Annotated in this window: 46 protein-coding genes and 5 pseudogenes (2 of these 51 only partly in view); 19 read left to right on the top strand and 32 right to left on the bottom strand. The window is 60.4% G+C overall.

The window, feature by feature from the left end; translation table 11 throughout:
- Positions 1 to 62 carry the 5' end (the start) of a hypothetical protein gene (locus ACYZT0_RS17680; RefSeq protein WP_462042324.1) on the bottom strand. Its footprint begins 247 nt before the window's first position, so the window shows 62 of its 309 coding nt (coding positions 1-62); it begins with the start codon at positions 60 to 62; its stop codon lies beyond the left edge, outside the window.
- A 228-nt stretch (positions 63 to 290) separates the two neighbouring features.
- On the opposite strand from ACYZT0_RS17680, the gene yegS reads away from it, so the two are divergent.
- Positions 291 to 1208, top strand: a complete 918-nt coding sequence (gene yegS / locus ACYZT0_RS17675) for a lipid kinase YegS (RefSeq protein WP_462042323.1) — start codon at positions 291 to 293, stop codon at positions 1206 to 1208.
- On the opposite strand, the gene ACYZT0_RS17670 is transcribed toward yegS, so the two are convergent.
- The 3 genes from ACYZT0_RS17670 to ACYZT0_RS17660 all read right to left on the bottom strand — a co-directional run bounded on the left by ACYZT0_RS17670 (position 1192) and on the right by ACYZT0_RS17660 (position 3552).
- Positions 1192 to 1851: a response regulator gene (locus ACYZT0_RS17670; RefSeq protein ID WP_462042322.1), complete on the bottom strand. Its 660-nt coding sequence runs from the start codon at positions 1849 to 1851 to the stop codon at positions 1192 to 1194. The genes yegS and ACYZT0_RS17670 overlap by 17 nt on opposite strands.
- Positions 1848 to 2741 (bottom strand): sensor histidine kinase, encoded by an 894-nt coding sequence (locus ACYZT0_RS17665; protein ID WP_462046594.1) that lies wholly within the window; start codon positions 2739 to 2741, stop codon positions 1848 to 1850. Before ACYZT0_RS17665 ends, ACYZT0_RS17670 begins: the two co-directional genes overlap by 4 nt.
- Positions 2742 to 3081: 340 nt before the next feature.
- Positions 3082 to 3552 (bottom strand): hypothetical protein, encoded by a 471-nt coding sequence (locus ACYZT0_RS17660; RefSeq protein WP_462042321.1) that lies wholly within the window; start codon positions 3550 to 3552, stop codon positions 3082 to 3084.
- A 462-nt stretch (positions 3553 to 4014) separates the two neighbouring features.
- On the opposite strand from ACYZT0_RS17660, the gene ACYZT0_RS17655 reads away from it, so the two are divergent.
- Positions 4015 to 4950, top strand: a complete 936-nt coding sequence (locus ACYZT0_RS17655; RefSeq protein WP_462035859.1) for a chemotaxis protein CheV — start codon at positions 4015 to 4017, stop codon at positions 4948 to 4950.
- Positions 4951 to 5041: 91 nt separating this feature from the next.
- The gene (locus ACYZT0_RS17650) at positions 5042 to 5848 is read left to right on the top strand and encodes an MOSC domain-containing protein (RefSeq protein WP_462042320.1); all 807 of its coding nucleotides are present in this window, start codon (positions 5042 to 5044) and stop codon (positions 5846 to 5848) included.
- A gap of 73 nt (positions 5849 to 5921) precedes the next feature.
- Here ACYZT0_RS17650 and ppnP read toward each other — a convergent pair whose 3' ends face one another.
- The 8 genes from ppnP to ACYZT0_RS17610 form a co-directional block, all read right to left on the bottom strand.
- Positions 5922 to 6206, bottom strand: coding sequence for a pyrimidine/purine nucleoside phosphorylase (ppnP, locus tag ACYZT0_RS17645; RefSeq protein ID WP_010461229.1), 285 nt, complete (start codon positions 6204 to 6206; stop codon positions 5922 to 5924).
- A gap of 69 nt (positions 6207 to 6275) precedes the next feature.
- A complete protein-coding gene (locus ACYZT0_RS17640) occupies positions 6276 to 6818 on the bottom strand; it encodes a 3'-5' exonuclease (RefSeq protein WP_462042319.1) in 543 nt (180 codons plus the stop codon).
- A 71-nt stretch (positions 6819 to 6889) separates the two neighbouring features.
- The gene (locus ACYZT0_RS17635; protein ID WP_462042318.1) at positions 6890 to 8851 is read right to left on the bottom strand and encodes an acetyl/propionyl/methylcrotonyl-CoA carboxylase subunit alpha; all 1962 of its coding nucleotides are present in this window, start codon (positions 8849 to 8851) and stop codon (positions 6890 to 6892) included.
- A gap of 111 nt (positions 8852 to 8962) precedes the next feature.
- A complete protein-coding gene (locus ACYZT0_RS17630; protein WP_462042317.1) occupies positions 8963 to 9760 on the bottom strand; it encodes an enoyl-CoA hydratase/isomerase family protein in 798 nt (265 codons plus the stop codon).
- Positions 9757 to 10914: a citronellyl-CoA dehydrogenase gene (atuD, locus tag ACYZT0_RS17625; RefSeq protein ID WP_462042316.1), complete on the bottom strand. Its 1158-nt coding sequence runs from the start codon at positions 10912 to 10914 to the stop codon at positions 9757 to 9759. Before atuD ends, ACYZT0_RS17630 begins: the two co-directional genes overlap by 4 nt.
- Before the next feature lie 139 nt (positions 10915 to 11053).
- Entirely contained in the window at positions 11054 to 12670 is a 1617-nt protein-coding gene (atuC, locus tag ACYZT0_RS17620; protein WP_462042315.1) for a geranyl-CoA carboxylase subunit beta, read from the bottom strand.
- Between the two features lie 3 nt (positions 12671 to 12673).
- Positions 12674 to 13558 (bottom strand): SDR family oxidoreductase, encoded by an 885-nt coding sequence (locus ACYZT0_RS17615; RefSeq protein ID WP_462042314.1) that lies wholly within the window; start codon positions 13556 to 13558, stop codon positions 12674 to 12676.
- A gap of 12 nt (positions 13559 to 13570) precedes the next feature.
- A complete protein-coding gene (locus tag ACYZT0_RS17610) occupies positions 13571 to 15373 on the bottom strand; it encodes an acyclic terpene utilization AtuA family protein (RefSeq protein ID WP_462042313.1) in 1803 nt (600 codons plus the stop codon).
- A 178-nt stretch (positions 15374 to 15551) separates the two neighbouring features.
- On the opposite strand from ACYZT0_RS17610, the gene ACYZT0_RS17605 reads away from it, so the two are divergent.
- The 3 genes from ACYZT0_RS17605 (at position 15552) to ACYZT0_RS17595 (ending at position 18197) form a co-directional block, all read left to right on the top strand.
- Positions 15552 to 16178, top strand: coding sequence for a TetR/AcrR family transcriptional regulator (locus ACYZT0_RS17605; protein ID WP_462042312.1), 627 nt, complete (start codon positions 15552 to 15554; stop codon positions 16176 to 16178).
- A gap of 59 nt (positions 16179 to 16237) precedes the next feature.
- The gene (locus tag ACYZT0_RS17600) at positions 16238 to 17083 is read left to right on the top strand and encodes a substrate-binding periplasmic protein (protein ID WP_462042311.1); all 846 of its coding nucleotides are present in this window, start codon (positions 16238 to 16240) and stop codon (positions 17081 to 17083) included.
- A gap of 100 nt (positions 17084 to 17183) precedes the next feature.
- A complete protein-coding gene (locus ACYZT0_RS17595) occupies positions 17184 to 18197 on the top strand; it encodes a GNAT family N-acetyltransferase (protein WP_462042310.1) in 1014 nt (337 codons plus the stop codon).
- 82 nt (positions 18198 to 18279) lie between these two features.
- Here the strand turns inward: ACYZT0_RS17595 and ACYZT0_RS17590 are convergent, their stop codons facing one another.
- Entirely contained in the window at positions 18280 to 18828 is a 549-nt protein-coding gene (locus ACYZT0_RS17590; RefSeq protein WP_282380058.1) for an RNA polymerase factor sigma-70, read from the bottom strand.
- A 395-nt stretch (positions 18829 to 19223) separates the two neighbouring features.
- Here ACYZT0_RS17590 and ACYZT0_RS17585 point away from each other — a divergent pair, with 395 nt between their 5' ends.
- Positions 19224 to 32222: a non-ribosomal peptide synthetase gene (locus ACYZT0_RS17585; protein ID WP_462042309.1), complete on the top strand. Its 12999-nt coding sequence runs from the start codon at positions 19224 to 19226 to the stop codon at positions 32220 to 32222.
- A 28-nt stretch (positions 32223 to 32250) separates the two neighbouring features.
- A pseudogene (locus ACYZT0_RS17580) lies at positions 32251 to 32916 on the top strand (alpha/beta fold hydrolase); the annotation flags it as partial.
- 44 nt (positions 32917 to 32960) lie between these two features.
- Here the strand turns inward: ACYZT0_RS17580 and dsbG are convergent.
- The 3 genes from dsbG to dsbD are packed head-to-tail and all read right to left on the bottom strand — an operon-like array spanning position 32961 to position 36306.
- Positions 32961 to 33728, bottom strand: coding sequence for a thiol:disulfide interchange protein DsbG (dsbG, locus tag ACYZT0_RS17575; protein WP_462042308.1), 768 nt, complete (start codon positions 33726 to 33728; stop codon positions 32961 to 32963).
- Entirely contained in the window at positions 33704 to 34570 is an 867-nt protein-coding gene (locus tag ACYZT0_RS17570) for a prolipoprotein diacylglyceryl transferase family protein (protein ID WP_462042307.1), read from the bottom strand. The genes dsbG and ACYZT0_RS17570 overlap by 25 nt, the downstream gene beginning before the upstream one ends.
- Entirely contained in the window at positions 34570 to 36306 is a 1737-nt protein-coding gene (gene dsbD, locus ACYZT0_RS17565) for a protein-disulfide reductase DsbD (protein ID WP_462042306.1), read from the bottom strand. The genes ACYZT0_RS17570 and dsbD overlap by 1 nt, the downstream gene beginning before the upstream one ends.
- A 154-nt stretch (positions 36307 to 36460) precedes the next feature.
- On the opposite strand from dsbD, the gene ACYZT0_RS17560 reads away from it, so the two are divergent.
- The 5 genes from ACYZT0_RS17560 (at position 36461) to ACYZT0_RS17540 (ending at position 40868) form a co-directional block, all read left to right on the top strand.
- On the top strand, positions 36461 to 37144 hold the full coding sequence (locus ACYZT0_RS17560; protein ID WP_367372412.1) for a response regulator: 684 nt from the start codon (positions 36461 to 36463) through the stop codon (positions 37142 to 37144).
- Positions 37141 to 38466, top strand: coding sequence for an ATP-binding protein (locus tag ACYZT0_RS17555; RefSeq protein ID WP_282380045.1), 1326 nt, complete (start codon positions 37141 to 37143; stop codon positions 38464 to 38466). Before ACYZT0_RS17560 ends, ACYZT0_RS17555 begins: the two co-directional genes overlap by 4 nt.
- A 118-nt stretch (positions 38467 to 38584) precedes the next feature.
- Positions 38585 to 39070: a GNAT family N-acetyltransferase gene (locus tag ACYZT0_RS17550; RefSeq protein WP_462042305.1), complete on the top strand. Its 486-nt coding sequence runs from the start codon at positions 38585 to 38587 to the stop codon at positions 39068 to 39070.
- A 76-nt stretch (positions 39071 to 39146) separates the two neighbouring features.
- On the top strand, positions 39147 to 40559 hold the full coding sequence (locus ACYZT0_RS17545; RefSeq protein WP_462042304.1) for a diaminobutyrate--2-oxoglutarate transaminase: 1413 nt from the start codon (positions 39147 to 39149) through the stop codon (positions 40557 to 40559).
- Positions 40560 to 40640: 81 nt separating this feature from the next.
- Complete coding sequence (locus ACYZT0_RS17540) at positions 40641 to 40868, top strand: MbtH family protein (RefSeq protein WP_008152757.1); 228 nt, start codon at positions 40641 to 40643, stop codon at positions 40866 to 40868.
- Between the two features lie 217 nt (positions 40869 to 41085).
- Here ACYZT0_RS17540 and ACYZT0_RS17535 read toward each other — a convergent pair whose 3' ends face one another.
- The 9 genes from ACYZT0_RS17535 to ACYZT0_RS17495 all read right to left on the bottom strand — a co-directional run bounded on the left by ACYZT0_RS17535 (position 41086) and on the right by ACYZT0_RS17495 (position 48041).
- Entirely contained in the window at positions 41086 to 42000 is a 915-nt protein-coding gene (locus ACYZT0_RS17535) for a metal ABC transporter substrate-binding protein (protein WP_462042303.1), read from the bottom strand.
- A complete protein-coding gene (locus ACYZT0_RS17530) occupies positions 42001 to 42900 on the bottom strand; it encodes a metal ABC transporter permease (RefSeq protein WP_462042302.1) in 900 nt (299 codons plus the stop codon).
- Positions 42900 to 43643 carry a metal ABC transporter ATP-binding protein gene (locus ACYZT0_RS17525; protein WP_462042301.1) on the bottom strand — a complete coding sequence of 248 codons (744 nt, stop codon included), beginning with the start codon at positions 43641 to 43643 and terminating at the stop codon, positions 42900 to 42902. Before ACYZT0_RS17525 ends, ACYZT0_RS17530 begins: the two co-directional genes overlap by 1 nt.
- On the bottom strand, positions 43640 to 44569 hold the full coding sequence (locus tag ACYZT0_RS17520) for a metal ABC transporter substrate-binding protein (RefSeq protein ID WP_462042300.1): 930 nt from the start codon (positions 44567 to 44569) through the stop codon (positions 43640 to 43642). Before ACYZT0_RS17520 ends, ACYZT0_RS17525 begins: the two co-directional genes overlap by 4 nt.
- A 35-nt stretch (positions 44570 to 44604) precedes the next feature.
- Complete coding sequence (locus tag ACYZT0_RS17515; RefSeq protein ID WP_462042299.1) at positions 44605 to 45177, bottom strand: DUF6162 family protein; 573 nt, start codon at positions 45175 to 45177, stop codon at positions 44605 to 44607.
- Positions 45174 to 45497, bottom strand: a complete 324-nt coding sequence (locus ACYZT0_RS17510; protein ID WP_462042298.1) for a hypothetical protein — start codon at positions 45495 to 45497, stop codon at positions 45174 to 45176. The genes ACYZT0_RS17515 and ACYZT0_RS17510 overlap by 4 nt, the downstream gene beginning before the upstream one ends.
- On the bottom strand, positions 45494 to 46036 hold the full coding sequence (locus tag ACYZT0_RS17505) for a thiamine pyrophosphate-binding protein (RefSeq protein WP_462042297.1): 543 nt from the start codon (positions 46034 to 46036) through the stop codon (positions 45494 to 45496). The genes ACYZT0_RS17510 and ACYZT0_RS17505 overlap by 4 nt, the downstream gene beginning before the upstream one ends.
- The gene (locus ACYZT0_RS17500; RefSeq protein WP_462042296.1) at positions 46033 to 47232 is read right to left on the bottom strand and encodes a PepSY-associated TM helix domain-containing protein; all 1200 of its coding nucleotides are present in this window, start codon (positions 47230 to 47232) and stop codon (positions 46033 to 46035) included. Before ACYZT0_RS17500 ends, ACYZT0_RS17505 begins: the two co-directional genes overlap by 4 nt.
- Before the next feature lie 350 nt (positions 47233 to 47582).
- Entirely contained in the window at positions 47583 to 48041 is a 459-nt protein-coding gene (locus ACYZT0_RS17495) for a VOC family protein (RefSeq protein WP_449644178.1), read from the bottom strand.
- A gap of 111 nt (positions 48042 to 48152) precedes the next feature.
- Here ACYZT0_RS17495 and ACYZT0_RS17490 point away from each other — a divergent pair.
- Positions 48153 to 48227, top strand: a pseudogene (locus ACYZT0_RS17490) (MetQ/NlpA family ABC transporter substrate-binding protein); the annotation flags it as partial.
- A gap of 41 nt (positions 48228 to 48268) precedes the next feature.
- On the opposite strand, the pseudogene ACYZT0_RS17485 reads toward ACYZT0_RS17490, so the two are convergent.
- From ACYZT0_RS17485 to ACYZT0_RS17470, 4 genes and pseudogenes are all read right to left on the bottom strand, one after another.
- Positions 48269 to 49204, bottom strand: a pseudogene (locus ACYZT0_RS17485) (sigma 54-interacting transcriptional regulator); the annotation flags it as partial.
- A 404-nt stretch (positions 49205 to 49608) separates the two neighbouring features.
- On the bottom strand, positions 49609 to 50124 hold the full coding sequence (locus tag ACYZT0_RS17480) for an acyl-CoA dehydrogenase family protein (protein WP_462042295.1): 516 nt from the start codon (positions 50122 to 50124) through the stop codon (positions 49609 to 49611).
- Positions 50125 to 50228: 104 nt separating this feature from the next.
- A pseudogene (locus tag ACYZT0_RS17475) lies at positions 50229 to 50570 on the bottom strand (alkanesulfonate monooxygenase); the annotation flags it as partial.
- A pseudogene (locus tag ACYZT0_RS17470) lies at positions 50564 to 50770 on the bottom strand (FMN reductase); the annotation flags it as partial. The pseudogenes ACYZT0_RS17470 and ACYZT0_RS17475, both read right to left, overlap by 7 nt.
- 426 nt (positions 50771 to 51196) lie before the next feature.
- Here ACYZT0_RS17470 and ACYZT0_RS17465 point away from each other — a divergent pair.
- The 4 genes from ACYZT0_RS17465 to ACYZT0_RS17450 all read left to right on the top strand — a co-directional run bounded on the left by ACYZT0_RS17465 (position 51197) and on the right by ACYZT0_RS17450 (position 55409).
- The gene (locus tag ACYZT0_RS17465) at positions 51197 to 51466 is read left to right on the top strand and encodes a hypothetical protein (protein ID WP_462042294.1); all 270 of its coding nucleotides are present in this window, start codon (positions 51197 to 51199) and stop codon (positions 51464 to 51466) included.
- 94 nt (positions 51467 to 51560) lie between these two features.
- The gene (locus ACYZT0_RS17460; RefSeq protein WP_462042293.1) at positions 51561 to 52175 is read left to right on the top strand and encodes a LysE family translocator; all 615 of its coding nucleotides are present in this window, start codon (positions 51561 to 51563) and stop codon (positions 52173 to 52175) included.
- 203 nt (positions 52176 to 52378) lie between these two features.
- On the top strand, positions 52379 to 53536 hold the full coding sequence (locus ACYZT0_RS17455; protein WP_462042292.1) for a cysteine desulfurase family protein: 1158 nt from the start codon (positions 52379 to 52381) through the stop codon (positions 53534 to 53536).
- A gap of 64 nt (positions 53537 to 53600) precedes the next feature.
- Positions 53601 to 55409 (top strand): aminopeptidase P family protein, encoded by a 1809-nt coding sequence (locus ACYZT0_RS17450; RefSeq protein WP_462042291.1) that lies wholly within the window; start codon positions 53601 to 53603, stop codon positions 55407 to 55409.
- Positions 55410 to 55462: 53 nt separating this feature from the next.
- Here ACYZT0_RS17450 and ACYZT0_RS17445 read toward each other — a convergent pair whose 3' ends face one another.
- Together ACYZT0_RS17445 and ACYZT0_RS17440 are read right to left on the bottom strand one after the other, a co-directional pair.
- Positions 55463 to 56053, bottom strand: a complete 591-nt coding sequence (locus tag ACYZT0_RS17445) for a 2-hydroxychromene-2-carboxylate isomerase (RefSeq protein WP_462042290.1) — start codon at positions 56051 to 56053, stop codon at positions 55463 to 55465.
- 36 nt (positions 56054 to 56089) lie between these two features.
- Positions 56090 to 56818 carry an SDR family oxidoreductase gene (locus ACYZT0_RS17440; protein WP_462042289.1) on the bottom strand — a complete coding sequence of 243 codons (729 nt, stop codon included), beginning with the start codon at positions 56816 to 56818 and terminating at the stop codon, positions 56090 to 56092.
- A gap of 92 nt (positions 56819 to 56910) precedes the next feature.
- On the opposite strand from ACYZT0_RS17440, the gene ACYZT0_RS17435 reads away from it, so the two are divergent.
- Positions 56911 to 57471, top strand: coding sequence for a TetR/AcrR family transcriptional regulator (locus tag ACYZT0_RS17435; RefSeq protein WP_462042288.1), 561 nt, complete (start codon positions 56911 to 56913; stop codon positions 57469 to 57471).
- A 15-nt stretch (positions 57472 to 57486) separates the two neighbouring features.
- Here the strand turns inward: ACYZT0_RS17435 and ACYZT0_RS17430 are convergent, their stop codons facing one another.
- Positions 57487 to 57671 carry the 3' portion of a hypothetical protein gene (locus tag ACYZT0_RS17430; protein WP_046049236.1) on the bottom strand. It continues 97 nt past the right edge of the window, so the window shows 185 of its 282 coding nt (coding positions 98-282); its start codon lies off the right edge, out of view; the stop codon is at positions 57487 to 57489.

The raw sequence follows: 57671 nt of genomic DNA, 5'->3' as shown, positions 1-57671 counted from the left end.
GCGCGTTTTTCTGCGAACGGTACGACCGGAATGACCGGTGACCTGATCTCATGGTTTTGCATGGCACGTCCCTGTGTGTTTCCTGCTGATGTTTGATAACCGCAGACGCCAAGGTGTACCAATCGCACTTGCCGGTCAATTGAGCCGATTCCTCAGGTTTTGTAAGAAAAAGTCCCGCCTTGTAGGACGCCATACTGCTCGCCTTCAAATAATTCAAATTCTTGCGACTTTTATGGGGTGCGACGAGGTCAACATCTCGCATACGGAATTCAATCATGGGAGTGACAACAATGAGCGAACGCAAGGCGGTGTTGATTCTGCATGGCAAGCAAGCGCTCAACGAGGCGGTTCGTTCTGCCGTCGAGGGCAAGCGTAAGCAGGGTTGGGAGCTAGCCGTTCGAGTGACCTGGGAGGCCGGCGACGCACAGCGGCTGGTGGATGAAGCGCTGGCGGCAGGCTACATGCAAATCATCGCCGGCGGCGGTGATGGCACCTTGCGTGATATTGCCGAGGCCATGGCGGCGCATTCGACGCAGGCCAGCCTGGTACTGATGCCCTTGGGGACCGCCAATGATTTTGCTCGCGCGGCCGGCGTGTCTCTGGAGCCCGCTCAGGCGCTGGATCTTCTTGACACTGCGCCGAGTGCCATTGATCTGGGGGAGGTCGACGGGCAGGTGTTCCTGAATATGGCCACGGGCGGTTTTGGTAGTCAGGTCACTGCGAACACCTCGGAGGACTTGAAAAAAATCCTCGGGGGGGCGGCTTACCTGTTCACCGGTTTATCGCGATTCAGTGAGTTGCACGCGGCCTATGGCGAGTTGCAGGGCCCTGATTTTCAGTGGAGTGGCGAGCTGTTGGCATTGGGCATCGGCAATGGCCGGCAGGCCGGCGGTGGACACGTGTTGTGCCCAGAAGCGCTGGCTGACGATGGTCTGCTGGACATCAGTATTCTACCTGCGCCACAGGAACTCGTCGGTACCTTGAAAAACCTGCTGGCCGATGGCTTCGGCATCGACAATATGTTTGTGCGAGCCCGACTGCCCTGGGTCGAAATCAAGGTCTCGGAAGGCCTCTACATCAACCTCGATGGCGAACCTCTGGAAGGCGACAACTTGCGTTTCTCGGTATGTCCAGCGGCGCTGCGCGTACATTTACCTGAAAACTCGCCGCTGCTGGGGTCATCGCAATTGATCAATCATCCAGGCTGATGATCTGCTCGCGAACGGCGAACAGCACCAGGCCCGCCACATCGTAGATCTGCAAGCGCTTCATGATCTGCGAGCGATGTGTTTCGACCGTCTTGATACTGAGACCCAGGCCGTTGGCGATCTCTCGGGTGGATTTTCCGCGAACGATCAACCGAAGGATTTCCAGCTGACGCGCTGTCAGGTTGTGCGAGTCGGCAGGTTCCGGATGGTGTTTCTGAGATCGGGTCAGCGCTTGGTTGATGACGGTGTGAGCGATGGCCGGGCTCAGGTAGCGTTCGTTGTTACGCAGGGCTTCCAGGGCATGTTCGAGTTCGGTGGCCGTGGTGTCCTTGAGCAGGTAGCCATGTGCGCCGGATTCCAGTGCCTGCATGATGAGGGCAGGATCGGTGTGCATCGACAGGATCAGCACCTTGCTCTGCGGGCGTACTCGCTTGAGTCGCTGCAAGGCTTCAAGGCCACTGGTTTTCTTCATGGAAATATCCAGCAGGACGATGTCCGGGGACAGCTGCTCGACCATCTCGAGCAACTGCGAGCCATCATTGGCCTCACCGATGACCGCGTAGCCTGGAATATCCAGCACCAGAGCGCGCACGCCTGCCCTGATAAGCGAGTGGTCATCCACCAGAAGTAAGTTACAAGTCAATGCATAACCTTATTCGAACTGGCCCGCTCGAGCGCACGAGGTGCCCAGGGAAAGAGAGCTTCGATTTGAGTGCCTTTGCCCGGCTCGCTGGTAACGCTCAGTGTGCCGTCGAGCTGATCGATCCGTTCCGACATCCCCGCCATTCCGCGTTGCCCTTCACGACCTGGATCCGTCGATGGCGCGAAACCCAGACCATCGTCGCTGATCGACAGCGCCAGTCCCTGAGTCAGACGTTGCAGGCGGACCACCAGATTCTCCGCGTCGGCATGGCGCAGTATATTGGTGACCGCTTCCTGGGTTATTCGAAAGGCGGCCACCGCCATTTCTTCCGGTATACCGGTTAAGCGCTGATGGCATTCCAGGCTCCAGTGCAGCGACGTGTTGGCCAGTGTCTTGAGTAAATGCGCACGCAGACTGGCTTCCAGCCCAAGACTGGTCAACTGCCTGGGATTGAGAATGGCTGATACATCCCGAACTTTGGTCAGGGTTTCTTCCAGCGTGTCGCAAAGCACCGAACACTGGCCCTGAAGTTCTTCGGGCATTCGGCGTTTGAGCCAGTCACTTTGAAGTTTTGCCGCGGTCAGCAACTGGCCGATGTCGTCATGCAGTTCTCGACTGAGCCGGTGACGTTCGTTTTCTTGAACCTCCAACAGCCGGTCGGCCAACTCTTGAGGTTGAAACTTTATCGATTTGCGCGAGAGGCAATGCTCCACCCAGACGCAGGTCAGCGCCGCAATATTGAGCACCAGCAGGCTCAGCGGCAGGCGAGTAGACAGACTATAAATCAGCAGGCTGCCAATGGCCGAGCAGGTACACAACATAAGCGTGATCAGGCGCGCGTTTTTTCGGGAAGGTGGCCATAGGGTGATTGACTTGAGGCTGGCGTACATAGCGGATGGAGCCAATGGATGTTCGCTGCGGGAAGACCGGTCATAACGGATGACGGTCTCTGTCTGGAGTCACTCTGCCATTAATTGACGTCAACTAATGGGCGGCATAGTACCACTTAAGATACCGTTGGTCGCGTTTGGTATTAGGTCTGCAGGGTCGGGAAATTAGAGGTTATGGACTGCAGTTCCATAATGGAAAAAGTTGGGTGGCAGGCATTTTTATTGGTTTCGAGTTGTCGTTAACAGGTAGGGGATGTTCAATTGCGACATGACTTCGCTAAAGTTAGAGAGGCGGTCACCGCAATAAAAAATCGGAGCGCGGCATAGTGCTCCGATACATTCAGGCTTGTCGCCCTGAAAAGGAAACGAGTGCGAACGGTTTGGAATGAGCGGGTGGATGAAACTGACTGTGTCCGACCTGAAAGGCGAAGGCTTCGATCAGAGAGGTCTGTTCACTGTCATCGAGGCTGAGTTGGCCGGTGTTCTGATCGATAAGCTCGAGTTGCCAGGCGATTAACGTCAGGCAGTCTTTCAGCGCACCCAAGGCCTGCTCGTGCAAGTCCATGTGATTCTGGGCGTGGCTCAGCAAACCATGAATGTGCAACGAAAACTCCGAAACGGCTGCCAGAGCGAGGGCATCAGCCTTTTTGGCCAGTTTGAGCAGGGTGCTAAGCATACAGTCGATGGCGTCCATGTCATTGCTGATCAGTTGCAAATGACTCAGGCATTCCTCGGTTTTGGCCAGGAGCGTCTCAGCTTCGACGAGAAACTCCGCGTGCTGCTGAGCCCATTCTTTACGATCGTTCGGCATGCTTATCTCCACAACGTCATGTCAAATGAGGGAATGTCGTGTGCGTCGACGAGGACGGTCGGAGTAGCGGCATTGCCGTGCCATCGTGAGATCGCGCTCCGGCCTGTCTGGCTGCAGGCTGGGGAACTCGATAGAGGGGATGGCCACTGACCTGCGATCGCACACAAAAGCCTGACTCCGTTCATGCAATGAGAATGGCGTCACATTAATGGCTATTGGATATTGCGAATATCAGGTTGGGCCTGATTGCTACTAGGGGAATCCCTTACACAGAGGAACCACCCGAACGAAACGAGGTCTCGCGGGAGGGGATGAGGCAGATGAAATCACTTGGCCAGTAAAGCATGATGTTAATGTGACATCAATGTTCGATCGTGGCATTTTACAGGGGGGTCAAGGTCCGGCATAAACAGCCGATAACCCCCTTTAGTGAATTCATCAGAACAAGCCCAGGAGTCATTGATGGCCGGCATTCTCGACACGGTAGACCAACGCACGCAACTGGTGGGTGAGAATCGCCTGGAAATTCTCATGTTCCGGCTGGCTGGCCGGCAATTGTTCGCGATCAACGTTTTCAAAGTGCAGGAAGTACTGCAGCTGCCGAAGCTGACCCTGATGCCCCAGCGTCATCCGTTTGTCTGCGGTGTGGTTAATCTGCGTGGCCAGACCCTGCCGGTGATCGACTTGTCCCAGGCCATTGGCATGCGTCCGCTGGTGCCAAGCCCGACCAGTACAATCATCGTCACCGAGTACAACCGTTCGGTGCAGGCGTTCCTGGTCGGTGGTGTGGACCGTATCGTCAACATGAACTGGGAAGCCATTCTGCCGCCGCCGGCCAGCGCCGGTCGTCAACATTACTTGACCGCTATCAGCAAGGTCGACGACCAGTTGGTGGAAATCATCGACGTCGAAAAAGTCCTGGCGGAAATTGTCCCGTACAACGCCAAGGTATCGCGCGACAAACTCGACGATCCGGTTCTGGAACGTGCCCGTGGCCGTGAAGTGCTGCTGGTGGACGACTCTAACGTGGCGCTGTCGCAATTGCGTGACACCCTGGGTCAGCTGGGTGTGAAGATGCACATTGCCAGCGATGGCTTGAAGGCACTGAACATGCTCAAGGCCTGGGCCGATACCGGTGTAAACATGACCGACAAACTGCTGATGATCTTCACCGACGCGGAAATGCCGGAAATGGACGGCTATCGCCTGACGACGGAAATCCGCAACGACCCGCGTCTGCGTGGTCTTTACGTGGTGCTGCATACCTCGTTGTCCGGCAGCTTCAACGACTCGATGGTCAAGAAAGTCGGCTGCGACAACTTCCTCTCCAAATTCCAGCCGGACAAACTCGTCGATGTGGTGCGCGAGCGCCTGATGCTCGACGAAGTGCCTGCCTGACACCCCACGCAGAGGCTGGCCTGAAGTCAGCCTTTGATTCGGCGATCAAGCTCGTATAGGGTGGCGTTTTTTGCCCACCAGGGAGCTGGCCATGTTGCGTCTGAGCGCGCTTTATCGTTATCCATTGAAATCCGGCAAGAGTGAGATCCTGCAGCAGGTCAGCCTCGACAAGCTGGGCCTGGACGGTGATCGACGCTGGATGCTGGTGGACGAGGCCAGCGGCCGCTTCCTGACCCAGCGTGTTGTGCCGCAGATGAGTCAGTTGTCGGCGTTGTGGAATGCCCAAGGTGGTTTGACCCTCAGTGCTCCGGGGCGCTCAGCGATCGATATTACCTTGCCGGCCAGCGACGCTGAACTGCGCGGCGTGACGATCTTTAGAGACAGTCTGCGAGTGCCCGATGCCGGTGATGAGGCCGGTGCCTGGGTCAGTGAGTTCATTGGAAAGCCGACGCGACTGGTGCAAATTCCTCTGGATCGCGCGCGCACCACTCAAGCGGGCTATGGTAGAGACGACGATCAAGTCGCTTTCGCCGATGGCTTTCCGCTGTTGCTGATCGGACAGGCATCCTTGGAAGACTTGTCGCAAAAGGTTGGGCGTCCGCTGGAAATGCTGCGCTTTCGGCCCAATCTGGTGATCGAGGGCAGCGAGGCATATGCCGAGGATGGCTGGAAGCGTATCCGCATCGGCGATGTCGAGTTCCGCGTGGTCAAGTCGTGTTCGCGCTGCATCCTGACCACCATCGACCCGCAAACCGGTGAGCGCAGCGAAGATCGCGAACCCTTGGCGACCCTGCAGAAATACCGCGCTCAGGAAGACGGCGCGATGTTCGGCCAGAACCTGGTCAACGACAGTAATGGCCAACTCGAAGTTGGCATGCCGGTGACGATTCTGGAATAGGCAAACTGAATAAAAAATGCCTGTGTCCAAAAAAGACACGGGCATTTTTTTGTCGCTGTGAAAACCCGGGGGTTTAGCCGCGGTATTCGCACAGGTAAGCGGTGTCGACGGCCACTTTCAGCTGGAACTTGCTGTTGGCAGGTACGTTGAACTGGCTGCCGGCGGCGAAGGTTTCCCAGTCGGTGCTGTCCGGCAGTTTGACGGTCAGGGCGCCGGTCACCACGTGCATGATTTCACGCTGGCTGGTGCCGAATTCGTATTCGCCCGGTGCCATGACGCCGATGGTCGCAGGACCTTCAGCGGTGCCAAAGGCGATCGACTTGACGGTGCCGTCGAAGTACTCGTTGACTTTAAACATGGGCGATTCCTCGAAAAGGGCTAAAAAGGGCTGGCCAGTATGCACAAGGCCCTTGGCGCCGTCACCTCTCTAGAGGGGGAGAACCAGTGGTAACAGACGCGCTGTATTGCGCGCGTCTTCCAGCGCCCGGTGTTGCTGCCCGGTGAACTGCATGCCCGCTAGCTGCAGCGCGCCGTTGAGCCCCAGCGGGCGTTCCAGCCGGCGAGCCTTGGCAAAGCGCTGCTTGAGGTTCATGTGTGGCACCCGGCTCAGGGCGCTGTCGAGTTGCAGTTTTTGCCATTCCTGAAGCAGCTGTTTGCGGTCGTAGTCGCCCCAACTGGCCCAGCCTTCCAGGCGCGAGTGATGGTGGCCGAGCCAGCGTTCGAACAACGCCCAGACCTCGCTCAGCGACTCGGCGTCATCGATGTTGGCCTGGGTGATGTGGGTCAGTTCCCGACAAAACGGCGTCAGCAAAGGCCGACGCGTCGGGCGCACGAAGCGCTGAAAGCTATCCAGTTCTCGACCTTTTCGGTCCACCAGGGTGGCGCCGATTTCGATGATTTCCATTTCAGTTACTGGCCAACCACCCTTGTCGGTGGTGGCTTCGAGATCAATGACCAGCCAATGAGGCATCGCAGGGTTCCTGGTATCCGCGTCCTGATAGGGCTTGAGCGTAGCCAAACCCGGCGGATCCGCCTAGCGGCTTATTCGACCTCCAACAAAATCTGACGATTTTTTACCTGATCACCGACCCTGACCTGCAAGCGTTTGAGCACGCCGTCGATGCCCGACTTGAGCGGATGCTCCATTTTCATGGCCTCCAGCACGACCAACAACTGGCCTTTAATGACCGGACTGCCCTCAGTGACCAGCACGTCGACGATCGCCCCGTCCATCGGAGCCTTGAGGGTGCCGGTGCTGACGCTGACCTGGTTGCTGACCAAGGCCTGGGTCCGATCCACCAGCCGAAAACTGCCGGGCCGGGTGCACAGCCAGATTTGTCCGGCTTCAAGACGGTAGGCATGGCGTCGCCGGATACCGTTGATTTCCAGCCTGACCCAGCGTCCATCGCACTGGATGATCGTTAATTCAACGTTTTGCTCCGCGACTTGAATCCGATACGGTTCCCCCGGCTCAGCGTTCAATTCCACTGACCAATCCTGATCATCAAGGCCGATTCGATAGTGCAACGGCACGCTGGCGTTGTTGCGCCAACCGGCCAGTGGCGCGGGATGAACCTGCGCCGAGGCCTGATAGAACAACGCTGCGGCGATTGCCAGTTCTACGGCGCCGGGTGCACGGGGATGCAGACAGGCATGGTCGGCAAAATACGTCGGGATGAACCCGGTGCTGAACTCGCCACTGATGAACTGCGGGTGTTCGAGCAGGCTGGCGAGCAAGCGCTGATTGCTTTGCACGCCGAGCAGCACGCTGTCCTGTACCGCCCGCAGCAACTTGCGCCGGGCTTCTTCGCGGGTGGCACCGTGGGCAATGATCTTGCCCAGCATCGGGTCATAGAACGGGCTGACGTTCTGGCCTTCGATCAAACCATGGTCGATTCGTACATCGCCCTGCAGCGCTGGCTCCCACGCGGTGACGCGACCGGTTTGTGGCAGAAAACCGTGCGCCGGATCTTCGGCGTACAAACGGACTTCCATGGCATGCCCGTTGAGTTGTACGTGTTCCTGACGCAGCGGCAGCGGCAGTCCTTCGGCGATGCGTAACTGCCAGGCCACCAGATCGAGGCCGGTGACTAATTCAGTCACCGGGTGTTCCACCTGGAGTCGGGTGTTCATCTCCAGAAAGTAAAACTGCCCGCGCGCATCCAACAGAAACTCGACGGTGCCTGCGCCGACGTAATTCACCGCGCGACCGGCCTTCAGCGCCGCTTCACCCATGGCCTGACGCAACGGGGCGGTCATCACCGGGCAGGGGGCTTCCTCGATGACTTTCTGGTGGCGGCGCTGGATCGAACAATCGCGCTCGCCAAGGTAGATCAGGTTGCCGTGCTGGTCGCCGAACAGTTGAACTTCAACGTGGCGCGGATCAACCAACGCCTGCTCAAGGATCAGCTCGTCACTGCCAAACCCGTGCAGGGCTTCGGAGCGGGCGGTGCGCAGCTGCTCCAGCAAATCCTTGGCCTCGTGCACCAGGCGCAGGCCACGTCCGCCACCGCCGGCACTGGCCTTGATCATCAGCGGATAGCCAATCATTTCGGCTTCGCGGCTGAAGGTGGCGTCGTCCTGATCGGCGCCCTGATAGCCTTTGATGCACGGCACACCGGCGTCGATCATGGCGAGCTTCGACAGTCGCTTGCTGCCCATCAGTTCGATGGCTTCGGGGCTGGGGCCGATGAAGGTGATGCCGGCATCCTGGCAGGCGCGGGCGAATCCGGCGTTTTCCGAGAGGAAGCCGTAGCCGGGATGGATCGCGTCGGCACCGGTGCGCCGGGCAGCGTCGAGCGTTGCCGGGATGCTCAGATAGGACTGCTGCGCCGGGGCCGGGCCGATGTTCACCGCTTCGTCGGCCATCTGCACATGCAGGGCATCGGCATCGGCATCGCTGAACACCGCGACCGTGCGATAGCCCAGAGCCTGGGCGGTGCGCTGGAGGCGGCAGGCGATTTCACCGCGGTTGGCGATCAGGATTTTGCTGAATCCGGGCATGGGGTTTTCCCTTTTGTTTTGCGGTGAATGTCAGGGCCTCTTCGCGGGCAAGCCTCGTTCCTACAGGTTTGCGCAAAGCTCTGTAGGAGCGAGGCTTGCCCGCGAAGCTTTTTAGGACGCCCACCCCGGTTTGCGTTTTTGCACGAAGGCCATGGTCCCCTCGACGCCTTCAGCCCCGGTCACCGCTTCGCTGAACCACTCGGCCGCTTCATCCAGCAATGCATTCGACGGCTGCCCGGCACTCGCCAGCAACAGCTTTTTGGTCGTCGCATTCGCCTCCGGCGCGCAGCACAACACATGGGCCAAAATTTCATCGAGACGCTCGGCCAACGCTTGCGCGTCATGCTCGACAAAATGCACCAACCCCATGCGCCGCGCCTGTGTGCCGTCGAAACGTGCCGCAGTCAGTGCCAGTCGGCGAGCCTGAGTCAGGCCGATGCGCTGGACCACGAACGGCGCGATCTGCGCTGGCAGCAGACCGAGACTGGTTTCCGGCAGACCGAATTGCGCCTGGTGATCGGCCAAGGCGACGTCGCTGACGCAGGCCAGACCAAAACCACCGCCGAGCACCGCGCCTTGCAGTACCGTGATCACCACTTGCGGCGCGTGTTGCACCGCTTGCAGCAGCGCACCGAACGCTCGATTCAAGTCGCGATAGGCGCTCGGCCCTTGAGCGCGTGCATTGGCCATGTCCTTGATGTCGCCACCAGCGCAGAAATGCCCGCCGGCACCGCCGATCACCAGCGCGCGAATGGCTCGGTCGTCACGCACTGCTGCCAGCACCGCACGCAGTTCAGCGACCATCTCCAAGCTCATGGCGTTGCGGCTTTGCGGGCGATTGAGGGTGATGTGCAGGACACCGTTATGCGGTTCCAGCAGCAACGTCTGACAAACCGGCAGGGTGCTCATTTCTTTTTCCCCGGCAGGATGCCCATGAGTTTGCAGATGATCCCCAGCATGATTTCGTCGGCACCGCCGCCGATCGACACCAGCCGCACATCGCGGTACGCGCGGGCCACCGGGTTGTCCCACATAAAGCCCATGCCGCCCCAATATTGCAGGCAGCTGTCGCTGACTTCGCGGCCCAGCCGTCCTGCCTTGAGTTTGGCCATGGACGCCAGGCGGGTGACGTCCTGGCCTTTGATGTATTGCTCGGTGGCCTGATAGACCAGCGCCCTCAGGCATTCGATTTCGGTTTGCAGTTCAGCCAGTCGGAAGTGGATGACCTGGTTATCGATCAGCGCATTGCCGAAGGTTTTGCGCTCCTTGCAGTACTCGATGGTGCTGTCGATGCAGTACTCCAGGCCCTTGATCATGTTTGCCGCGCCGAACAGCCGTTCCTCCTGGAACTGCAGCATCTGCATCATGAAGCCCGCGCCTTCATGGCCGATGCGGTTGCGTTGCGGCACCCGCACGTTGTCGAAAAATACCTGAGCGGTTTCCGAGCTGCGCATGCCGAGCTTGTCCAGGTGCGAGCTGAGACTGATGCCCGGCGTGTTCATCGGCACCATGATCAGCGACTTGTTGATGTGCGGTTTGTCGTCCGAGGTGTTGGCCAGCAGGCAGATGAAATCCGCGCTCGGCGAGTTGGTGATCCACATCTTGCTGCCGTTGATCACGTAGTCGTCGCCGTCCTTGCGGGCGGTGGTTTTTAAACCGGCCACGTCGGAACCGGCGCCCACTTCGGAAACACCGATGCAGCCGACCTGCTCGCCAGTGATGGCCGGGCGGAGAAACTCTTCGCGCAGTTCATCGGAGCCAAAACGCGCCAGCGCCGGGGTGCACATGTCGGTCTGCACGCCGATGGACATCGGAATCCCGCCGCAATGAATGGTGCCGAACGCTTCGGCAGCGACGATTGAGTAGCTGTAGTCCAGCCCCATGCCACCGAACTTTTCCGGTTTGGAAATTCCCAGCAGACCGAGGTCGCCGGCCTTGCGAAAGATCTCGTGGATCGGAAAGCGTCCAGCCTTTTCCCATTCCTCGACGTGAGGATTGATCTCGTGATCGACGAATTGGCGGACGGTGCGGCGCAGTGCTTCGTGTTCCTGGGTGAAGATCATTTTTATTGTTCTCCTGAGATCCATGATCGTTCCCACGCTCTGCGTGGTAACGCCTCTAGGGACGCTCTGCGTCCGCTTCTGAGACGCGGAGCGTCCCGGGCTGCATTCCCACGCGGAGCGTGGGAACGATCAAAACGCCCTAGAAGCGGGCGACACCAAAACTGTTGGATTGCAGCGGCCGCACGTCGGCTTCATGACAGATATCCAGCAAGTACCCGAGCAAGGTCCGGGTAACGCGAGGGTCGATCAACCCGTCATCCCACAGACTGGCGCTGCCATACAGCGCGGTGGACTGGCTGTCGAGTTTCTGCGCGGTAACCTGTTCCAGCAGGTCGAGCATTTTCGGGTCGGGCACCAGGCCGTCCTTGGCCTGTTTGGCTTCGGTGACGATCCGCAGCACTTTGCCGGCCTGGGCGCCGCCCATCACCGCCGTGCGGCTGTTGGGCCAGGCGAAAATGAAGCGCGGGTCGAGGCCGCGGCCACACATCGCATAGTTGCCGGCGCCGTAGGAGCCGCCGACGACGATGGTCAGTTTAGGCACCCGGGCGTTGGCCACCGCTTGAATCATCTTTGCGCCGTGTTTGATCACGCCTTGCTGCTCCGACTCGGTACCGACCATGAACCCGGTGGTGTTGTGGAAAAACAGCAGCGGCGTCTGGCTCTGGTCGCAGAGCTGAATGAACTGCGCAGCCTTGCTCGCCCCCTTGGGGGTGATCGGCCCGTTGTTGCCGATGAACCCGCAGGCGCGGCCTTGAATCTGCAAGTGGCCGCAGACCGTTTGCTGATCGAACTCGCCCTTGAATTCGAGAAAGTTCGAGCCGTCGGCAATCCGCGCGATGATCTCGCGCACGTCGTAAGGTTTTTTCGTGTCGTCAGGAATCAGTCCGAGCACTTCGTCGATGGGGTAGAGCGGTTCTTCCCAGTGCCGCGCAGGCGCTAAAGGTAACCGGGCATTCCACGGCAACAGGCTGACAATTTCGCGCACCTGCCGCACGCCATCGGCATCGTTCTCGGCCAGGTATTCAGCGGTGCCGGCGATTTGCGCGTGCATCTCGGCGCCGCCCAGAGCTTCATCGGTGGCGACTTCGCCGGTGGCAGCCTTGAGCAGCGGCGGGCCGGCAAGAAACAGCTTGGCCTTGCCACGCACCACCACTACGTAATCCGAGAGCCCCGGCTGATAAGCGCCGCCGGCCGTGGCCGAACCATGAACCACCGTGATTTGTGGCAACCCCATGGCTGACATCCGCGCCTGATTGGCAAAGCTGCGGGCACCTTCGACGAAAATCTCCGCCGCGTAATTGAGGTTCGCGCCGCCGCTTTCGGCCAGGGTAATGACCGGCAGTTTGTTCTCCATGGCGATCTGTTGCAGACGCAGGGATTTTTTCAAACCGCTGGGGGAAATGGTCCCGCCCTTGATTGCACTGTTGTTCGCCACCACCAGAACCCGAACGCCGGACACGTAACCGATCCCTGCGATCAATCCGCCGCCGGCCGAACTGCCGTCGTTGTCGTCATGCAGTTTATAGCCAGCCAGGCTGGCCAGTTCGAGGAAGGGTGCGCCAGGGTCCATCAGCAGATTGAGGCGTTCGCGGGGCAACAATTGGCCGCGTTTGTCGAACCTGGGTTTGGCTTCGGCAGCCTTGTTCAGCAGGTTCTGTTCGAGCTGGCGGACGTGCTCGATGCCGACCAGCATTGCCGCTCGATTGAGCGCGAACTGCTCGCTGAACGGGTCAACTTGCGACTGAATCACCGGCATGACTTATTCCTTGTCCTTGAGCACGTCGGGTCTGAGCACGTCTGGTAAGTACGCGCGGTGGAAACCGTTATACGACGTACTGATCTGCGCCTTGTGTATCGGCCAGGCGCGCCCGCCCAGGCTGGCGGCGCCGTCGATGCGCAAGGTGCTGCCGCTGACAAATGCCGCTGCCGGGCTGAGCAGGAAAACGATCGCCGCGCTGACCTCCGATTCGGTGCCGATGCGTTTGAGCGGCACGTGCTCGCTCAACGTCGGGATCACCGCTTTGAATGCGCCTTCGTAGGTGTCCATGCCGCTGGACGCGATCCAGCCAGGCGCCACGGCATTGACCCGGACCCCGGCGTAACCCCATTCGAACGCGGCGGTCTTGGTGAGGTTGTCCATGCCCGAACGCGCTGCACCCGAGTGGCCCATGCCGGGCATACCGCCCCACATGTCGGCAAGCATATTGACGATGGCGCCGCCGTGCGTGCTCATGGACTGGTTGAACACTTCCCGGGCCATCAGGAAGCCGCCCATCAGGTTGGTGCGCAACACTGTTTCGAAACCTTTTTGATTGATCGACGCCAACGGCGCCGGGTACTGCCCGCCGGCATTGTTGACCAGACCGTGAATCGGTCCGTGCTTGCGGATCAACTCGCTGACCACATGCTTGACCGCTTCTTCCTCACGAATATCGCAGGCCATCCAATCCGCCTTGCCGCCATCTTCGGCAATCTCGGCGGCGACGTTTTTCAGCTTGTCGACCTTGCGTCCGAGCAGCAGCACATGGGCGCCGAGGGCCGCCAGTTCGTGAGCGGTGCAACGGCCGATGCCGCTGCCGCCCCCGGTGACGATGATGGTTTGGCCTGCAAACAAATCGGCTTTGAAAATCGAATCGTAAGCCATGGCGACAGTCCTCTAATTGACTTGGTCCGCGATGCGTTTAGGCACCGGTATCTGGATTTCCAGCAGTTGCTGGGCGAAGGCTTTACCTTGCGGATCGATCCGCAGGCTGGCCACGCCACCGCCTCCAAGGGCGTTTTCCAGCAAAAAATTAAGGCTGTGGGTGCCCGGCAGATACCAGCGTTCGACGCGGCCGTGGATCGGGTCGAGGACATGACTCATCCAGTCGACGATCACTTCTGGCGTCAAGGCTTCGGCAATCCACGGCAGGTACTCCGGCTCGCGGGCCATGACGCCGATGTTGCTGTGGTTGCCCTTGTCACCGGAGCGTGCCACGGCGAGTTTGACCAGGGGCACGCTGGCATCGGCCCGGTCTGAGGGTTTGGGGGGAGCGCACGCCACGGGCAGGTCGGCGGTGTCGAGTACATCAACGGCGGGCAGGGCGCATGGGTGGCGCTGGCCCCTGAGATCAATTTCCAGCGTGCAGGCGGTTTTGTCGATAAGGAACGAGAACAGCCGGATCAGCGGATACACCGTCGGCCGTCCACCGACAATCCCGGTCAGTCCCGGCGCCATGCCGGTGGCGGCCTGGGCGATTTCCCGGGAGAACACAATCAATGCCTGTTTACCCGGATGACGCACCGCGAGTTTGATCACCACTTCGCGGCTGTCATGGCGCTGACCGTGGGGGCCGTAAGTGGCTTCGCTGCCGAGCAGTTCGATGTTCACTTCGCTGTAGGGTGGCCAGCCACGCTGGCTGAAGATTTCCGACGTCTTGTTGATGATGGCTTCGCTGACTCGACGCGCCTTGTCGACCGCATCGATCCCCGCGATCAGGCAACTGGCGGTGCAGCGGAAACCGTCCGGGTAAGTCGCGCTGACCTTGTACTGATCGGTCGGCGGCAAGCCTTTTGCACCGTGCACTTGCACCGCATTTTTACCTTGTTGGACGAGTTTGACTTCAGTGAAATCGCAGACCACGTCTGGCAGCAGATAGGCCTGCGGGTTGCCTATTTCATACAGCATCTGCTCGCCGACCGTCAGCGGTGTGACCAGTCCGCCGGAGCCTTCGGGTTTGCTGACGATGAACTGGCTGTCGGCGCTGACTTCGACGATGGGGAAGCCGATGTGTTCGTAGTCGGGCACCTCGCGCCAATCGGTGAAGTTGCCGCCGGTGCACTGGGCGCCACATTCGATGATGTGGCCGGCCAATGCGGCCTGGGCGAGTTTGTCGTAATCGTGCCACGACCAATCGAATTCATGCACCAATGCAGCGCTGACCACCGCGCTGTCGACCACGCGCCCGGTGATCACAATGTCGGCGCCCAGGCGCAGGGCTTCGACAATGCCCGGTGCGCCGAGGTAGGCGTTGGTCGAGACGCACATCGGCGGCAGGGGCGTGCCGCTGAACATTTCATGGATACCGTTGCTGCTCAGCTGTTTGAGCTGCGGCTGCAGGTCATCGCCCAGCAGCACGGCGATTTTCAACGCCACCCCGGCCTTGTCACAGGCAGCGGTCAGGGCGGCGGCGCAGGCCTGTGGATTGACTCCACCGGCATTACTGATGACGCGGATTTTCTGTTCGGCGAGTTGACCCAATAGCGGGCTGAGGACTTCGATGAAGTCGCTGGCGTAACCAGCCTGAGGATCTTTCATCCGCGCGCCGGCCATGATCGACATCGTAATCTCGGCCAGATAATCGAAGACCAGATAGTCCAGGCGCCCACCTTCCACCAGTTGCGCGGCAGCGGTCGAGGTGTCGCCCCAGAAGGCGCTGGCGCACCCGATGCGAATTGTTTTAGGCCCAGTCAACGCCATAGTCACCTCCGACAGAAGTGCATCGAGACTACCAAGCAAGCGCTTGGTTTGTAAACGGCTTAACTATCTTCTTCCCGAGCGCTTGCTTGGGCGCCCCGGCCAGCTTAAATTGCCCGCGCAACCCCGCTGTTTTCGCGGTGATTAGCGTATCTGATTGATCGACTGTAGGAGAGAACGGGTGGACGAGCAAAAAGCCCTGAGGGTGATGCGCGAATTGGTCGACAACGGCCAATTGACCGACCCTGACAGCGCCCGCGGCAAATTGCTGCAAGTGGCGGCTCACCTGTTCCGCAACAAAGGTTTTGAACGCACCACCGTGCGCGATCTGGCCGGCGCCGTGGGCATTCAGTCAGGCAGTATTTTTCATCACTTCAAAAGCAAGGATGAGATCCTGCGGGCGGTGATGGAGGAAACCATTCGCTACAACACCGCGTTAATGCGTGCAGCCCTGGCAGACGCCGGCAGTGTGCGCGAGCGAGTGCTGGCGCTGATCCGCTGCGAATTGCAATCAATTATGGGCGGCAGCGGCGAGGCCATGGCGGTGTTGGTCTATGAATGGCGTTCGCTGTCCGAAGACGGGCAGGCGCAGGTGCTGGCGCTGCGCGACATTTACGAAGACCTCTGGCTACAGGTGCTAGGCGAGGCCAAGGACGCCGGTTTTATTCGCGGGGATGTGTTCGTCACCCGCCGCTTTCTGACGGGGGCATTGTCCTGGACCACCACCTGGTTTCGCACCGGTGGCAGCATGAGCCTTGATCAATTGGCCGATGAGGCGTTGATTCTGGTGCTGGAAGAGAAACAATAGCTTTCCAAGTCAGAAGGAAACTGGCTAAGTGGCCGAAACCGCCTAGCTTGAATGCATTGATGTGTATTTTTTGGGGAGTGGGTTGTTTGAAGTCTTCGCCAATTAGGACGGCTTCGCGGCTTTTGCTGGCGACGCTTGCGACGCTTGCGGCGTTATGCGTGATTCCGTCCCAGGCAGCACAGCTGGTGCGGGTCGGTGCCGCACATTTTCCACCTTATACCGTGCGCCCGGAAACCGGTGCGGACACCGGTTTGCTGCCGCAGCTGGTCGAGGCACTCAATGCTTCGCAGAGCGACTATCAGTTTGTGTTGGTGCCCACTTCCATACCCCGGCGTTTTGGTGACTTCAAGCAAGGCCGAGTGGATATGGCGATTTTCGAGAACCCGGACTGGGGCTGGAAGGACATCCCGCACACCAGTGTCGACATGGGTCTGGAAGACGCCGAGATTTTTGTTGCGCAACGCCAGCCCGATGGCCAGCCAGTTCGTCAGCCGGATTATTTTGCCGACCTCACCGGCAAGCGTCTGGCGCTGTTCAGCGGCTATCACTACGAATTCGCCAACTTCAATGCTGATCCAAAATTCCTCGCGCAGAACTACAACGCCACGCTGACGTATTCCCATGACAGTAACCTGCTGATGGTGCTGCGCGGGCGTGCCGACGTTGCCTTGGTGACACGCTCGTACCTGAGCGATTACCTGCTGCGCAACAAGGAAGTCGCTGAACAATTGCTGGTGTCCCAGCGTATCGATCAGGTCTATCACCACTACGCCATCCTCAGTCCGGCCGCACCGATCAGTGGCGTGGCATTCGGCAAGTTGCTGCAAGGGTTGCGGGACAATGGCGAAATGCTGAAGATTTTCGATCCCTACAAGATCGCGGTGGTGCCGGTCCCGGGTAGCTGAGATCGCGCCACAGGTCGCGTATTTGCCGACTTCTCTTAAATTTCCCGTACTGGCTCACGTCACATCGTTGAACTGTCGACGATTAACGTGAGCCCGACCCATGTCCCCTCTGAATGACCTGACTGCCCTGGCCTTGCCGACAGGAAGCTGTCTTGTAGCCGATGAAACCGAGAGCCACCTGTGCCTCAGCCTTGACGGGCAACCGCTGATCCAGCTGCGCCTGACTCGCGAGCCCGAGCTGCATGTGCAAGTCGAAGAGCGTTTCGACCACGCCGACAGTCAGGCAGTCTGGGTGGCCTGTTATTGGCTGTTTGCCCGTGACCCGGGCTGTCAGCGCTTGATCTGGCAACTCGATGTAGCCCCCGCCGAAGCATTGCTCAGCGGGTTGCTGATCCCGACCGACATCGTCGGCCAGTATCGCTGTGAGCGAACACTGTTCTGGCAATTGCCTCAGCCTTGGCTGGGTGTGTCGCTGACATCGAGTTATCCACAGCAAATGATCATCAGTGGCGGCAAGCGTCATCCGCTGCGCCCAATGAAACCGCGCGGTGAAGTCTATCGGCGTTTTGATGCGCGCCTCGCTGCCTGGATTTCCCTGCGCACGGTGGACATCGACCTGGACCTGGCGCGTTTCAATTGTTGGCAGAACAGTCCGCGAGTGGCGAGTTTCTGGCAGGAGGAGGGCAGCCTCGACCAGCATCGCGAGTACCTGAGCAAACTTGAAGCTGATCCCCACACCCTGACGCTGATCGGTTGTTTCGATGATCAGCCGTTCGCCTACTTTGAAGCCTATTGGGCCAAGGAAGATCGCATCGCGCCGTTCTATGACGCAGGCGATTACGACCGCGGTATTCACATGCTGGTGGGTGAAGAAAGTCACCGTGGCCCGCACAAGGTGGCGAGCTGGTTATCGGCGTTGACGCATTACCTGTTTCTCGACGATCCACGCATTCAGCGGGTGGTCGCCGAGCCTCGCGCCGACAACGCGAAGATGATCGGGCATATGCAGAACCAGGGTTTCCACTGCCAGAAAGAGTTCGACTTCCCGCATAAGCGCGCGGCTTTGATGGTGTTGGAGCGTGAGCGGTTTTTTGATCGGTGCAGGTTGGCGTGAGACTTAAGGCTCAAGATTCGTTGCGATCTTGAGTCCCCCATCGTGAGCAAGCTCGCGATGGGGGCGACGCAAATTTCAGATCTTAGCGGCGAGCAAAGGTATCCACACGACTACCCGACACCTTGCGGCAGTGCACCAACGCATCGCGAATCATGAAGTTCACCAGGGTCGGTGAAACGCCAAGCTCCTTGGCGATGTCCTTTTGCGGCACGCCGTGCAGGCGATACATCTCGAAGGCGTAGCGGGTGCGGCTGGGCAGTTCGGTCAGCGCATCGGCAATGTTTTCCAGCGTCGAGAAGTTGATGTGCGAGGTTTCCGGCGAAGCGCCTTGAATCACCACGTTCAGGCCTTCCTCTTCAGGGCCCGAATACTTCTGCTCCAGTGCCTGTTTGCGGTAGTGATCGATCGCCAGGTTGCGCACGATCTGGAACAGGTAACTGAGCTGAGCCTTGAACGAAGACGTGATCTGCGGCGCTGATTGCAGCCGGAAGAACGCATCCTGCACCACGTCTTCAGCACGCGACCGGCAACCGGTAATGCGGGCTGCAATCTTGACCAGAATCAGTCGATTGTCGACGAATGCCTGAAGTAGCGGTGAATCGCACCTGCCTGTGGACATTTGTTCCGTCATGGAAATCACCTTGCTGCAAATAGGTTAGTGGGACGGCAAGCGGGGCCGAGCCGTCCTACACATCGAGCGACAAATTATTCTTAATGATAATGATTGTCAAATGAGAAAGATAACTAATGCTCGGCAAAGGTGCAGAGTGAGAACTGCGACACGCTGACGCGCCCGCTTGCGGCGCCCGCTTGCGGCACCGCAGCCCCATTGGCGATCAGGCCTTCCGACTAATTATTTCAAAACGTCAACCGTTCTCATTGGTGAAGGTTCCGGGTAGCCGCTGCGGCCAAAACAGCATTCCCAAGCCTCGCGCGGTCGGCGAAGACCGCGTCCTGCACGCCCTCGAAGGGCGTGACGTCAGAAAACCGATTTCACTTGCAAGCCGAATTCAGGCAGGAAACCTCATGACCGACGCGTTCGAACTCCCCAGCACACTGGTCCAAGCCCTTCAGCGCCGAGCGGCCCTGACGCCGGACCGGGTGGCCTTGCGTTTTCTCGCCGAAACCCAGGATCAGGCTGTGGTGCTCAGTTATCGCGATCTGGATCAGCGGGCGCGGACCATTGCTGGCGCGTTGCAGGCCGAGGCTGCGTTTGGCGATCGCGCGGTGCTGTTGTTTCCCAGCGGCCCGGATTACGTCGCGGCGTTCTTCGGATGCCTGTACGCCGGTGTGATCGCGGTGCCGGCCTATCCGCCGGAGTCGGCTCGTCGTCATCATCAGGAGCGTCTGCTGTCGATCATCAGCGATGCCGAACCGCGTCTGCTGCTAACCAGCGCCGGTCTGCGCGATGCGTTGCAGCAAATAGAGGGTGCGCCGCCGTTGCTGTGTGTCGACACCCTCGACAGCGCCCTGGCCGAACGTTGGGTGGCGCCGAACCTTGCAGACGACCACATCGCGTTCCTGCAATACACTTCCGGCTCCACCGCGTTGCCTAAAGGGGTGCAAGTCAGCCACGGCAACCTGGTGGCCAATGAACTGCTGATTCGCCACGGCTTCGGCATTGATCTGAATCCTGACGACGTGATCGTCAGCTGGTTGCCGCTGTACCACGACATGGGCCTGATTGGCGGTCTGTTGCAGCCGATTTTCAGCGGCGTGCCGTGCGTGTTGATGTCGCCGGCGTATTTCCTCGGCCGGCCGTTGCGCTGGCTGGAAGCGATCAGCGAGTACGGCGGCACCATTAGCGGTGGACCGGATTTTGCCTATCGATTGTGCAGTGAGCGGATCAGCGAATCGGCCCTGGAACGCCTCGACCTGAGCGGCTGGCGCGTGGCGTACTCCGGTTCCGAACCGATTCGCCTCGATACGCTGGATCGCTTCGCCGAGAAGTTCGCGGCCTGCGGTTTCACCCAAGACAGTTTCATGGCGTCCTACGGGTTGGCCGAAGCGACGCTGTTCGTGGCCGGCAGCCCTCGCGGTCAGGGCATTGGAAACCTGCGCGTGGACGATAAAGCCCTGGCACAAAACCGTGCGGAGCCAGGCGACGGCAGCCCGATCATGAGTTGCGGCATCAGTCAGCCGGATCACGCGGTGCTGATTGTCGATCCGATTGCACTCAATAAGCTGGCTGACAACACGGTCGGCGAAGTCTGGGCCGCCGGGCCAAGCATCGCCCACGGCTACTGGCGCAACCCCGAAGCCTCCGCCAAGACGTTCGTTCAGCACGCTGGCCGTACCTGGCTGCGCACCGGCGACCTGGGCTTTATGCGCAACGGTGAACTGTTTATCACCGGGCGCCTGAAAGACATGTTGATCGTGCGTGGTCACAACCTTTATCCACAGGACATCGAGCAAACCATCGAAGGCGAAGTGGAGGTGGTGCGCAAAGGTCGGGTCGCCGCTTTCGCCGTCAACATCGAGGGGCAGGAAGGCATCGGCATTGCGGCGGAAATCAGCCGCAGCGTGCAGAAAATCCTCCCGCCCGACGCCCTGATCAAAGCCATCCGCCAAGCCGTGGCCGAGGCGTATCAGGAAGCCCCGAACGTGGTGCTGCTGCTCAATCCGGGGGCGCTGCCCAAGACCTCCAGCGGCAAACTGCAACGCTCGGCATGCCGCAATCGCCTGGCGGACGGCAGCCTCGACAGCTATGCGCAGTTCCCGTCGGCTGCCGTTCAGGGCGAATCCAAAACCGAATCAGGTTCCGAGCTGGAAGCCTTGATCGGGCAGATCTGGTGCCAGCAATTGCAGGTCAAACAGGTCAACGCCGACGATCACTTCTTCCTGCTGGGCGGCAACTCCATCGCTGCCACTCAGGTGGTCGCGCGTCTGCGCGAAGAACTCGCTCTGGAGCTGAACCTGCGCCTGCTGTTCGAAGCGCCGACCCTAGGCGCGTTTGCCGCCGCGGTCGCTCAGCAACAGCAGGATGGTCGCCTCGCCCAAGGCTCGATCACCACGCTGTCACGCACAGAAGCCATGCCGCAATCGCGGGCGCAAAATCGTCTGTGGATCACCTGGCAACTCGACCCGCAGAGCAGCGCCTACAACATTCCCGGCGCCTTGCGCTTGCGCGGCGGGCTGGATGAAGACGCCTTGCGCGCCAGTTTCCAGCAGCTGATCGAGCGTCACGAATCCCTGCGCACTCGGTTCTTTGAGCGTGACGGTGTGGCGCTGCAACAGGTCGATGCCGCGAGCGAATTCAACCTGCAACTCATCGATATCAGCGACCTGCCGGTTGCCGAGCGTGAAGTCCGTGCGCAGCAAATCCGTGAGGACGCAGCCCGTACTCAATTCGATCTGAAAAATGGCCCGCTGCTGTGGGTGACCCTGGTGCGCCTCGATGAAGAGGACCATCAACTGTTGGTGACGATGCACCACATCATCGCCGACGGCTGGTCGCTGAACGTGCTGATCGATGAGTTCTCGCGCCTGTATGCCGCAGCGTCCCAAGGACAAACAGCGACGCTCGCGGCATTGCCCACGCAATACGCCGACTACGGCAGCTGGCAGCGCCAATGGCTGGCGCAAGGGGAGGGCGAGCGTCAGCTGGCGTACTGGAAAGCGCAATTGGGCGATGAGCATCCAACCCTGAGCCTGGCCACCGACCATCCGCGCTCGGCGCAACACACGCACAGTGCTGCCCGCCATGGCGTGAAGCTGGGTGCGACCCTGAGCGAAGCCATTCGCCAGACCGCCCTGGCCCATCAATCCACTTCGTTCATGCTGTTGCTCGCCGCGTTCCAGACCCTGTTGCACCGCTACAGCGGCCAGCGCGACATCCGCATCGGCGTGCCGAACGCCAACCGTCCGCGCCTGGAAACCCAAGGGCTGATCGGCTTCTTCATCAACACCCAGGTGCTGCGCGCCGAGTTGGATTCGCAGCTGCCATTTGTGCAGTTGCTGGCGCAAACCCGTCAGGCCGCGTTGGGTGCACAAGCGCATCAGGACTTGCCGTTCGAACAATTGCTCGAAGCCTTTCCGCAAGCCCGCGAACAAGGTTTGTTCCAGGTCATGTTCAACCACCAGCAGCGGGACTTGAGCGCACTGCGTCGCTTGCCTGGGTTGCTGGCCGAAGAGCTGCCGTGGCACAGCCGCGAAGCCAAATTCGACCTGCAGTTGCACAGCGAGGAGGACCGTAATGGTCGCCTCAGTCTGTCCTTCGACTACGCGAGCGAACTGTTCGACACCGCGACCATCGAGCGTCTGGCCGAGCACTTCAGCAACCTGCTGCGGGCGATCTGCGAGCAACCGAAAACCGTCATCGGCGACCTGCAACTGCTGAACCCGCCCGAGCTCGATCAGCAAGCATTGTGGAGCGCCGCACCGTGTACGCCGGCCAGCGTCTGGCTGCCCGAATTGCTCAACGAACAGACTCGCCGGACCCCAGAGCGCACCGCCCTGATGTGGGACGGTGGCGCCATGGACTTCGCGCAACTGCACACCCAATCCAACCGCCTGGCCCATTACCTGCGCGACAAGGGCGTCGGTCCGGACGTCTGCGTGGGCATCGCTGCCGAGCGTTCGCCGCAGTTGCTGATTGGCCTGCTAGGGATCATCAAGGCCGGTGGCGCCTACGTGCCGCTGGACCCGGATTACCCGGCCGAGCGCCTGGCCTACATGCTCAACGACAGCGGCGTCGAATTGCTGCTGACCCAGACCGAGCTGCTTGACCGCCTGCCGGCCGCCGACGGCGTCAGCGTGATCGCCATGGACGCCTTGCATCTGGAGAGCTGGCCGAGCCACGCACCGGGTCTGCACTTGCACGGCGACAACCTGGCGTACGTGATTTACACCTCCGGTTCCACCGGCCAGCCGAAGGGCGTCGGCAACACCCACGCAGCCCTCGCCGAGCGGCTGCAATGGATGCAGAACACCTATCGCCTGAACGAAACTGACGTATTGATGCAAAAGGCGCCGATCAGTTTCGACGTGTCGGTGTGGGAGTGCTTCTGGCCGCTGATGACAGGTGCACGCTTGCTGATCGCCGGCCCCGGCGAGCACCGTGATCCGCATCGCATCGCGCAGTTGGTTCAAGCGTATGGCGTGACCACGTTGCACTTCGTACCGCCGCTGTTGGCGCTGTTCATCGACGAACCGCTGACCGCCGAATGCACCAGCCTGCGTCGGGTGTTCTCCGGTGGCGAAGCCTTGCCCGCCGAACTGCGCAACCGCGTGCTGGAACAACTGCCCGCCGTGCAATTGCACAACCGCTACGGCCCGACCGAAACCGCGATTAACGTCACCCATTGGCACTGCACAACCGCCGATGGCGAACGCTCACCGATTGGTCGTCCGTTGGGCAATGTGCTGTGCCGCGTGCTCGATGAGGCACTCAATCCGGTTCCGGCCGGGGTGCCGGGCGAGCTGTGCATCAGTGGCATCGGGTTGGCGCGCGGCTATTTGGGTCGTCCAGGCCTGACCGCCGAACGTTTTATCGTCGATCCGCTGGGCGAGCAGGGCGCTCGTTTGTACCGCACGGGTGACCGTGCGCGCTGGACTGCCGACGGTGTGATCGAATACCTCGGCCGTCTCGATCAGCAAGTCAAGCTGCGTGGCTTTCGCGTTGAACCGCAAGAAATCGAAGCACGCCTGCTGGCTCAGAACGGCGTCGCTCAAGCCGTGGTGCTGGTGCGCGAAACAGCGTCCGGCGCACAGTTGATCGGTTACTACACCGCCACTGAAACCAGCGAAACCGAAGACGCTCTAACCGCCCGCCTGAAAATAGCGCTGGCGTCCGAACTGCCGGAATACATGGTCCCGGCGCAGATGATGCGTCTGGACGAAATGCCCCTGAGCCCGAGCGGCAAACTCGATCGTCGCGCCTTGCCGGAACCGCAATGGCAAGTGCGCGAACACGTCGGGCCGGTCACCGCACTCGAGCAGCAAATCACCGGCATCTGGCGTGAAGTATTAGGCCTGGCGCAAATCGGTCTGCGCGACGACTTCTTCGCCCTCGGCGGCCACTCGCTGCTGGCCACGCAAATCATCTCCCGTACCCGTCAGGCCTGCGACGTCGAGTTGCCGTTGCGCGCGCTGTTCGAAAACAGTGAGCTGGGTGCGTTTGCCGAACAGGTTCGCTTGATTCAGGCCAGCGGCAGAACCAACCAGCAGCCGCCCATCGAGAAAGTCGACCGCAGCCAACCGGTGCCGTTGTCCTATTCCCAGCAGCGCATGTGGTTCCTCTGGCAGATGGAACCGGACAGCCCGGCCTACAACGTCGGCGGCATGGCGCGGCTGCGCGGGGTGCTTGATGTCGGGCGCTTTGAAGCAGCGCTGCAAGCATTGATCATGCGTCACGAAACCTTGCGCACCACGTTCCCGAGCATCAACGGCGTGGCCCAGCAACGGGTTCACCCGGAAACCGGCATGCGCATGGACTGGAAGGACTTCTGCGCGCTCGACGTTGATAACCGCGAACAGCGCGTCCAGCAACTGGCCGACGACGAGGCGCATAAACCTTTCGATCTGGAAACCGGACCCCTGTTGCGCGCCTGCATGGTCAAAACCGCCGAGCAGGAACACTACCTGGTGCTGACCCTGCACCACATCGTCACCGAAGGCTGGGCGATGGACATCTTCGCTCGGGAACTGAGCGCGCTCTACGAAGCCTTTGTCGATGACCGCGAATCGCCGCTGCAACCGCTGCCGGTGCACTACCTGGATTACAGCGTCTGGCAGCGTCAGTGGCTGGAGTCCGGCGAACGTCAGCGCCAACTCGATTACTGGACCGCGCAACTGGGGCGTGAACATCCGCTGCTGGAGTTGCCCGCCGACCGCCCACGTCCGCCCGTGCAAAGTCATCAGGGTGAACTGTTCCGTTTCGACTTGAGCGATGACCTTGCCGCCCGGGTCCGCGCCTTCAATGCACAAAACGGTCTGACCCTGTTCATGACCATGACCGCCACGCTGGCCGTGCTGCTTTACCGCTACAGCGGCCAGACCGACCTGCGCATCGGCGCGCCGGTGGCCAACCGGATTCGTCCGGAAAGTGAAGGGTTGATTGGTGCATTCCTCAACACCCAGGTGCTGCGTTGCCAACTCGACGGGCAAATGTCCGTGGGTGAGTTGTTCGAGCAGGTTCGCCACACCGTGATTGAAGGTCAGTCCCATCAAGACTTGCCGTTCGATCACTTGGTTGAAGTCTTGCAGCCACCGCGCAGCGCCGCTTACAACCCGCTGTTCCAGGTGATGTGCAACGTGCAGCGCTGGGAATTTCAGCAGAGCCGCACATTGGCCGGCATGACCGTCGAGTACTTGGCCAACGATGCACGAGCGACCAAGTTCGACCTCAACCTGGAAGTCACCGACCTCGACCATCGCCTGGGTTGCTGCCTGACCTACAGCACCGATCTGTTCGATGAACCACGCATTGCGCGGATGGCCGGGCATTGGCGCAACCTGCTGGAAGCGCTGCTGGCCGATCCGCAACAGCGCCTCAGTGAGTTGCCAATGCTGGAAGCCACTGAACAGCAAAACCTGCTCGACAGCCTCGGCATCGAGCCGGGCGAACATCGACTCGACCAGTGCATTCATCACCTGTTCAGCGAGCAGGCCCTGGCCCGCAAAGATGCACCCGCACTGACTTTCGCCGGGCAAACCCTGAGCTACGCCGAACTCGACAGCCGCGCCAATCGCCTGGCCTGGATGCTCCGCGAGCGTGGCGTAGGGCCGCAGGTTCGGGTCGGTCTGGCACTTGAGCGGTCGCTGGAAATGGTCATCGGCCTGCTGGCGATCCTCAAGGCTGGCGGCGCCTACGTGCCGCTGGACCCGGAATACCCGCTGGATCGTTTGCACTACATGATCGAAGACAGCGGCATCGGTTTGCTGCTCAGCGATGCGGCGATGTTCGAAGCACTTGGCGAACTGCCGCCCACCGTGGCTCGCGGGTGCCTGGAAGAGGCCGCCGCCACACTGGCCAATTACCCGGCCACCGAGCTGCCGTTTATCAGCCTGCCACAACATCAGGCGTACCTGATTTACACCTCTGGCTCTACCGGCAAACCAAAAGGCGTGGTGGTGTCCCACGGTGAAATCGCCATGCACTGCCGCGCCGTGATTGAGCGCTTCGGCATGCGCCCGGACGACTGCGAGCTGCATTTCTATTCAATCAACTTCGACGCCGCGACCGAGCGTTTGCTGGTGCCGTTGTTGAGTGGTGCTCAAGTCGTTCTGCGCGCTCAGGGCCAGTGGGATGCGGAAGAAATCTGCGGTCTGATTCGCCGTCACAACATCAATATTCTCGGCTTCACCCCAAGCTACGGCAGCCAGTTGGCGCAGTGGCTGGCGACTCAGGGTGAAACTCTGCCGGTGCGCCTGTGCATCACCGGCGGTGAAGCCCTGACGGGCGAACACTTGGCGCGAATTCGCGCGGCGTTCAAGCCGAATCTGTTTTTCAACGCCTACGGCCCGACCGAAACCGTGGTCATGCCGCTGGCCAGTCTGGCGCCCGAGCAGCTTGAAGAGGGAATGGGCAGTGTGCCGATCGGCAGCGTGATTGGCGCTCGGGTGGCTTACATCCTCGATGCCGATCTGGCGTTGGTGCCGCAAGGCGCGACCGGCGAGTTGTACGTCGGCGGTGCCGGGCTGGCGCAGGGTTATCACCAGCGTCCGGGCATGACGGCCGAGCGGTTTGTCGCCGATCCTTTTGCTACCAATGGTGGGCGTCTGTACCGCACCGGCGATCGGGTGCGTCAGCGCGCCGATGGTCTGGTGGAGTACCTCGGGCGCATTGACCATCAAGTGAAAATTCGTGGTTTCCGCATCGAACTGGGCGAGATCGAAACCCGCCTGCTGGAGCATGAATCGATCCGTGAAACGGTGGTTCTGGCGTTGGACGCACCGAGCGGCAAACAATTGGTCGGTTATCTGGTGACAGACGTGGCCGAACAGGACGAAGCGCAAAAAGCCTCACTGCGTGAAGCCCTCAAGGCGCACCTGAAATCGCAATTACCGGATTACATGGTGCCGACGCACCTGATCCTGCTGGCTCGTTGGCCGCTGACCGCCAACGGCAAACTCGACCGCCGCGCATTGCCGGCGCCGGATCCTGAGCTGAACCGTCAGCATTACGTGGCGCCGAGCAATGAGCTTGAACTGACGCTGGCCGCGATCTGGTGCGAAGTGCTGAACGTTTTAAAGGTCGGCCTCAACGACAACTTTTTCGAACTGGGCGGCGATTCGATTCTGTCGATTCAGGTGGTCAGCCGTGCGCGGCAGCAGGGCATTCACTTCAGCCCGCGTGACCTGTTCCAGCACCAGACGGTACAGACCCTGGCCGCCGTGGCGACCCGTACTGAGCAGGTCACGGCTGAGCAAGGTTTGCTGACCGGCGAATCACGGTTGACGCCGATCCAGCACTGGTTCTTCGACACCGACATCCCTCAGCGCCAACACTGGAACCAGGCATTGCTGCTGGAGCCGACAGTGGTCCTGGAGCCCCATCGCCTCGAGCAAGCATTGCTGGCGGTGATCGAACAGCATGACGCCTTGCGTTTGCGTTTCACCGAAGTCGCAGGTCAATGGCAGGCCGAGCACCAAGCGGTTTGCGACGCGCCGGTGTTGTGGCAAGTGCGCGTTTCGTCCATGGACAAATGTGCGGCACTGTTCGCCGATGCGCAGCGCAGTCTCGACCTCGAAGAGGGACCGTTGATGCGGGCGCTGCTGGTCGACGGTCCCGAGGGCCAACAACGGCTGTTCATTACCATTCACCACCTGGTGGTGGACGGCGTTTCGTGGCGGGTGCTGTTGGACGACCTGCAAACGGTGTATCGCCAACTGGACGCGGGGCAGTCGGCAAAACTGCCGGCGAAAACCAGTGCCTTCAAGGACTGGGCCGCACGCTTGCAGGCGTATGCCGGCAGCGAATCCCTGCGTGAAGAACTGAGCTGGTGGCAGTCGCAACTGGCCGGTGAAAGCGTCGAGTTGCCGTGTGATCGCTCCGAAGGTGGCCAGCAGAATCGTCATGCACAAACCGTCAGCGTGCGCCTCGACAGCGAGTTCACCCGACAATTGTTGCAGCAAGCGCCGAGTGCCTATCGCACCCAGGTCAACGACTTGCTGCTGACTGCATTGGCCAGCGTGCTGTGCCGCTGGAGCGGTCACGCGTCGGCGTTGATTCAACTCGAAGGCCATGGCCGTGAAGCGCCGTTCGACGAAATCGACCTGACGCGCACCGTCGGCTGGTTCACCAGTGCTTATCCGCTGCGGCTGATGCCGCTGAACATTGAAGAAGCCGCCGGGCAGGGCGCCTCGATCAAGGCGATCAAGGAACAACTGCGTGCGGTGCCGCACAAAGGTCTGGGTTATGGCGTGTTGCGTTATCTCGCCGATGACTCGAGCCGGCAGACCATGGCTGCCTTGCCGGTGGCGCCGATCACCTTCAATTACCTCGGTCAGTTCGACCAGAGCTTCGGCGCGGACGCCTTGTTCCTGCCTCTCGATCAAGCGGTCGGCGCGGCCCATGATCCTCGCGCGCCGCTGCCCAACGAGCTGAGCGTCGACAGCCAGGTCTATGGCGGTGAACTCGTGTTGCGTTGGACCTTCAGCGCCGAACGCTACGATGTGCAGACCATCACTGAACTGGCAGACGCTTACCTCGGCGAATTGCAGCGCCTGATCGAGCATTGTCTGGGCGACGATGCGGGTGGCCTGACGCCGTCGGACTTCCCGTTGGCGAAACTGACCCAGACACAACTCGACGCGCTGCCCATCCCGGCCGCCGCCATCGAAGACGTCTACCCGCTGACCCCGATGCAGGAAGGCATGCTGTTGCACACCTTGCTGGAACCGGGCACCGGCCTTTATTACATGCAGGATCGCTACCGCATCAACAGCGAGCTCGACCCGCAGCGTTTCGCCCAGGCCTGGCAAGCCGTCATCGCCCGTCACGAAGCCCTGCGCGCCTCGTTCTGCTGGAACGTCGGCGAAGACATGCTGCAAGTTATCCACAAGCCAGGCAGCACGCCGATCGAGTATCTGGACTGGACTGCAATCGTCGATGCCGAGCAGGAGCCGAAGTTGCAGGCACTGCTCAAAAGCGAGCGCGAGGCCGGGTTCGATCTGCTCAATCAGGCACCGTTCCACCTGCGTTTGATCCGGGTGGGCGCAGCGCGTTACTGGTTCATGATGAGCAACCACCACATCCTGATCGATGCCTGGTGCCGCTCGCTGCTGATGAACGATTTCTTCGAAATCTACACCGCACTGGGCGAAGGTCGAGACGCGCAGCTGGCCGTGCCACCGCGCTATCGCGACTACATTGGCTGGCTGCAGCGCCAGAGCCCGGCCGAGGCGCGGCAGTGGTGGAAAACCAACCTGCAAGGCTTCGAGCGGACCACACCGATTCCGAGCGACCGGCCGTTCCTGCGTGAGCATGCCGGTGAAAGCGGCGGCATGATCGTCGGCGACCTTTACACAAGGCTTGATGTCCGTGACGGTGCGCAACTGCGCGAACTGGCTCAGGCGCATCAGTTGACCATCAACACCTTCGCTCAAGCGGCGTGGGCGTTGGTGCTACGACGTTTGAGCGGCGATCGCGACGTGTTGTTCGGCGTTACGGTGGCCGGGCGCCCGGTGGAAATGCCAGCGATGCAGCGCACCGTCGGGCTGTTCATCAACAGCATCGCGCTGCGGGTGAAGATGCCCGAGGACGATCAGCGGTGCAGCGTTCGTCAATGGCTCAGTGGCTTGCTCGACAGCAACATGCAATTGCGCGAGTACGAATACCTGCCGCTGGTGAGCATTCAGGAAAACAGCGAACTGCCCAAGGGCCAGCCGTTGTTTGACAGCCTGTTCGTGTTCGAAAACGCCCCGGTGGAAGTCTCGGTACTGGACCGTGCGCAGAGCCTCAACGCGACGTCGGATTCGGGCCGAACCCACACCAACTTCCCGCTGACGGCGGTCTGCTATCCGGGCGATGACCTGGGCTTGCACCTGTCTTACGACCAGCGTTATTTCGATGAGTCGACCGTCGAACGCATGCTCGGCGAGTTCAAGCGGTTGCTGTTGGCGCTGGTCGAAGGTTTCCATGGCGACATGGCTGACTTGCCGCTGCTGGGGGCCGAAGAGCAGGATTTCCTGATCCATGGCTGCAATCAGAGTGAACACAACTATCCGCTGGAGCAGAGCTACGTCGCTTTGTTCGAAGCGCAAGTCGCTCAGCATCCGCATCGGATTGCCGCCAGTTGCCTGGATCAGCAGCACAGCTACCTTGAGCTGAATGCGCGCAGTAACCGTCTCGGTCACGCCTTGATCGCCGCTGGCGTGAGACTGGATCAACCGGTGGCGTTGCTGGCGGAACGTAACCTCGATCTGTTGGGCATGATCATCGGCAGCTTTAAGGCGGGCGCCGGTTACCTGCCGCTGGACCCGGGCCTGCCGAGTCAGCGTCTGAGCCGGATCATTGACCTGAGCCGCACGCCGTTGCTGGTTTGCACTGAGGCCTGTCGTGAACAAGCCGTCGCGCTACTGGATGAGTTCAGTTGCGCCAATCGGCCGAAGTTGCTGGTGTGGGAAGAGGTGCAGGCGAGCGATGTTTCGGTGGTCAATCCGGGTGTCTACAGTGGTCCGGACAACCTCGCTTACGTGATCTATACCTCGGGCTCAACCGGCCTGCCGAAGGGCGTGATGGTCGAGCAACGCGGCATGCTCAACAACCAGTTGAGCAAGGTGCCGTACCTGAATTTGAGCGATGCCGATGTGATCGCTCAAACCGCCTCGCAAAGTTTCGACATTTCGGTCTGGCAGTTCCTCGCCGCACCGCTGTTCGGCGCTCGGGTGGACATCGTGCCGAACACCATCGCCCATGATCCGCAAGGGTTGCTGGCGCATGTGTCGGCGCAGGGCATCACCGTGCTGGAAAGCGTGCCTTCGCTGATTCAGGGCATGCTCACCCAGGAACGCATGGGCCTCGACGGACTGCGCTGGATGCTGCCAACCGGTGAGGCAATGCCGCCGGAGCTGGCGCACCAGTGGCTGCTGCGCTACCCGCAGATCGGACTGGTGAATGCCTACGGTCCGGCGGAGTGTTCGGATGACGTGGCGTTCTTCCGTGTCGACATGGCGTCGACTCGCGGCAGTTATTTGCCGATCGGCACGCCGACCGACAACAACCGTTTGTACCTGCTCGACGGCGCGCTGGAATTGGTGCCGTTGGGTGCAGTAGGTGAGTTGTGCGTGGCCGGTACCGGTGTCGGCCGTGGCTACGTCAGTGAACCTTTGCGCTCAGCTCAAGTGTTTGTGCCGAACCCGTTTGGTGCGCCCGGTGATCGTTTGTATCGCACCGGTGATCTGGCCCGTCGTCGCAGTGACGGCGTGCTGGAATACGTCGGGCGTATCGACCATCAAGTGAAGATCCGCGGCTATCGCATCGAACTGGGCGAAATCGAGGCGCGTCTGCATGAGCAACCGGAAGTCCGCGAAGCGGCGGTGGGTGTGCAGGAAGGGGTCAACGGCAAGCACCTGGTTGGGTATCTGGTAGCGGCTGACTCGGCGCTGAATCCGACCGAACGGCTGGAGCGCATCAAGCAACGGCTGCGTGCCGAGCTGCCGGAATACATGGTGCCGGTGCATTGGTTATGGCTCGACCGGATGCCGCTGAATGCTAATGGCAAACTCGACCGCAAGGCCCTGCCGGCGCTGGAAATCGGCCAGTTGCAGAGCCAGGACTATCAGGCGCCACGCAATGAGCTGGAGCTGACCTTGGCTGATATCTGGGCCGAAGTGCTGAAGGTCGAGAAGGTGGGGGTGCGTGACAACTTCTTCGAGCTGGGTGGGCATTCATTGCTGGCGACGCAAATTGCTTCGCGGGTGCAGAAAGCCCTGCAACGTGATGTGCCGCTGCGGGCGATGTTCGAATGCAGCACGGTGACGGAGTTGGCCGAATACATCGATGGGCTGGCGGCGAGCGATATCACCGAGGAGAAGGTGGATCGTCTGAATGATCTGATGGCGGAGTTGGAGGGGCTTTGATTCTCTAACGTCTGTGCGGGCCCCTTCGCGGGCAAGTCGGATCAGCCACGGTGAATCCGGGCCGCTACCCCAAGGCACGAAATCGCTGGATGACATCGCACGTCAGGCACTGGCGTTGCTCGATCATCTGGACATCGATCGCGTCACGTTGGTCGGTCTCTCGGTCGGTGGCATGTGGGGTGTGCGTTTAGCGCTGTCGGTTCCGCAGCGGATCAACGCTCTGGTGCTGTTGGACACCTACGTCGGTGTCGAACCCGAACCGACTCGCCAATACTATTTCTCGCTGTTCAAACAGATCGAAAACACCGGCATGATTGCGCCGCAGCTACTCGATATCGTGGTGCCGATCTTCTTCCGTCCGGGCATCGATCCGCAGTCGGCGCTGTATCAGGATTTTCGCGCCAAACTGGCTGCATTGCTGTCTGAACGCCTGCGCGAGAGCATCGTGCCGATGGGGCGAATTACGTTTGGGCGTGATGATCTGTTGACGCGCCTGGGCGAGTTGAATCCTGAAACCACGCTGGTGCTGTGTGGCGATCAGGACAAACCGCGACCGCCATCGGAGACGAGGGAGATGGCCGAGTTGATCGGTTGCCCGTATCTGCTGGTGCCGGAGGCGGGACATATCTCCAACCTTGAAAACCCGCAGTTCGTCACCGAAGCGCTGTTGAAATTCCTGGCAGAGCATCAGTAAAGATCGTTCCCACGCAGAGCGTGGGAACGATCAACGCTCTTTGGTCACTTCGGCCCGAGAATCTGTACCAACTTGTCCGGCGAAGGCGCGCCTTGCTGCTGTTGCAACTCGCCCTTGTCGTCCATGTAGAAAATCGCCGGGGTGGCCTGCAACTCCAGGTCCTCCATCAGCTGCATGTTCGCCGCCAGTTTCGCCTGAATCGCCGGAGGTATGTTCTTCAGGGCTTTTAGCGAACTGCCCTTGCCGGATTTCTCGTGATCTTCCAGTGCTTTGCTCGGATCCTTGGCGGCCAGCAGCGCAGCCGATTTGCCCGGGCTGTCTTCGCGAATGATGCCGACCATGATGTGCCGCAGCTGCACCTTGCCAGCCTTGACCCATGGCCGCGCCTGCTCCCAGAACATGTTGCAGTAAGGGCAATTCGGATCGCTGAACAGGTAGACGATCCGCGGCGCATCTTTCTTCCCGTCACCGATCCAGTTGCTGGTTTCCAATTTGCCCCAGACTTCCTTGGCCATCGGTGCGTAAACCAGCTTCTGCAGCGGCGCGCTGCTCAGGTCGTTGCCGTCGGCGTCGTACAAATTGCCGAGCAACACATGCTTGCCATCCGGAGTCAGGTACAGCGCTATGCCGCGGCTCTGGTACTGCGCCGCATAACCCCGCAGACCGTCGGGTGCGTCGAATTGGCCGACGATTTTCGCGCCTTTGGCTTCGATTTTCTTGATCGCTTCGGGCAGCTCTTCAGCCTGTACCGACGGCAAGTGCAGCAGGGCGGCGCCCAGGGTCAATGTCAGCAGGTGGCGGAGGCGGGACATGGCAGTTTCCTTGAAGAGGTGGCCGGTGCGGCAGGATTCGGAGTGTCGAAGTTTTCCAGGGCTCGGGCCAGGCTGGCTTCCGACAGCTCACCCAGATGGCTGCCCAGCAGGCGACCGTCGGGACTATAGAACAGCGTAGTCGGCAACGCCATGGAGCCGACGGCCTGGCCCAATCGGCCACTGCCGTCAAACAGCACGTTGGACAGGCTCAAGCCCTGGGTTTCCAGAAAGGTGCTGACGCTTTGCATGCTTTCAGCCTGATTGACGAACAGGAACGTCAGGTCCGGGCGGTGTTGCTGGGCGTTTTCCAACACCGGCATTTCCCGACGACACGGCGGACACCAGGTGGCCCAGAGATTGATCACCAACGGGCCGCCTTTGTAGTCGGCCAATTGCACGGTTTCACCGGCGGCATTGCGCAGGGCAATTTCCGGCAGGCGCGTGCCTTGTTCGTAAATCGTCAGGGAGAAAGTCGCCAGCAGCCAGAACGCCAGGCCGCTGGCCACGCCAAACCCCAGGGGGCGGCGCAAGCCCGGGCGACGCCAGCCTCGATACAACGCGGCGAGCAGCAGCACGATCGCACCGGGCCAGGCGAGAAAACCGCCGTCGCGCAGGTCGATGATCTGCCACGGATCGTTGCGGTACTGTGCCCAGTAGGCGATCACGAAGCTGATCCGGGCGGCCAGCATGCCCAGCAGGAACAGGCTAAACAGCACCGACTCCGGGTTCTCGCCGCCGCGCTTGGCCACCCGCCAGCCGACGAAGGTCGCCAGCGCCAGGGCGCTGATCAGCAGCAGGTGATTAAGCGCAATGGCAAAAGTGCCGAGGGTAAAGGTCAGCATTAACGGGCGTCTCGGGTGGTGGACCAGCGTTGCAGGAATGTGTCGGCATCGACCTCACCGGTGATGCGCTGGCTGCGACGCTCGATGCCGTCGGCACCGATCCACAGCAAGCTCGGTGGCCCCGGCACTTTATAACGGCCGAGCAGTTCGCGGCTGGCGGCATTGTCGGCGGTGACGTCCAGGCGTAGCAAGCGCACATCTTTCAAGGCTTCCAGTACGTGGGGTTTGCCGAATACCTGTTTTTCCATAACCTTGCACGACACGCACCAGTCGGCGTAGTAGTCCAGCAGCACCCACTGGCCTTGAGCCCGTGCCGCGTCGAGTTCCCGCTGCAGTTCGGCGGGGTCCTTGAGGGTGGTGAAGGCGTCGTGGCCGACAGGGTTTATCGCACGGCTCGAATTTGAAGTGCTGTAGACCTGCAACGGCTTGAACAGATCGTCACTGCCACCGGCGGCACCCACCAGCAGCAGGCTGCCCCACAAACCCAGTAACAATGAGCTGGCCCCGAACACATGAGCGGTCCGTCCGAAACCGTCGGATTGGCGCCAGGCGCTGTAAGCCGCGGTCACCAGCAAGGCGCCGCACAAACCGACCCACAGGGATTCATTCAGCACCGGGCGCAGCATCAACAGGGCAGTGGCGAGGAACAGGAAGCCAAACACACCTTTGAGCAGGTTCATCCAGGCGCCGGGTTTGGGCAGAAAGCGATTGCCGACGGTCACCAGCAACAGCAGCGGCACACCGATGCCGATGCCCATGGCGAACAGAATCAACCCGCCATGCAGCGCATTGCCGCTTTGCGCAATGTAGAGCAAGGCGCCCGCCAGTGGGGCGGTCATGCACGGGCCCACCAGCAAACCGGACAAGGCCCCCAACACACCGGCGCCGAACAGGCTGCCGCCGCGCTGATTGCGCGAGACATGTTCCAGGCGATCACGCACAGCCACCGGCAGTTGCAACTCGAAGAAGCCGAACATCGGCAACGCCAGCAACACAAACACAGCCGCGAAACTGCCCAGCAACCAAGGATTTTGCAACAACGCCTGCAGATTCGCCCCGAGCAGCGCGGCCAGCACGCCCATCGCCGCATACACCAGCGCCATGCTCACGACGTAGCTGGTCGCCAAGGCGAAACCACGCTTGGGTGTGGCGCCACTGCCGACGATCAAACCCGCCAGAATCGGTAGCATCGGCAACGAGCAAGGCGTGAACGCCAGCAACAGCCCCAGACCAAAGAACACCAGCAAGCTCCAACCCAGCGCCCGTTGCTGCAGGTCGCTGGCCAAGGCTTGATCCGGCGCTTCGTTTGTCGCAGTGGTAGTCGATTTACCGCCCAGATTCACGACCTGAGTTTGCGGCGGATAACACAAACCGGCATCGGCACACCCCTGGAAACCCACCTTGATCTGACCCGTGGCGCCTGCCGGGATCTTCAGTTCCAGGCCTTTGCGATAGACCTGCTGTTCGCCGAAGAACTCATCGCTGTGCGCTTCGCCGTCAGGCAATACAGGCTTGTGTTCCGCGGGCAAGCCATCGAACTTCAGGCGTTGCTGGTAGAGGTAATAACCGTCGGCGATCTGCCAATAGAGCTGGGTTTCACCGGAATCAAGGCGTTCGGAGGTGAAGATGAACGCCTTGCCGACGGGAAGAAAGTCGGGTTTGGTCGCGAACGGATCAGTCCCTGCCTGGGCCAGACCCGAGATCAGGAGAACAAAGAATAGAAACAGTCGACGCATTGGGTAAGCCTTATCCCTGTGCAAGTGAAGTGCACAATGGGAGGCGACGATTAACCGACGATTAACCGCGGCGGCCTTGTGGCATTGGCGCTTGCGGCATAATGTCCGCTTAATCGGCCACCGGCCTAATCAGCTTTTTTCTACGGGGCTCCCCATGCACGTACTGGTTTGCGAAGACGATGAGCTGATTGCCAGCGGCATTGTCGCCGGCCTCACCGCTCAGGGCTTGACGGTAGAGCATGTCGCCACCGCATCGTCTGCCCGGGCGATGCTCAAGGTCGCCGAGTTCGATGTGATGGTGCTCGACCTCGGTCTGCCCGATGAAGACGGTTTGAAGCTGCTGCAGCAGTTGCGACACAGCGGTCTGGAAATCCCGGTGTTGATCCTCACCGCCCGGGATTCAGTCACCGACCGCGTCGATGGCTTGCAAGCCGGCGCTGACGATTACTTGCTCAAGCCTTTCGACCTGCGCGAACTCGCCGCGCGTCTGCATACGTTGCTACGACGAGTGGCGGGACGCAGTGTCAACCTGATCGAGCACGGTCGGTTGACCTACGACCCGAGCAGTCGCGAAACCATGCTTGGCGGCCAGTCGGTGGACCTTTCCCGTCGCGAGCAGTCGCTGTTGCAGGCCTTGCTGCATAACCGGGGTCGGGTGCTGTCTACCGAGCAGTTGAAAGACAGCGTTTATGGTTTTAATGATGAGCTGGAAAGCAACGCTCTCAATGTGCATATCCATCACCTGCGGCGCAAACTCGGCAATGGCATTGTCGAGACGGTGCGCGGCCTGGGCTATCGCCTGGGGCCGGCCGATGGCGCAGAGGAATTGAAAAAGTGATGAGCCTGCGTTTGCGCCTCAGCCTGACACTCGGCGCCGCTTTCGCGCTGATCTGGGCCCTGGCTGCGGCCTGGATGCTCAGCGACCTGCGCAACCAAATGATGTTTTCCCTCGACCAGCGGCTGGTGGCGTCGGCACGCATGGTCGCCGGCCTGATGGAACAGTTGCCCGCATTGCCGACTAAGGGCGAGGGCACCCATTTCAGTGCTGAACAACTGAACATTCCGGGCGGCATGGCCTGTCAGGTCAGCTCGCTGCGCGGCGAAATCCTCGCCCGCAGTCACACCGATCCGCAACAAACCCTGGAAGCCGAGAAAATGGGTTTCCACGACCAGATGATCGATGGTGCACCGTGGCGTAGTTTCACTCTGGCCCGCGGCGATCTGCGCATCACCACCGCCGATCGACAGATCGAACGTGAGGCTCTGAACCTGTCGATCCTGCTGGCGGCTTCGGTGCCGGTGGGCGTGGCCTTGCTCGGTTGCCTGTGCCTGCTCTGGCTGGGCATCGGCCAGGGGCTGGCGCCACTCAACCGCATGCGCGATGCCTTGATGCGCCGCAGCGCCGACTCCCTGGAACCGCTGCAGATCCAGCCGCTGCCCAGCGAACTGCAACCGTTGCTGGACACCCAGAATCAGCTGTTCCAACGGATCGGCAAGACCATCGAACGGGAACGCCGTCTGACCGGTGACGCCGCCCATGAGTTACGCAGCCCGCTGACGGCGATCAAGACCCACCTGCAAGTGGCGCGCATGACCGACGGCGCGGCCCGGGATCAATCCCTGGCCCGGGCCGAAGAGGGCGCCGATCGCCTGCACCGCACCCTTGAACAATTGCTGCTGCTGGCGCGGGTCGAGGGCAGCTTGTCGTTCGATGATGGTGTGCAATGCAGCGCCGAACAGGTGGCGAAACTGGCGATTCAGGACGCCGCCAGCGGTGATCGTCAGCGGATCAAGTTTCAGGTACCGCCGAAGATCTCTCACGCTCCGGTGCAAATGCCCGCCGTGCTGTCGATTGCCGCGCTGCGCAACCTGCTGGACAACGCGCTGCGTCATACCCCGGGTGACGGCGCGGTGGAGCTGAGTCTGGTAACCACCGGCAACCGCGTGCAGTTTGTGGTTCGCGACCATGGGCCCGGCATTGCCGAAGACGATCTGCAACACCTGACCCAACGCTTCTGGCGCAACGGCCAAAGCACCGGCTGCGGTCTGGGTCTGGCGATTGTCCAGGCGATTGTCCAGCGCTGCGGCTGCACCCTGCATTTCGACAGCCGGCCGGATGGGCTGCGGGTTGAATTGACCATGCCTTTGCAACCGATTTAACCAACAATACAAACCCATGTGTTGCACATCAAATGTAACTTCTCTCCATTAGCCACCCACTCACCATGGCGCTATCGTCCCCGGCAGCTTTGACTCAATGGATTGAGGTAACAGCGCCATGGATGCACCCATACACATTTGCAAGGCAACCCCCGCCGACGCCGGCATCATCAGTCGGATCGTCGAGCGCTCCATTCGCGTGGGTTGCGCGCTCGACCATCGCAACGATCCGCTAACCGTCGCCACCTGGACCCACAACAAGACCATCGAACACGTGCAGCCCTGGCTGACCGACCAGCGGTTGTACCTGAACATCGCCCTGTTGCAGGACAAACCGGTCGGGGTCGCCATGGCCGCGATCAGTGGCAAGGTCGCGTTCTGTTACGTGCAGCCGGAATGGTTTCGGCGCGGGGCCGGGCAAGCGCTGGTGCACGACCTCGAAGGCTGGTTGACCGGTCAGGGCTTGCGCGAGGCACGACTCAATAGCACCCGTACCAGTGAAGCGTTTTACCGTCATCTGGGTTACCACCCTTGCGCTGAAACCTTCGCGGTGGCTGGGCTCCATGCCATTCCCATGCGCAAAGCGCTGACACCCCCTTCATAGAAAGCTGGTAGAGGGTCTAAATCCTCGGCGCCCTGACGCGTTTCCAGAACAGGAAACCTTATTGAAGGGTCGAGAGATGTCAGTCGCTACCAGCCTTATGGAAGATCAGTCTGCCCGGATCACTCCGGCGCCGACCGAGACGCTTTATCAATTCAACGAATCGCCGTTGCTGGCCCGTCAAAACCGGCAGGAATCGAATGCCCGCAGTTATCCTCGACGTATTCCCCTGGCTCTCAAACGGGCCAAGGGCATTTATGTCGAAGACGTCGAAGGCCGCCGTTTCATCGACTGCCTGGCCGGCGCCGGGACCCTGGCCCTAGGGCACAACCATTCGGTGGTGATCGAAGCGATCCAGCAAGTGCTGACCGATGAACTGCCCCTGCACACCCTCGACCTGACCACCCCGGTCAAGGATCAGTTCGTTCAGGACCTGTTCGGTTTGCTGCCGCCGGCACTGGCCGCTGAAGCCAAGATCCAGTTCTGCGGCCCGACCGGCACCGACGCGGTGGAAGCCGCGCTGAAACTGGTGCGCACCGCCACCGGACGCAGCACCGTGCTGTCGTTCCAGGGCGGTTATCACGGCATGAGCCAGGGCGCGCTGAGCCTGATGGGCAGTCTGGGGCCAAAAAAGCCCTTGGGCGCCTTGCTCAGTGGTGGCGTGCAGTTCATGCCGTATCCCTACGATTACCGTTGCCCATTCGGGCTTGGCGGCGCGCAAGGCGTGCAGGTCAATCTGCATTACCTGGAAAACCTGCTGAATGATCCTGAGGCGGGTGTGCAATTACCAGCGGCAGTGATCGTTGAAGCGGTGCAGGGCGAGGGCGGGGTGATCCCGGCCGATCTCGACTGGTTGCGCGGCCTGCGGCGGATTACCGAAAAGGCCGGCGTGGCGCTGATCGTCGATGAAATCCAGAGCGGTTTTGCCCGCACTGGCAAGATGTTCGCCTTCGAACACGCCGGGATCATTCCCGACGTGGTGGTCATGTCCAAAGCCATCGGCGGCAGTTTGCCGCTGGCCGTGGTGGTCTATCGTGACTGGCTCGACACCTGGCTGCCGGGCGCCCATGCCGGGACCTTCCGCGGCAATCAGATGGCCATGGCCGCAGGTTCTGCGGTGATGCGTTACCTGACCGAACACCAGGTCTGCGAGCACGCCGCCGCCATGGGCGAACGCTTGAGCGAACATCTGCGCATCCTGCAACGGGACTTCCCGCAACTGGGTGACATTCGCGGGCGCGGCTTGATGCTTGGCGTTGAACTGGTCGATCCGACGGGTGCGCCGGATGCATTGGGTCATCCGCCGATTTTCGGTCGTCTGGCGCCATTGGTGCAGCGTGAATGCCTCAAGCGCGGCTTGATTCTTGAACTGGGCGGCCGTCATGGCGGCGTGGTGCGGTTCCTGCCGCCGCTGGTGATCACTGCGGCGGAAATCGATCGGGTGGCCGAGATTTTCGGCCGGGCCATGGCCGCCGCCACCGCCAGCCTCTAAATTTTTCAGCCTCTGGCACGTTCCTTCTACATACCGGCTGCGCACGCAGTGCAGCCCACCCTACAGCGATGGAGAAACACCATGACTTCAGTATTCGACCGCGAGGACATCCTCTTTCAGGTCGTGGTCAACCACGAAGAGCAATACTCGATCTGGCCCGACTACAAAGCCGTGCCTGCAGGCTGGCGCACCGTGGGCAAGAGCGGCCTGAAAAAGGAATGCCTGGCCTACATCGAAGAAACCTGGACCGACATGCGTCCTCTGAGCCTGCGTCAGAAAATGGAAGAACAGGCGGCCGTGGCTCACTAAGTCACCGTGCAAAAAGAAGCCCGCTGAACTGGTTACAGTCAGCGGGTTTTTTTATCTGGATTTGTGATCGTTCCCACGCTCTGCGTGGAAATGCCTCAATGGACGCTCTGCGTCCGCTTTGGGACGCAGAGCGTCCCGGGCTGCATTCCCACGCAGAGCGTGGGAACGATCAATGTGTGGCTTGCTCGCGAAGAACGATAACGCAGTCCAACGGACGTTAATCCCCGCTCAACCCCTTGATCAGCAAATCCACATTCCCTTCCAGCTCGGCCACCGGATCCGCCGCGTCCACACTCAACACCACCAACCGGCTACCCGCCTCGGCAATCACCGCTTTCAGCGCATCCGACGGTTGTCGATGATGCAACACCACCGCCACGTCATTGTCCTTGAACGTCGCGCCCAATTGCTTGAGCGCTTCAGATGTCCACTCGGTATCCGGCCGTGCGTCGAGGCCGATCAGCTCCAGGTTGAGGCCGCCAATCAGATAGCCAAAGTGATCACTCAGGCTCATCACACTGAGGTTGTCGGCACTGGTCAGCCGCGCTTCGCTGTCGGCGCTGAACGTGAGCAAGCGCTGTTTAAGCGCCGCCAGGTTGGCCTCGATTGTCGGCTTGGCCTCGGGCGCCAGACGCACCAGGTCCGCCGCCATCACGTCCGCCATCCGCCCCATGTTGTTACTGGACAACCACGGCTGACTGTTCAGCCCATCGACTTTGTTGCCAGGTTGCACGGCGATACCGGGCAGGGCGCCATCCACCGGGCGCGCGGCGTCGACCTCAACGATACGGATGTTGCTACGCCGCGAGATCGGGTACAGCGGGTCATCCTCCCACAGCGAGCGCAGGCCGATCACCGCATCGGCATCGGTCGCCAGTTTGGCCAGCGCTGGAGCGCCACGACCTGTGAAGTACGCGGTCTGACGGCTGCCGGGCAGGTTGGCCGGCGCGGCACGTTCGAGGTTGACGTCGGTGCCTTTGAGTAAGACTTCGCCCAGACCGTAAGTGATCGGCAAGGACGCCAATACTCGCAGCGGTTTGGCGCTGTTCGCTGCATAGGTTGTGTTGACCAGCCCGCACAGGGGCAATGTGAAGGTCAATGCCAGGGTCAGTTGACGCAGAGAAAAAGACATTTATCCGAGATTCCCTTTCAGGCTTGGGACGACGCCACGCGCAATGGCAGCGAGAGCGAAGGCGATGCCGGCCACCAGAATGATCGCGGCGCCGGACGGGATAGGCAGGTCGAACACAATCGGCGCGAGGATCCCGCACAGCGTGCTGACCGTGGCGATCAGCACCGAGCACCAGAAGAAACCTTTGAGCGACTGGCTGAGCAAACGCGCCGCTGCCGCTGGAATCACCAGCAGGGCGCCGACCAGAATCGCGCCGATGACTTTCACCGCCGCCACGGTGATCAGCGTCACCAGAATCACAAACAGGTAATCCAGGGTCTTCACCGCCACACCGCGAACCGCCGCCAGTTGCGGATTGAAACTGGCCAGCATGATGCGGTTGTACAACGGCAAGGCCAGCGCCATGACCAGCGAACCGACGATGGCCAACACCAACAGGTCATTGCCGTTCACCGTCAGCACTGAACCGAACAGCACGTTTTCAAGGATGTGTACGTTGATCTTGCCCGCCAGAATCAGCAGCAGACTGGCGCCCAATGCCAACGACACCGAGAGGAACACACCGATCAACGTATCCGGCGCCAACCCCGTGCGGTTGCGCAGGTAGTTCAGCAAGATGCCAAACAACAAGCAGTAGCCGAACAGGCTGCCGTAAGGCCCGGTGTAAGGTTCGCCCAGCAGAATACCGATGGCCACGCCGGTCAGCGCCGCATGGCCCACCGCTTCGGAGAAAAACGCGAGCCGCTTGACCACCACCAACGTGCCCAATCCACCCAGTACCGGGCCGATCAGCAAGCCGGCGAGCAGCGCGTTGACCACAAATCCATAAGCCAGCGCCTCGGGCAGATAACCCGACGAGGCCCAACCCTGAACCATCAAACGAAAGGCTTCGTAACTCATCAGGCAGCGCTCCGTGGATGGGTCGAAAATAGCGTCAGCAAGCGCTCCGGCGTCAGTGCCTGTTTCGGCGTGGCATCGAACAGCACCCGGCGATTGAGCCCGGTGACGCGATCCGCCAGCCGTCCAACCGCTTCCAGATCATGTTCGATCCACAGCACGGTGATCCCGCTCTGGCGCCAGTCGCCGAGCAGCCGTTCGAACACCTGAATACCGGCCTCTTCGAGGGCCGACATCGGTTCGTCGAGCACTAGCAACTGCGGCGCCGGAATCAGACCCTGAGCCAGCAATACCCGCTGACGTTCACCGCCGGACAACGCGCCCATGCGTCGCTTGCGTTTGTCCTGCATGCCGACCCGTTCCAGGGCTTCGCCAATAGCGGCAGCGTAGTGTTTGCTCAAGCCGAGGAACGCCGGACGCCGCTGACACATAGCCGCCATGAAATCATCGACGGTCATCGGCAAACCCCGATCGAATTCCAGGGCCTGAGGCACGTAGCCGATGGTCCCCGGTGTGCCGGGCCATTGCAGGCTCAGACGACCCTGATGGGGCATCTGCCCGAGCAGGGTCTTGATCAGCGAGCTTTTGCCGCCACCGTTAGGGCCGACCAGCGCATGCACGCTGCCGGGTTGGACCTGGAACGTGACGTTATCGAGGATCGTCGTGCGGCCCAGTGTCAGGCTGACGTCGGCGAAATTGAGGGTCGGGCCGGCGCTTTGCACCGTCAGTGTTTCTTGAACAGTCATTTGCCAGACTCCTGAATCGCCCGGACCACGGTGTTGAGGTTGCCGGTCATTTCCTTTTCGTACTTGTCGGCGGTGTATTCGCCATAGGAGATGTGCGACAGCGGATACAGCTTCACCCCGGATTCACGCTGGATGGTCTCGACGTAGGTGGACGGAAAATCCATCTCCGAGAAGATCACCTTCACGTCCAGTTCCCGCAGTTGATCGATGGTTTTTTTCAGCTGGCTCGGGCTCGGTTCGATGCCGTGGGCCGGTTCGACCACCGCGGTCACTTCCAGGCCGAATTCGCGCAGCAAATAGTCGTACGCCGCGTGGACAGTGGCCACTCGCAGTTCCGCGTTCGGCGCCTGGGTCAGTTTCGCCAGGGCGTCGGCGCGCATCTGCCGTAGGCGTTTGCCATAGGCGCGGGCGTTCTGGGTGTAGGTCTTGGCGTTGACCGGGTCGAGTTTGCCCAGTTCTCGGGCGATGTTGTTGACCTGGGCAATCGAGGCGCTGATCGACAGGAACGTGTGCGGGTTTACAACCTTGCCGGCGCCGCGAGCGGCGACGCCGGTGGCGGCCAGCAACGGTACATTTTCGTTGGCTTCGATCACGGGAATGTTCGGTGTTTCGCTGGCGGCGATCATGCGGTCGGCGAAGTCGTCATGGCCGACGCCGTTGAGCACGATCACGTCCAACCCGCTGATGCGCTTGATGTCTTCAGCGCGCGGCTCGTAGGCATGCGGGTTGAAACCGGCCGGAATCAGCGGCACCACCTCGGCCTTGTCACCGACGATGTTGGCCACGTAGCTGTAATAAGGGTGCAGGGTGATGCCGATGCGCAGGCGCTTGGCCTCGTCGGCGCTGGTTAGCGGTGTCAGCAGACAGGCAAGCAGGCCAACCAGCAGCAGGCGCAAGAATGGACGGCGTTGAGACGAACTAGGCATGGGAAAGCGGTCTTCTCTCGGGTGAAGGCGAGGGTTCATTGCCGGTGCTGGCGGGTCACGCCGGCATCGAATTGCGCGACGATCTGCTGCCAGCCGGCGCTTTCGAGCGCGGCGTCGGTGAGATCGGTCGGAGTCGCGAGGGCTTTGCCGCGGTTGAGCCAGACGTCCGGAGCATCGTCGTCAGCGGTCAAACGCATCAAAAACGAACCCGCCACGGTGAGCGTCTGGCTCTGGCCGAAGTAAGCCTTGGCGTCGAGCAATTGCCAGGCATGGGCGCCGCGGCTGACGGAACTGGCATCCTGGGCGAACGGCGCAAAACCTTCATCAGCGAGGGCTGCGGGGGCGGGGAGCGCCTGTTGCTCCTGACGCAGCAGGTGAATTTCGTCGAGCGTCACCCGCAAGTCGGCGTAAATGCCTTGCTCGGAGGCGCTCAAGTCACGGCGGGCATCCAGTTGATGGCTGCCTACGCTGCTCACTTCCTGAGACTCACCGCGCCAGGCGACCACCGAGCCGGCAACCGCCAGGATCATCAGGCACAACAGCAGCACATAAAGGGTTTCATGGCCGGCACCGGCCGGGCGCACGACGTGCGTAGTTGGCGTACTCATGGGGCTTCGATGTCCGCTTGGTCGATTTCGACGACGTGGCCGGGGCCTGCGTCGAACAGCACGTAGAATTCGGCGCCGGGCTTCTTGAAGGTCAAGGTTGAATCGGCACCGAGCTTGCCGGGCATCAAGATGGTTTCGTCGTAGCCGATCACATCCAGGGTCACGCCCGGCGCGCCGCTGCCGTCGGAGAAACCGCCGGTGCATTTGATCTGCTCGGCGTCGAGGGCTTTGCATTCGCACATCGGGTTGTGGGCCAGGGCGCTGGCGCTGAAACCGGCGCAGAGCACCAGCAGCACGGCGCTCAGAGGACGAAAAGTCATGGTTTGCCTCCTTGTTGGTTCAGCCAGGCGAGGGTGGCCGGGGATGCCTGGCTCAGGGGGATGGAGGCCTGATGCATGGCGCCGTCCCAGCCTTCCATGGTGATCCACAGTTCGGCGTCGGTTTTGGTCTTCTCGGGGATCGGCAACATCGCGCCCATGCGATACGGCGTGCCGAAGAAAATCACCCCGGCAGCGCGCAGGCTGCGCGGTTTGCCGATGCGCAGATAAGTCGCTTTGACCTGATCGCGACAGCGATCGCACAGCGCCGCGTTGAAGCTCTTCATGTAGCCGGCCGGGCCATCGAGGGTCGGTGAATCGTTACGCAACTCGGCCAGACGCAGGCTCCAGGGGCCCACCTGAACCTCGCCGATTTCCCGCTCACCCAGGCCGGTGTCACCCCGAAACAGCGCGGCGTCGGCGAAGTATTTGGGCATGAACCCCAGCGGCACCAGCAACAGCAGCACATTGATGTAGAAGCGCCATTTGTGCCAGAAACGACTCAGTTTCGACCCCGGTTTTTCCGCAGCAAACAGGCTCATTGGCTGATCTCCGTGGTTTCACGGCGGAAGGCCGCAGCGGTCTGACTGCGTGGACGTTTACTGCTGCGCTTGAGGGCGTTGGCCGTGGCCAGGGCGGTGCGCTTGGTCCAGATCAACAGACCGCTGAGGACCATCATGCTGAGGATCAGGCCGAAGAAGAACCAGATCAGTTTGATCCAGATCCCGCCGAAATCGCCGGTGTGCAGCGGACGCATGGATTCGGTCACCAGCTCCAGGCCGGAGCGGTCCGACAACAGGCGGGTGGCGGCGATGTCGCCGGTATACGGGTTGATGTCGGCCGTCTGGAACATCAGCGGATACCAACTGCGTCCGCCCACCGAGAGGTAGCTGTAGGCATTGGCAGGCAGGCTGACGAAGCTGTCGTCCAGGCCGGGAATACGTTCCTTGGCTTGGCGAATGGCCGTCTCCAGGCTGATTATCGGCGCTGGCGCACCGTCGGCCGTCAGCGGGACACTTTCACGCGGAACCACGGCAGCCACCGGCGCGGTGGAAATCGAAATCTGGTTATCGAACATGAACGCCTGAATCAGGAACCAGGTGCTGGTGACGGAAATCACCGCGATGAACCAGATCGACCAGATGCCGCTGAGGCGATGAAAGTCGCCCCAGAAAATCCGTGCACCGTGACGAATACGCAAAGTCGGTCGGAAGAAACCTTTCCAGAAACGCTTGTAGACCACCAGCCCGGTGATCAACGAAGCCAGCAATGGCAGGCTGAGAAACGACACAAGGTACCAGCCCCAGCTGTAGCCGTTGGTGAACGGCACCAGCCACCAGCCATGCAGTGCGCGGGTAAACGCCTTGAAATTGAATGGTGGGGCCGTGCCCTGAATGACGCCGCTGTAGGGATTGACGTAAACCGTCACGGAGCGACCGTCGGGGTAGCTGACGTCTACGTCGAGGGCAAAGTGTGATTCGTCGGGTCGGCTGATGGCCTCGACCAGTGTGTAGGGCTCAGCCTTCTTGATGGCGGCGATGATCTGGTCATAGCTGAGCAGCGGCGCATCGTCCGAGGGTTGGCTGGCGCGCATTTGCGGGTTGGCCAGCCAGACGATTTCCTGGCTGACCACCGCCAGGGTGCCGGTCACGCAGACGATCAGCACGAAAAACCAGATCGGCAGTGCCAGCCAGCTATGGACCAGAAACCAGAGTTTTGAACGGGATTTCTTCGACATGATTAAAGGTCTTGTTTCGATGAGAGGACCGTCGCTAAGGGCTTCCCAGCGATGAGGTCCATGAAAGGCCAGGCCGTGGCTTTTGCCTACGCGGGCCGACTGCATCTAAATAAGACGGATGAGCATTGGAAATCCCGAACGGGAATGTGAAAGAAAATGTTTCGTATTGCTGGGGGCTGGCTTTTGTTCACTTGGGTGCGGCTGTGCGCACATTGTTCATGAAGTGTGTAGAACCAAGATCATTCCCACGCTCTGCGTGGGAATGCCTCAATGGACGCTCTGCGTCCGCTTTGGGACGCGGAGCGTCCCGGGCTGCATTCCCACGCAGAGCGTAGGAACGATCATTAGGTTCAACCTTGGCTGAACATCTCCTTCGCCCGCTGCTCAATCTGCTCCTGAGTCAGATCTTCCTTGCGCGTGGCCAGAAACCACAGATGCCCATAGGGATCCTTCAAGGTCCCCGAGCGGTCGCCATAAAACTGATCCTTGACCTCGGACACCACCGTGCCACCGGCGGCAATCGCCTGTTTATAAGACGTGTCCACATCGTTCACATACAGATGCAGGCCCACGGACGGCGACGTGTCCGGATTGCTCAAAGGGCCCTGATCGCAAGGCGTGCCGAGCATGATCGGGCAATCGCCGATGCGCAGTTCGGCATGGCCGATGCCGCCATCGGGCATGGACAGGCGCATGACTTCGGTGGCGCCAAAGGCTTTTTTGTAGAACTCGATGGCTTCGGCCGCTTTTTGAATGCCCAGATACGGGGTGATGCTGTGATAACCCTCTGGAATGGGTTTGACGCTCATGATGGTTCTCCCTGTTTTCTTGTCGTGAGTGAAAAGTGTTCCTTCGCCGATTTCCGGTCGAGTAACTATAGGTCAGCGTTTTTCGCTCGACCGAACCCCCGACGAGCAGCAGCCACTGTTCCCGCCAACTACGCCCTGCAAGCGAGAATCGACACCAACAGCGCGTTGATCGTCGAGAAGGGCAAGAGCAGCTGCGCCCCCCGGCCCACGCACTGCAATCTGGTGGGTTAGATCGACAGCTGCATGACACGCTCGCCCTGGAGGTTTTCCGTGGGCCGGCGCTTGTTCACCGCCAGCTCGCCGATCTTGATCAGTCGCGTGCGCGTTACGTTGCGGCTCAATCCCAGCAGCGCAGCGGTGTGCACCTGGTTGTAATGGCTGAAACGATAGGCCGCCCGCAGCAAAGCGTCTTCGACTTTCTCGTGCAGCGCTCCGGCCTGTTCTTCGAAGAGCTTTTGAAAGGCCCGATCGAGCAGGGCTTCCGGTGAGTCGTCGACGTTACTGTGGTAATCGTCCTGACACTCAATGCGCATGTTTGACAAGCGCAAGTCGTCGCGTTCGATCACACCGTTACGGCAGATCAGCAGGGTGTGGTGAATGACGTTTTCCAGTTCGCGGATGTTGCCCGGCCAACTGTAGCTGCGCAGTTTCAGTTCGGCTTCTTTGCTGATGGTGATGGTGCCGTAACCGAGGCGCTGGCTGAAGGCTTCAACGAAGTGTCGGGTCAGCGGCAGGATGTCGCCGGGGCGGTCGCGCAGCGGGCTCAACTCCAGGCTGACCACGTCGAGGCGGTAGTACAAGTCCTCGCGGAAATGCCCGGTATTGATGGCTTTCTCCAGTTGCACGTTGGTTGCGGCCAGCACGCGCACGTTGATGGGGATGCTCTTGCGCGAACCCAGTCGCACCACTTCGCGCTCCTGCAACACCCGCTACAACTTGACCTGAATCGCCATCGGCAAATCGCCGATTTCATCGAGGAATAATGTGCCGCCGTCGGCCTCTTCGAACCAGCCGGCCTTGGCGCTCAGTGCACCGGTAAAGGCGCCTTTTTCATGGCCGAACAACTCGGCCTCCACCGGGGATTCAGAGAACGCGCCGCAGTTCACCGCCACAAAAGGCCGGTTGCGCCGGGCGCTGAGGTTGTGGATATGCCGCGCCACCAGCAGTCGAACACTTTCGAGAGCCACCCAAAACTCGCCGTAGTGGCCGAGTACATAAGGGGCCTGACGCACATCCTGAGCGCTGGATTTGTGCCACGGACGGGTTTCGGTGAGGGTGTATTGCCGCGCTTCTTCGAAGGCACCTTCGGCAATGCCGAGGAACATGTGCGTGAAGATCAGCTGGGCAATCAACGGCCGAAGGCAGGCAAAAGGCGTACTCAGCGGACCCGGATCGAGCAGCAACTCCGACTCTTCGACCCGCACCCGTTCGAACGTCGCGCTGCCGCTGTCGGTCTGGCGCTGGCCCATATTGTTCCAGTCGTTGTGCAGTGTGATGCCGTTGCGACCGCTGGGAATCGCGGCGATCAACAGCTTACCGCCAGCGCTTTCATCCACCGCCGAGGCGATCAGCATTGCGAATCGCTGGCGCCGGAGCAGAAGCTTTTCTTGCCGGGAAATTCACGCCAACCCCCGAGGTTTTTTACCACGGTGCGGGTGTCCAGCGGGTTGAGGGCGTTGCCCCAGAACCAGTTCTTGCGGGCCGTCTGTTCGAACCACGGCTGCCACTGCTCGGGTCGGGAGAACAGGCGCACGGTGGCGAGCATCAGGTGATGGAAGCCGAAGACATGGGCAATCGAGCTGTCGACCTTGGCGAACTCACGCACGATGGTCAGGGTGTCACTCCAGCTGGCGCCGAGGCCGCCGTACTGGGTGGGAATGCTTGACGCGAGCAGACCGCTGTGGCGCAAGGCGTCACGTTCGGCTTTGGGCGTACCGCCACGTTCATCGCGCTCGACAGCGGTCAGGGCACAAACTCGGCGGCCAATCGGCGGGCGGTCTTCAAGGGGGACAACAGGGCGCTTTGCGGCTTGGCAGTCACGCGGGGTTCCTTCTTTCTGGCGACATACGCTGATCGTTCCCACGCTCTGCGTGGTAATGCCTCTAGGGACGCTCTGCGTCCAGTGACGCGGAGCGTCACGGGCTGCATTCCCACGCAGAGCGTGGGAACGATCAGCAAGGGAGGTTTTCAGGCCGTGGCTTTGGTGGGCAGTACGTCATTGGCAATCATTTCGCCAAACGGCCCGGTGAGATTAGTGACGCCGCGCCCCGCAAGGCTGGCGTACGGCTCAGGCAACAGCGGGAACACCAGTTCGGCAAAGCGATAAGCTTCTTCGAGGTGCGGATAGCCGGAGAAGATGAAACTTTCAATCCCCAGGTCCGCGTACTCCTTGATTCGCGCCGCCACTTGCTGCGGATCGCCCACCAGCGCCGTCCCTGCACCACCGCGCACCAGGCCGACGCCGGCCCACAGGTTGGGGGAGATTTCCAGGTTGTCGCGACGTCCGTCATGCAGCGCCGCCATTTCTCGATCGCTTGCAGTTCGGCTTCGATCTCGGCGCTCAATTCCTGACGGGACAGCGCGGCGCCCAACGGTCGGGCGATGTCACCCAGTTCAATCAGCTTGCTTTCAATCGGTAATTGCTCGGCCCGCTGCGCCAACAGCGCTTGGGTCAGCACCAACGTGCGAGACGGACGCCAGGTACCGCCGGAGAGGGCAACGACTTTCATGGCCGCGACATGATCAGTTCCTTTTTAAACAGTTGCTCAGGGAGCAGTGAGTAGTCACTGACAGTTAGCAAGAGCTGTACCAATCCCTCGGAGCCCCGATTCACGGGGCTTCCAGCGCGTTGGCCGGTAGACGCTGTTTGATTAGCAGCGCTGTTTGTTGAATGACTGTTGTCTGGCGAACAGTTGCCTGGCGAACAGTTGCTTGGGCCACAGTGCGTGAAGCGATGGAGTTGTTATATAGGTTCTTTGTTATTCCTAAAAAGAACGTAAATCAATATTTATAGATCGTTTGGGTATATTTGACGGTCTGCCTGAGCGGCTTTAGTCAAAGTCGATAGCCACTATCGAGAGCGTTGATTTCTGCTGATAGGATGCCCGGCGTAGCCTGTGTTCATTGCCCCGAACCCAGTCGCCAGGACGCCAACCATGAAACCTCTAATCGCCACTTTCTTGCTGCTTGCAATTTCCGTTCTCGCCGGATGTGCCAGCCATGTTTCCCCGGAATTACGGCCCTACACCGCCGAAGAAACCAAAGAACTGGCGCTTGAGGATTTGAATCGTCGTGGTCTGTCTTTCGAGGAGTACCACGCGAAGAAAGCCCAATTGCTCGGCCAACCGCAAGAGTCGTTCAGTTTCGACAAGCAAGGCGAAATGAACGCCGAACATGCTGTACAGCTTCACGGTCGCCCTAGCTGAGACTGTACGGGTCGAAGTTTTACGTAACTGTGCATGGGTTTCCCTCAAGGCGTGCGATAGGGTCAATACCTGACTGACCTGATGGACCGTTGCCATGACGCTCTCGCTCGATTTGCTGCTGGGCTTTGCCCTGTTTGCTCTCGTCACCTCGATTACTCCCGGCCCCAACAACACTATGTTGCTGGCATCGGGTGTGAACTTCGGATTTAACCGCACCATCCCCCACATGCTTGGCATCACCTGTGGCTTCTTCGTGCTCGTGGTGGCGGTAGGTTTCGGCTTGGGCACAGTGTTTCAAACCTATCCGTTGCTCTACACCGTGTTGCGTTACGTCGGTGCGATGTATTTGCTGTACCTGGCGTGGAAAATCGCCCATTCAGGGCCGGTCTCCGAGAGCGAAAAGGGCGAGAGCAAGCCAATCAGTTACTTGGGCGCGGCGGCGTTTCAGTGGGTCAATCCCAAGGCCTGGATCATGGCCATCGGTGCCATCAGCACCTACACGCCGATTCAAGGCTATTTCACCAACGTGATCGTGATTGCGGCCGTGTTCGCCTTGATCAACCTGCCGAGCGTCGGTGTCTGGGCAGGTTGCGGCACGTTGTTGCGTAACGTGCTGAAGGATCGCCGCTGGTTGCGGCTGTTCAACTGGGGCATGGCCTTGCTGCTGGTGGCTTCGCTGTATCCGTTGTTGCTCGAAAGCTTTAGCTGACGCAGTGCTTCAACCGGTTGCCCGATGCCTGTTAAGCTCGACTTCAGGAGCGTTCCTACGCACTTTTAAATGAAGTTGTTCTTCTTTAACGGCCTCCGATCAGGTATCTCTAACGCTCTGAATGATCGGCGCAGCTCACGAGGCTGCGTTTGACGTTTCAGTGACGAGCTTCCTGATCCCGGAACACGCTCTGCGAGTCTTTTATGAATAAACGTCCGTTGTATTTCGACTACGCCGCCACCACGCCGGTGGATGAGCGGGTCATCAAGGTGATGGTCGAGTGTCTGGGTTTTACCGGCAATTTCGGCAATCCGGCGTCCAGCTCCCATGCGTTCGGTCAACAGGCCCGACAATCGGTCGAGCAGGCGCGGCGACAGGTCGCCGAACTGGTCGGCGCTCAGGCGCAACAGATCGTCTGGACCTCCGGCGCCACCGAATCGAACAACCTTGCCCTCAAGGGCGTGGCCCAGGCCCGCGGCGTTTCTGGCGGCCACATCATCACCAGCCAGATCGAACACAAAGCGATTCTCGACACGGCGAAGCAGTTGCAGGACGCCGGTGTTGCGGTGACTTACCTGGTGCCTGACGCCGAGGGTTTGATTACCTCGCAAGCGGTCAGCGAAGCGATGCGCGAAGACACCTTTCTGGTGTCGCTGATGCTGGTCAACAACGAGCTGGGCACCCTCAACGACATCCCGGCCATCGGTCAGGTGGTGCGTGATCGCGATGCGTTGTTCCATGTCGACGCGGCCCAGGGCGCTGGAAAAGTGGCCATCGATCTGGCCGAGTGGCCGGTGGATCTGATGTCGTTTTCCGCCCACAAGATCTATGGCCCCAAAGGCATCGGCGCGTTGTATGTCGGGCCTCGCGCGCAACAGCGTCTCCAGGCGCAGATCCACGGCGGCGGTCACGAGGGCGGTTTGCGATCCGGCACCCTGGCGACTCACCAGATTGTCGCCATGGGTGTGGCCTTCGCGTTGGCGGCCGCCTCGTTCGATGAAGAGAAGGCCACGATCGTGCGTCTGCGTGAACGCTTGCTTAAGCCGCTGCTGAGCATTCCCGGGGTTCGGCTCAATGGCAGCCCGACCCAACGCATTCCCCATACCTTGAGCCTGACTTTCAACGAAGGCGAGTTCAACTCTGCGGCGCTGAGCCATTCGATTGCGTTTTCCGCAACTTCGGCCTGCAACTCCGCCAGCAATGCTCCCTCCCATGTGCTGCTGGCCCTGGGGCATGACGCCCGCTCGGCGAGTCGCACCATTCGCTTGAGTCTCGGCCGGTTCACCACCGAGCAGGACATCGACCAAGCGGTACACCTGATTAAAGCGGCCTGCGCCAGTGCTCCGGCATTCTGGCAATAAAGTCTGTAAGTGCCGGCGTTGATCGGCACTCAACAATAATGATGAAGTGATAGCAGGAGACATGATGAGTACGCAGCCTTCGATCAATGGATCGGTGCCCCAACGCCTGGCGCAAACCCGCGAACTGATGAGCCGGGAGGGCATTCACGCTCTGCTGGTGCCGTCGGCTGACCCGCATCTTTCGGAATACCTGCCGGGTTACTGGCAAGGACGGCAATGGTTGTCGGGGTTCCATGGCTCGGTCGGCACGCTGATCGTTACGCCGGAATTTGCCGGTGTCTGGGCCGACAGCCGTTATTGGGAACAAGCGACCAAGGAACTCAAGGGCAGCGGTATCGAACTGGTCAAGCTGCAACCGGGTCAACCCGGCCCGCTGGACTGGCTGGCCGAGCAAACCCCTGAAGGCGGCGTCGTTGCGGTAGATGGTGCAGTGATGGCGGTGGCCTCGGCGCGTACGTTGAGCGGCAAGCTCGAAGAACGCGGCGCACGTCTGCGCACCGACATCGACTTGTTGAGCGGAGTCTGGAGCGACCGTCCGACGCTGCCGAATGAACCGATCTACCAACACCTGCCGCCTCAGGCGACTGTCAGCCGCGGCGAGAAACTGGCCAAGCTGCGGGAGGTTTTGAAAGATCGCGGTGCCGACTGGCATTTCATCGCCACCCTCGATGACATCGCCTGGCTGTTCAATTTGCGCGGCGGCGATGTGTCGTTCAACCCGGTGTTTGTTTCCTTTGCCTTGATCAGCCAGCAGCAGGCAACCCTGTTCGTGGCGCTGAGCAAGGTCGATGCCGAGCTGCGCGCAGTCCTCGAACAGGACGGCGTGACCCTGCGCGACTACAGCGAAGTGGCCGCCGCCTTGCGCACCGTACCGAGCGGTGCGAGTCTGCAAGTCGATCCGGCGCGCGTCACCGCCGGCTTGCTGGATAACCTGGATAGCGGCGTGAAGTTGGTCGAAGGCTTGAACCCGACGATGTTGGCCAAGTCGCAAAAAAGCCTGGCCGATGCCGAGCACATTCGTCAGGCCATGGAGCAGGACGGCGCGGCGTTATGCGAATTCTTCACCTGGCTGGACACTGCGTTGGGTCGTGAGCGCATCACCGAACTGACCATCGACGAACACCTGACGGCGGCGCGTACCCGACGTCCGGGATATGTATCGCTGAGTTTCAACACTATTGCAGCGTTCAACGCCAATGGCGCAATGCCGCACTACCACGCCACCGAAGAAGAACATGCGGTGATCGAAGGCGATGGTTTGTTGTTGATCGACTCCGGCGGCCAGTACCTGGGCGGCACCACCGATATCACCCGGATGGTGCCGGTCGGTACGCCCACCGACGAGCAGAAGCGTGATTGCACGCGGGTACTCAAAGGCGTGATTGCGCTGTCCCGTGCGCAATTCCCTCGTGGCATTCTCTCGCCGCTGCTCGATTCGATTGCCCGCGCGCCGATCTGGGCTGAAAGCGTTGATTACGGTCATGGCACCGGTCATGGCGTCGGCTACTTCCTCAACGTGCACGAGGGCCCACAGGTCATCGCCTACCAAGCCGCCGCTGCGCCACAAACTGCAATGCAGCCGGGCATGATCACCTCCATCGAGCCGGGCACTTACCGTCCGGGACGCTGGGGTGTGCGGATCGAGAACCTGGTATTGAACCGCGAGGCGGGCACAAGTGAATTCGGTGAATTCCTGAAGTTCGAAACCCTGACATTGTGCCCGATCGACACTCGCTGCCTGGAGCCGTCGCTGCTGACGGTTGACGAAAAACAGTGGTTCAACGCCTACCACGCCGAGGTGCGCGAGCGCTTGAACCCGTTGCTCGATGGTGCCGCTCTTGAGTGGTTGAACACCCGAACTGCGGCTATTTGATCGATGGAGTGCAGGCGCTTCATAGCGCGCCTGGCTCATGTGGTCGTCGAGTTTTAACTCAGGGCTTCAAGGACGAAGTCCAGGCGATCCTGACCGAAGAACAGCTGATTATCGACAAACATGCTCGGGGCACCAAATACGCCTCGTTGCACGGCTGTCTCTGTGTTGTCCTTGAGAGTGGCTTTGACTTCCTCATCGGCAGTCAGGGCCAGCACCTCATTTGGATCGAAACCGCTCTGTGTCAGGACTGTCGCGACAGTCGCCGGATCATCGAGGTCGCGGCCTTCAACCCAAAGCGCGTGAAACAGGCAATCGATGAACGCCTGAAAGCGTTCGGGATGGCGCAACTGCATGCCGGTGATGGCGCGCATCAACATCAAGGTGTTGATAGGAAAATGCGGATTGAACTTCAGCGGCACGCCGTAGCGCTTGGCATAGCGATCCAGGTCCTGAAACATGTACCGGCCCTTGGCCGGGATGGTTGCCGGAGACGCGTTTCCGGTGGCTTTGAAGACCCCGCCCAGCAACATCGGCTTGTAGATCAGCTGGCTGTTGGTCTGCTCGCAGATCTTCGGTAGTTGGGTATAAGCCAGGTAGGTGGCGGGGCTGCCGAGGTCGAAATAGAACTCCACGGTTTTGCTCATGGTCGATGCGCTCTGCTTATTATTTTAGGGGTGGGTTTACCAGCATTCGTTCCAGGGGCGCAGGTCCAGCTCGAAGGTCCAGGCGTCACGGGGCTGGCTGTGGAGGTACCAATAGTTCTCGGCGATGTGCTCAGGATTGAGAATGCCGTCCTGGTCCTTGGTCGCGTACTTCTCGGGGAAACTCTCGCGGATAAAATCGGTATCGATGGCACCGTCGACTACGACGTGGGCGACGTGAATGTTCATTGGCCCCAGTTCTCGAGCCATGCTTTGCGCCAGGGCGCGAATCCCGTGCTTGGCGCCGGCAAAAGCCGCAAACCCTGCTGCTCCACGCATGCCTGCGGTGGCACCGGTGAACAAGATAGTGCCGCGTTGACGCTTGGCCATGCGCTTGGCCACTTCACGAGCGTTGAGAAAACCTGAGAAGCAGGCCATTTCCCAGATCTTGAAATATTTGCGCGCGGTTTCTTCGAGAATGCTGCAAGGCACATTGGCGCCAATGTTGAAAACGAACGCTTCGATTGGGCCAATATGGCTTTCAATCTGCTCGACCAGCGCAATCACGTCCTCTTCCTTGCGCGCATCACAGGCAAAACCATGGGCTTCACCGCCATCGGCCTTGATGGCATCCACCAGCGGCTGGAGTTTGTCCGCGCTGCGGCGGGTGACACAAGCCACAAATCCTTCCTGCGCAAAGCGTTTTGCAATGGCGCCGCCTGTGGCATCCCCTGCGCCTACAACCAGTACGACCTTCTTGTTATTCATGGGTAGATTCCTTTGCTAAACGATCGTTAACTAAACGAACGTTATGCTACGATTCAGCAAGCGTCAAGTCGATCAATCCTGAGGGCAAGGCAATGCGTTACTCGGCCAATCACAAACTGGAAACCAAAGAGAAATTACTTGAAAGCAGTGCGGTGTCGGCCAAGAAGTCAGGTTTTTCAACGGTGGGTGTCGACGGTTTGATGAAGTCGATCGGCTTGAGTGGCGGGGCTTTCTACAGTCACTTTTCTTCAAAGGATGAACTGTTCGCCTCAATCGTCGAGCGTGAGCTGTGCCAAAGCCTGGAGCGTTTAGGGGCGGACCAGAATCGTGACAAGCTCGAGCGCTGCCTGAAACACTACCTGAGCATGGCCCATGTCGAGCACCCGGAATCCGGTTGTGCTTTGCCGGCATTGGGGGCTGAGATTGCCCGCTCAGACGTGATGATTCGTCAGCAGGCGGAGAACTGGATTTGTCGGCTTCAGGAGAGTTGGGCGCGAGTTCTGGAAAGCGACAGCCTGGCATGGGCGATTCTGTCGCAATGTATTGGTGCGTTGGTCGTGGCACGGATGCTGGCCACTCCAGACATTCAGCGCGCGGTGCTGAAGTCCAGTTACGATGAGATTGGCCGCCAGATTGCAGGTCCACGAACCTGACAAGGCAGTATCAACCTATTTGCAGATGACGATCATGCTGCGGCTGGTATAGCCGGCAGGGTTGAGGCCGAACGGGTAATCGCCTGGTTCCTCCACGGCGTCCCCCGACTTGGCGATGACCTTATAACCTTTGGGTGCGCACGAGTTGGCAGCGCTGGTGTAACACTTGTCCCAGGATGACGAGAGCCCGGAACAGTTGA

This window comes from Pseudomonas sp. ZS1P83, from assembly GCF_054897825.1.
This window is presented reverse-complemented; position numbering and strand designations above follow the sequence as displayed.

Bases quoted from the DNA above. Each gene is read 5' to 3' on its own strand.
- yegS (WP_462042323.1), top strand. From the start codon at position 291: ATGAGCGAACGCAAGGCGGTGTTGATTCTGCATGGCAAGCAAGCGCTC.
- ACYZT0_RS17665 (WP_462046594.1), bottom strand. From the start codon at position 2,741: ATGTACGCCAGCCTCAAGTCAATCACCCTATGGCCACCTTCCCGAAAA.
- ACYZT0_RS17660 (WP_462042321.1), bottom strand. From the start codon at position 3,552: ATGCCGAACGATCGTAAAGAATGGGCTCAGCAGCACGCGGAGTTTCTC.
- ACYZT0_RS17655 (WP_462035859.1), top strand. From the start codon at position 4,015: ATGGCCGGCATTCTCGACACGGTAGACCAACGCACGCAACTGGTGGGT.
- ACYZT0_RS17650 (WP_462042320.1), top strand. From the start codon at position 5,042: ATGTTGCGTCTGAGCGCGCTTTATCGTTATCCATTGAAATCCGGCAAG.
- ppnP (WP_010461229.1), bottom strand. From the start codon at position 6,206: ATGTTTAAAGTCAACGAGTACTTCGACGGCACCGTCAAGTCGATCGCC.
- ACYZT0_RS17640 (WP_462042319.1), bottom strand. From the start codon at position 6,818: ATGCCTCATTGGCTGGTCATTGATCTCGAAGCCACCACCGACAAGGGT.
- ACYZT0_RS17635 (WP_462042318.1), bottom strand. From the start codon at position 8,851: ATGCCCGGATTCAGCAAAATCCTGATCGCCAACCGCGGTGAAATCGCC.
- ACYZT0_RS17630 (WP_462042317.1), bottom strand. From the start codon at position 9,760: ATGAGCACCCTGCCGGTTTGTCAGACGTTGCTGCTGGAACCGCATAAC.
- atuD (WP_462042316.1), bottom strand. From the start codon at position 10,914: ATGATCTTCACCCAGGAACACGAAGCACTGCGCCGCACCGTCCGCCAA.
- atuC (WP_462042315.1), bottom strand. From the start codon at position 12,670: ATGCCGGTGATTCAGTCGCAAGTTGACCCGTTCAGCGAGCAGTTCGCG.
- ACYZT0_RS17615 (WP_462042314.1), bottom strand. From the start codon at position 13,558: ATGGCTTACGATTCGATTTTCAAAGCCGATTTGTTTGCAGGCCAAACC.
- ACYZT0_RS17610 (WP_462042313.1), bottom strand. From the start codon at position 15,373: ATGGCGTTGACTGGGCCTAAAACAATTCGCATCGGGTGCGCCAGCGCC.
- ACYZT0_RS17600 (WP_462042311.1), top strand. From the start codon at position 16,238: ATGTGTATTTTTTGGGGAGTGGGTTGTTTGAAGTCTTCGCCAATTAGG.
- ACYZT0_RS17595 (WP_462042310.1), top strand. From the start codon at position 17,184: ATGTCCCCTCTGAATGACCTGACTGCCCTGGCCTTGCCGACAGGAAGC.
- ACYZT0_RS17590 (WP_282380058.1), bottom strand. From the start codon at position 18,828: ATGACGGAACAAATGTCCACAGGCAGGTGCGATTCACCGCTACTTCAG.
- ACYZT0_RS17585 (WP_462042309.1), top strand. From the start codon at position 19,224: ATGACCGACGCGTTCGAACTCCCCAGCACACTGGTCCAAGCCCTTCAG.
- dsbG (WP_462042308.1), bottom strand. From the start codon at position 33,728: ATGTCCCGCCTCCGCCACCTGCTGACATTGACCCTGGGCGCCGCCCTG.
- ACYZT0_RS17570 (WP_462042307.1), bottom strand. From the start codon at position 34,570: ATGCTGACCTTTACCCTCGGCACTTTTGCCATTGCGCTTAATCACCTG.
- dsbD (WP_462042306.1), bottom strand. From the start codon at position 36,306: ATGCGTCGACTGTTTCTATTCTTTGTTCTCCTGATCTCGGGTCTGGCC.
- ACYZT0_RS17560 (WP_367372412.1), top strand. From the start codon at position 36,461: ATGCACGTACTGGTTTGCGAAGACGATGAGCTGATTGCCAGCGGCATT.
- ACYZT0_RS17550 (WP_462042305.1), top strand. From the start codon at position 38,585: ATGGATGCACCCATACACATTTGCAAGGCAACCCCCGCCGACGCCGGC.
- ACYZT0_RS17545 (WP_462042304.1), top strand. From the start codon at position 39,147: ATGTCAGTCGCTACCAGCCTTATGGAAGATCAGTCTGCCCGGATCACT.
- ACYZT0_RS17540 (WP_008152757.1), top strand. From the start codon at position 40,641: ATGACTTCAGTATTCGACCGCGAGGACATCCTCTTTCAGGTCGTGGTC.
- ACYZT0_RS17535 (WP_462042303.1), bottom strand. From the start codon at position 42,000: ATGTCTTTTTCTCTGCGTCAACTGACCCTGGCATTGACCTTCACATTG.
- ACYZT0_RS17530 (WP_462042302.1), bottom strand. From the start codon at position 42,900: ATGAGTTACGAAGCCTTTCGTTTGATGGTTCAGGGTTGGGCCTCGTCG.
- ACYZT0_RS17525 (WP_462042301.1), bottom strand. From the start codon at position 43,643: ATGACTGTTCAAGAAACACTGACGGTGCAAAGCGCCGGCCCGACCCTC.
- ACYZT0_RS17520 (WP_462042300.1), bottom strand. From the start codon at position 44,569: ATGCCTAGTTCGTCTCAACGCCGTCCATTCTTGCGCCTGCTGCTGGTT.
- ACYZT0_RS17515 (WP_462042299.1), bottom strand. From the start codon at position 45,177: ATGAGTACGCCAACTACGCACGTCGTGCGCCCGGCCGGTGCCGGCCAT.
- ACYZT0_RS17510 (WP_462042298.1), bottom strand. From the start codon at position 45,497: ATGACTTTTCGTCCTCTGAGCGCCGTGCTGCTGGTGCTCTGCGCCGGT.
- ACYZT0_RS17505 (WP_462042297.1), bottom strand. From the start codon at position 46,036: ATGAGCCTGTTTGCTGCGGAAAAACCGGGGTCGAAACTGAGTCGTTTC.
- ACYZT0_RS17500 (WP_462042296.1), bottom strand. From the start codon at position 47,232: ATGTCGAAGAAATCCCGTTCAAAACTCTGGTTTCTGGTCCATAGCTGG.
- ACYZT0_RS17495 (WP_449644178.1), bottom strand. From the start codon at position 48,041: ATGAGCGTCAAACCCATTCCAGAGGGTTATCACAGCATCACCCCGTAT.
- ACYZT0_RS17465 (WP_462042294.1), top strand. From the start codon at position 51,197: ATGAAACCTCTAATCGCCACTTTCTTGCTGCTTGCAATTTCCGTTCTC.
- ACYZT0_RS17460 (WP_462042293.1), top strand. From the start codon at position 51,561: ATGACGCTCTCGCTCGATTTGCTGCTGGGCTTTGCCCTGTTTGCTCTC.
- ACYZT0_RS17455 (WP_462042292.1), top strand. From the start codon at position 52,379: ATGAATAAACGTCCGTTGTATTTCGACTACGCCGCCACCACGCCGGTG.
- ACYZT0_RS17450 (WP_462042291.1), top strand. From the start codon at position 53,601: ATGAGTACGCAGCCTTCGATCAATGGATCGGTGCCCCAACGCCTGGCG.
- ACYZT0_RS17445 (WP_462042290.1), bottom strand. From the start codon at position 56,053: ATGAGCAAAACCGTGGAGTTCTATTTCGACCTCGGCAGCCCCGCCACC.
- ACYZT0_RS17440 (WP_462042289.1), bottom strand. From the start codon at position 56,818: ATGAATAACAAGAAGGTCGTACTGGTTGTAGGCGCAGGGGATGCCACA.
- ACYZT0_RS17435 (WP_462042288.1), top strand. From the start codon at position 56,911: ATGCGTTACTCGGCCAATCACAAACTGGAAACCAAAGAGAAATTACTT.